This is a genomic window from Gemmatimonadaceae bacterium (assembly GCA_030647905.1).
GTDB lineage: Bacteria > Gemmatimonadota > Gemmatimonadetes > Gemmatimonadales > Gemmatimonadaceae > UBA4720.
Map to the genome: position 1 here is coordinate 56,564 of JAUSJA010000037.1, position 57,671 is coordinate 114,234.

The 57,671-nt window shown below is 63.5% G+C and carries 60 protein-coding genes and 1 tRNA gene (2 of these 61 running past the window's edge); 35 read left to right on the forward strand and 26 right to left on the reverse strand.

Annotated elements, in window-relative coordinates; genetic code table 11:
• The 35 genes from Q7S20_14210 to dapF all read left to right on the forward strand — a co-directional run.
• On the forward strand, positions 1-1,015 hold the 3' portion of the coding sequence (locus Q7S20_14210; GenBank protein ID MDO8502984.1) for an NADH-quinone oxidoreductase subunit M. The gene continues 590 nt to the left of window position 1, outside the view; the window shows 1,015 of its 1,605 coding nt (coding positions 591-1,605); its start codon lies beyond the left edge, outside the window; the stop codon is at positions 1,013-1,015.
• Positions 1,012-2,541 (forward strand): NADH-quinone oxidoreductase subunit N, encoded by a 1,530-nt coding sequence (locus Q7S20_14215; protein ID MDO8502985.1) that lies wholly within the window; start codon positions 1,012-1,014, stop codon positions 2,539-2,541. The genes Q7S20_14210 and Q7S20_14215 overlap by 4 nt, the downstream gene beginning before the upstream one ends.
• Before the next feature lie 4 nt (positions 2,542-2,545).
• The gene (locus Q7S20_14220) at positions 2,546-3,910 is read left to right on the forward strand and encodes a phosphomannomutase/phosphoglucomutase (GenBank protein ID MDO8502986.1); all 1,365 of its coding nucleotides are present in this window, start codon (positions 2,546-2,548) and stop codon (positions 3,908-3,910) included.
• 1 nt (position 3,911) lies between these two features.
• Positions 3,912-5,648 carry a UPF0182 family protein gene (locus Q7S20_14225; protein ID MDO8502987.1) on the forward strand — a complete coding sequence of 579 codons (1,737 nt, stop codon included), beginning with the start codon at positions 3,912-3,914 and terminating at the stop codon, positions 5,646-5,648.
• A gap of 58 nt (positions 5,649-5,706) precedes the next feature.
• Complete coding sequence (locus Q7S20_14230) at positions 5,707-6,654, forward strand: carbamate kinase (protein ID MDO8502988.1); 948 nt, start codon at positions 5,707-5,709, stop codon at positions 6,652-6,654.
• A gap of 57 nt (positions 6,655-6,711) precedes the next feature.
• Entirely contained in the window at positions 6,712-7,854 is a 1,143-nt protein-coding gene (sucC, locus tag Q7S20_14235) for an ADP-forming succinate--CoA ligase subunit beta (protein MDO8502989.1), read from the forward strand.
• A complete protein-coding gene (sucD, locus tag Q7S20_14240; GenBank protein MDO8502990.1) occupies positions 7,851-8,717 on the forward strand; it encodes a succinate--CoA ligase subunit alpha in 867 nt (288 codons plus the stop codon). Before sucC ends, sucD begins: the two co-directional genes overlap by 4 nt.
• Positions 8,718-8,740: 23 nt before the next feature.
• Entirely contained in the window at positions 8,741-9,169 is a 429-nt protein-coding gene (gene ndk, locus Q7S20_14245) for a nucleoside-diphosphate kinase (GenBank protein MDO8502991.1), read from the forward strand.
• A gap of 184 nt (positions 9,170-9,353) precedes the next feature.
• Positions 9,354-9,866 (forward strand): DUF177 domain-containing protein, encoded by a 513-nt coding sequence (locus Q7S20_14250; GenBank protein ID MDO8502992.1) that lies wholly within the window; start codon positions 9,354-9,356, stop codon positions 9,864-9,866.
• Between the two features lie 21 nt (positions 9,867-9,887).
• A complete protein-coding gene (rpmF, locus tag Q7S20_14255) occupies positions 9,888-10,070 on the forward strand; it encodes a 50S ribosomal protein L32 (GenBank protein MDO8502993.1) in 183 nt (60 codons plus the stop codon).
• A 2-nt stretch (positions 10,071-10,072) separates the two neighbouring features.
• The gene (gene plsX / locus Q7S20_14260; protein MDO8502994.1) at positions 10,073-11,113 is read left to right on the forward strand and encodes a phosphate acyltransferase PlsX; all 1,041 of its coding nucleotides are present in this window, start codon (positions 10,073-10,075) and stop codon (positions 11,111-11,113) included.
• A complete protein-coding gene (locus Q7S20_14265) occupies positions 11,110-12,099 on the forward strand; it encodes a beta-ketoacyl-ACP synthase III (GenBank protein ID MDO8502995.1) in 990 nt (329 codons plus the stop codon). The genes plsX and Q7S20_14265 overlap by 4 nt, the downstream gene beginning before the upstream one ends.
• 12 nt (positions 12,100-12,111) lie before the next feature.
• Positions 12,112-13,044 (forward strand): ACP S-malonyltransferase, encoded by a 933-nt coding sequence (gene fabD, locus Q7S20_14270; GenBank protein MDO8502996.1) that lies wholly within the window; start codon positions 12,112-12,114, stop codon positions 13,042-13,044.
• Entirely contained in the window at positions 13,041-13,778 is a 738-nt protein-coding gene (gene fabG, locus Q7S20_14275) for a 3-oxoacyl-[acyl-carrier-protein] reductase (protein MDO8502997.1), read from the forward strand. The genes fabD and fabG overlap by 4 nt, the downstream gene beginning before the upstream one ends.
• Positions 13,779-13,867: 89 nt before the next feature.
• Positions 13,868-14,107 (forward strand): acyl carrier protein, encoded by a 240-nt coding sequence (locus Q7S20_14280; protein MDO8502998.1) that lies wholly within the window; start codon positions 13,868-13,870, stop codon positions 14,105-14,107.
• Entirely contained in the window at positions 14,107-15,351 is a 1,245-nt protein-coding gene (gene fabF / locus Q7S20_14285) for a beta-ketoacyl-ACP synthase II (protein MDO8502999.1), read from the forward strand. The genes Q7S20_14280 and fabF overlap by 1 nt, the downstream gene beginning before the upstream one ends.
• 52 nt (positions 15,352-15,403) lie before the next feature.
• The gene (gene ispF, locus Q7S20_14290) at positions 15,404-15,898 is read left to right on the forward strand and encodes a 2-C-methyl-D-erythritol 2,4-cyclodiphosphate synthase (protein MDO8503000.1); all 495 of its coding nucleotides are present in this window, start codon (positions 15,404-15,406) and stop codon (positions 15,896-15,898) included.
• Positions 15,895-16,509 (forward strand): DedA family protein, encoded by a 615-nt coding sequence (locus Q7S20_14295; protein ID MDO8503001.1) that lies wholly within the window; start codon positions 15,895-15,897, stop codon positions 16,507-16,509. The genes ispF and Q7S20_14295 overlap by 4 nt, the downstream gene beginning before the upstream one ends.
• A 4-nt stretch (positions 16,510-16,513) precedes the next feature.
• Entirely contained in the window at positions 16,514-17,434 is a 921-nt protein-coding gene (gene xerD / locus Q7S20_14300; protein ID MDO8503002.1) for a site-specific tyrosine recombinase XerD, read from the forward strand.
• Complete coding sequence (locus tag Q7S20_14305; GenBank protein ID MDO8503003.1) at positions 17,431-18,006, forward strand: aminodeoxychorismate/anthranilate synthase component II; 576 nt, start codon at positions 17,431-17,433, stop codon at positions 18,004-18,006. Before xerD ends, Q7S20_14305 begins: the two co-directional genes overlap by 4 nt.
• Positions 18,003-19,214 carry a hypothetical protein gene (locus Q7S20_14310; protein MDO8503004.1) on the forward strand — a complete coding sequence of 404 codons (1,212 nt, stop codon included), beginning with the start codon at positions 18,003-18,005 and terminating at the stop codon, positions 19,212-19,214. Before Q7S20_14305 ends, Q7S20_14310 begins: the two co-directional genes overlap by 4 nt.
• 96 nt (positions 19,215-19,310) lie before the next feature.
• A complete protein-coding gene (kdsB, locus tag Q7S20_14315; protein MDO8503005.1) occupies positions 19,311-20,069 on the forward strand; it encodes a 3-deoxy-manno-octulosonate cytidylyltransferase in 759 nt (252 codons plus the stop codon).
• Between the two features lie 3 nt (positions 20,070-20,072).
• Complete coding sequence (locus Q7S20_14320) at positions 20,073-21,737, forward strand: CTP synthase (protein ID MDO8503006.1); 1,665 nt, start codon at positions 20,073-20,075, stop codon at positions 21,735-21,737.
• Positions 21,737-22,552: a 3-deoxy-8-phosphooctulonate synthase gene (gene kdsA / locus Q7S20_14325; GenBank protein ID MDO8503007.1), complete on the forward strand. Its 816-nt coding sequence runs from the start codon at positions 21,737-21,739 to the stop codon at positions 22,550-22,552. The genes Q7S20_14320 and kdsA overlap by 1 nt, the downstream gene beginning before the upstream one ends.
• Positions 22,549-23,517: a KpsF/GutQ family sugar-phosphate isomerase gene (locus Q7S20_14330; protein ID MDO8503008.1), complete on the forward strand. Its 969-nt coding sequence runs from the start codon at positions 22,549-22,551 to the stop codon at positions 23,515-23,517. Before kdsA ends, Q7S20_14330 begins: the two co-directional genes overlap by 4 nt.
• A complete protein-coding gene (lptC, locus tag Q7S20_14335; GenBank protein MDO8503009.1) occupies positions 23,514-24,077 on the forward strand; it encodes an LPS export ABC transporter periplasmic protein LptC in 564 nt (187 codons plus the stop codon). The genes Q7S20_14330 and lptC (Q7S20_14335) overlap by 4 nt, the downstream gene beginning before the upstream one ends.
• The gene (gene lptC / locus Q7S20_14340; GenBank protein MDO8503010.1) at positions 24,074-25,510 is read left to right on the forward strand and encodes an LPS export ABC transporter periplasmic protein LptC; all 1,437 of its coding nucleotides are present in this window, start codon (positions 24,074-24,076) and stop codon (positions 25,508-25,510) included. Before lptC (Q7S20_14335) ends, lptC (Q7S20_14340) begins: the two co-directional genes overlap by 4 nt.
• Positions 25,511-25,920: 410 nt before the next feature.
• Positions 25,921-26,727, forward strand: a complete 807-nt coding sequence (gene lptB / locus Q7S20_14345) for an LPS export ABC transporter ATP-binding protein (protein MDO8503011.1) — start codon at positions 25,921-25,923, stop codon at positions 26,725-26,727.
• Between the two features lie 8 nt (positions 26,728-26,735).
• On the forward strand, positions 26,736-28,190 hold the full coding sequence (gene rpoN / locus Q7S20_14350) for an RNA polymerase factor sigma-54 (GenBank protein ID MDO8503012.1): 1,455 nt from the start codon (positions 26,736-26,738) through the stop codon (positions 28,188-28,190).
• Positions 28,187-29,212: a glycosyltransferase family 2 protein gene (locus Q7S20_14355; protein ID MDO8503013.1), complete on the forward strand. Its 1,026-nt coding sequence runs from the start codon at positions 28,187-28,189 to the stop codon at positions 29,210-29,212. The genes rpoN and Q7S20_14355 overlap by 4 nt, the downstream gene beginning before the upstream one ends.
• Positions 29,213-29,216: 4 nt before the next feature.
• Positions 29,217-30,383 (forward strand): glycosyltransferase, encoded by a 1,167-nt coding sequence (locus tag Q7S20_14360; GenBank protein MDO8503014.1) that lies wholly within the window; start codon positions 29,217-29,219, stop codon positions 30,381-30,383.
• A complete protein-coding gene (locus tag Q7S20_14365; protein ID MDO8503015.1) occupies positions 30,364-31,290 on the forward strand; it encodes a lysylphosphatidylglycerol synthase domain-containing protein in 927 nt (308 codons plus the stop codon). The genes Q7S20_14360 and Q7S20_14365 overlap by 20 nt, the downstream gene beginning before the upstream one ends.
• A gap of 8 nt (positions 31,291-31,298) precedes the next feature.
• Positions 31,299-33,788 carry a YfhO family protein gene (locus Q7S20_14370; protein MDO8503016.1) on the forward strand — a complete coding sequence of 830 codons (2,490 nt, stop codon included), beginning with the start codon at positions 31,299-31,301 and terminating at the stop codon, positions 33,786-33,788.
• Positions 33,781-34,503 (forward strand): polyprenol monophosphomannose synthase, encoded by a 723-nt coding sequence (locus Q7S20_14375; protein MDO8503017.1) that lies wholly within the window; start codon positions 33,781-33,783, stop codon positions 34,501-34,503. The genes Q7S20_14370 and Q7S20_14375 overlap by 8 nt, the downstream gene beginning before the upstream one ends.
• The gene (dapF, locus tag Q7S20_14380; GenBank protein MDO8503018.1) at positions 34,503-35,342 is read left to right on the forward strand and encodes a diaminopimelate epimerase; all 840 of its coding nucleotides are present in this window, start codon (positions 34,503-34,505) and stop codon (positions 35,340-35,342) included. Before Q7S20_14375 ends, dapF begins: the two co-directional genes overlap by 1 nt.
• Positions 35,343-35,698: 356 nt before the next feature.
• On the opposite strand, the gene Q7S20_14385 is transcribed toward dapF, so the two are convergent.
• From Q7S20_14385 to fabZ, 26 genes are all read right to left on the reverse strand, one after another.
• Positions 35,699-36,313 carry a tetratricopeptide repeat protein gene (locus tag Q7S20_14385; protein MDO8503019.1) on the reverse strand — a complete coding sequence of 205 codons (615 nt, stop codon included), beginning with the start codon at positions 36,311-36,313 and terminating at the stop codon, positions 35,699-35,701.
• A gap of 67 nt (positions 36,314-36,380) precedes the next feature.
• Positions 36,381-36,454: transfer RNA gene (locus Q7S20_14390), tRNA-Arg, on the reverse strand.
• 23 nt (positions 36,455-36,477) lie between these two features.
• Complete coding sequence (locus tag Q7S20_14395) at positions 36,478-36,639, reverse strand: hypothetical protein (protein ID MDO8503020.1); 162 nt, start codon at positions 36,637-36,639, stop codon at positions 36,478-36,480.
• Between the two features lie 159 nt (positions 36,640-36,798).
• Complete coding sequence (locus Q7S20_14400) at positions 36,799-37,797, reverse strand: DUF362 domain-containing protein (GenBank protein MDO8503021.1); 999 nt, start codon at positions 37,795-37,797, stop codon at positions 36,799-36,801.
• A gap of 110 nt (positions 37,798-37,907) precedes the next feature.
• Complete coding sequence (locus Q7S20_14405; protein MDO8503022.1) at positions 37,908-38,180, reverse strand: acylphosphatase; 273 nt, start codon at positions 38,178-38,180, stop codon at positions 37,908-37,910.
• A 5-nt stretch (positions 38,181-38,185) separates the two neighbouring features.
• Complete coding sequence (locus Q7S20_14410; GenBank protein ID MDO8503023.1) at positions 38,186-38,527, reverse strand: hypothetical protein; 342 nt, start codon at positions 38,525-38,527, stop codon at positions 38,186-38,188.
• Positions 38,528-38,532: 5 nt separating this feature from the next.
• Positions 38,533-39,195 carry a protein-L-isoaspartate(D-aspartate) O-methyltransferase gene (locus tag Q7S20_14415; GenBank protein MDO8503024.1) on the reverse strand — a complete coding sequence of 221 codons (663 nt, stop codon included), beginning with the start codon at positions 39,193-39,195 and terminating at the stop codon, positions 38,533-38,535.
• A complete protein-coding gene (surE, locus tag Q7S20_14420) occupies positions 39,177-39,938 on the reverse strand; it encodes a 5'/3'-nucleotidase SurE (protein MDO8503025.1) in 762 nt (253 codons plus the stop codon). Before surE ends, Q7S20_14415 begins: the two co-directional genes overlap by 19 nt.
• Positions 39,938-40,654, reverse strand: coding sequence for a glycosyltransferase family 2 protein (locus Q7S20_14425; protein ID MDO8503026.1), 717 nt, complete (start codon positions 40,652-40,654; stop codon positions 39,938-39,940). Before Q7S20_14425 ends, surE begins: the two co-directional genes overlap by 1 nt.
• Positions 40,651-41,013 carry a MerR family transcriptional regulator gene (locus Q7S20_14430; protein MDO8503027.1) on the reverse strand — a complete coding sequence of 121 codons (363 nt, stop codon included), beginning with the start codon at positions 41,011-41,013 and terminating at the stop codon, positions 40,651-40,653. Before Q7S20_14430 ends, Q7S20_14425 begins: the two co-directional genes overlap by 4 nt.
• Positions 41,013-42,008 carry an NAD(P)H-dependent glycerol-3-phosphate dehydrogenase gene (locus Q7S20_14435; GenBank protein ID MDO8503028.1) on the reverse strand — a complete coding sequence of 332 codons (996 nt, stop codon included), beginning with the start codon at positions 42,006-42,008 and terminating at the stop codon, positions 41,013-41,015. The genes Q7S20_14430 and Q7S20_14435 overlap by 1 nt, the downstream gene beginning before the upstream one ends.
• Complete coding sequence (plsY, locus tag Q7S20_14440; protein MDO8503029.1) at positions 42,005-42,628, reverse strand: glycerol-3-phosphate 1-O-acyltransferase PlsY; 624 nt, start codon at positions 42,626-42,628, stop codon at positions 42,005-42,007. Before plsY ends, Q7S20_14435 begins: the two co-directional genes overlap by 4 nt.
• A complete protein-coding gene (gene der, locus Q7S20_14445; GenBank protein MDO8503030.1) occupies positions 42,629-43,936 on the reverse strand; it encodes a ribosome biogenesis GTPase Der in 1,308 nt (435 codons plus the stop codon).
• Positions 43,933-45,219, reverse strand: a complete 1,287-nt coding sequence (locus Q7S20_14450; GenBank protein MDO8503031.1) for a DUF512 domain-containing protein — start codon at positions 45,217-45,219, stop codon at positions 43,933-43,935. The genes der and Q7S20_14450 overlap by 4 nt, the downstream gene beginning before the upstream one ends.
• A 58-nt stretch (positions 45,220-45,277) precedes the next feature.
• Positions 45,278-47,101, reverse strand: a complete 1,824-nt coding sequence (uvrC, locus tag Q7S20_14455) for an excinuclease ABC subunit UvrC (protein ID MDO8503032.1) — start codon at positions 47,099-47,101, stop codon at positions 45,278-45,280.
• Positions 47,102-47,258: 157 nt separating this feature from the next.
• On the reverse strand, positions 47,259-48,836 hold the full coding sequence (gene murJ, locus Q7S20_14460) for a murein biosynthesis integral membrane protein MurJ (protein MDO8503033.1): 1,578 nt from the start codon (positions 48,834-48,836) through the stop codon (positions 47,259-47,261).
• Positions 48,833-50,365, reverse strand: a complete 1,533-nt coding sequence (gene bshC, locus Q7S20_14465; GenBank protein MDO8503034.1) for a bacillithiol biosynthesis cysteine-adding enzyme BshC — start codon at positions 50,363-50,365, stop codon at positions 48,833-48,835. The genes murJ and bshC overlap by 4 nt, the downstream gene beginning before the upstream one ends.
• The gene (locus Q7S20_14470; protein ID MDO8503035.1) at positions 50,362-51,084 is read right to left on the reverse strand and encodes a class I SAM-dependent methyltransferase; all 723 of its coding nucleotides are present in this window, start codon (positions 51,082-51,084) and stop codon (positions 50,362-50,364) included. Before Q7S20_14470 ends, bshC begins: the two co-directional genes overlap by 4 nt.
• On the reverse strand, positions 51,081-51,542 hold the full coding sequence (locus tag Q7S20_14475; GenBank protein MDO8503036.1) for a 23S rRNA (pseudouridine(1915)-N(3))-methyltransferase RlmH: 462 nt from the start codon (positions 51,540-51,542) through the stop codon (positions 51,081-51,083). The genes Q7S20_14470 and Q7S20_14475 overlap by 4 nt, the downstream gene beginning before the upstream one ends.
• Positions 51,542-52,849, reverse strand: coding sequence for a Glu/Leu/Phe/Val dehydrogenase (locus Q7S20_14480; protein ID MDO8503037.1), 1,308 nt, complete (start codon positions 52,847-52,849; stop codon positions 51,542-51,544). Before Q7S20_14480 ends, Q7S20_14475 begins: the two co-directional genes overlap by 1 nt.
• Positions 52,850-52,890: 41 nt before the next feature.
• On the reverse strand, positions 52,891-53,916 hold the full coding sequence (gene lpxK / locus Q7S20_14485) for a tetraacyldisaccharide 4'-kinase (GenBank protein MDO8503038.1): 1,026 nt from the start codon (positions 53,914-53,916) through the stop codon (positions 52,891-52,893).
• Complete coding sequence (locus Q7S20_14490) at positions 53,907-54,563, reverse strand: lysophospholipid acyltransferase family protein (protein ID MDO8503039.1); 657 nt, start codon at positions 54,561-54,563, stop codon at positions 53,907-53,909. The genes lpxK and Q7S20_14490 overlap by 10 nt, the downstream gene beginning before the upstream one ends.
• Positions 54,560-55,669: a lipid-A-disaccharide synthase gene (lpxB, locus tag Q7S20_14495; protein MDO8503040.1), complete on the reverse strand. Its 1,110-nt coding sequence runs from the start codon at positions 55,667-55,669 to the stop codon at positions 54,560-54,562. The genes Q7S20_14490 and lpxB overlap by 4 nt, the downstream gene beginning before the upstream one ends.
• Complete coding sequence (locus tag Q7S20_14500; protein ID MDO8503041.1) at positions 55,662-56,639, reverse strand: Gfo/Idh/MocA family oxidoreductase; 978 nt, start codon at positions 56,637-56,639, stop codon at positions 55,662-55,664. The genes lpxB and Q7S20_14500 overlap by 8 nt, the downstream gene beginning before the upstream one ends.
• 23 nt (positions 56,640-56,662) lie before the next feature.
• Positions 56,663-57,442, reverse strand: coding sequence for an acyl-ACP--UDP-N-acetylglucosamine O-acyltransferase (gene lpxA, locus Q7S20_14505; protein MDO8503042.1), 780 nt, complete (start codon positions 57,440-57,442; stop codon positions 56,663-56,665).
• A protein-coding gene (fabZ, locus tag Q7S20_14510; GenBank protein MDO8503043.1) for a 3-hydroxyacyl-ACP dehydratase FabZ crosses the window boundary here: on the reverse strand, positions 57,439-57,671 show its 3' portion. 205 nt of this gene lie beyond the right edge of the window; only the last 233 of its 438 coding nucleotides appear in the window; its start codon lies beyond the right edge, outside the window; it ends in the stop codon at positions 57,439-57,441. Before fabZ ends, lpxA begins: the two co-directional genes overlap by 4 nt.

Here is a 57,671-nt window from a genome sequence, read left to right on the forward strand (position 1 = left end):
CGCGATCCTGTACCTCGGCGTTCACGCCGGCGCGGGCGGCACGCCGAATTTCAGCTACGACAACCTGCTGGCGAATCCGTCCCTGGCGCCGAAGGCGGCGCTGTGGCTGTTCGGTGCGTTCTTCGCGGCGTTTGCCGTGAAGGTGCCGATGTTCCCGTTCCACACGTGGCTGCCTGATGCGCACGTCGAGGCGCCGACTGCCGGCTCGGTGATCCTTGCCGCCATCATGCTCAAGATGGGCACGTTCGGCTTCCTGCGATTCGCTCTGCCGCTTTTCCCGGGTGCAGCGATGAACCCGACAGTTCGCACGGTCATCGTCACGCTGGCCGTCATCGGGATCATCTACGGGGCGCTGGTGGCGATGGTGCAGCCGGACTTCAAGAAGCTCGTGGCGTATTCGTCGGTCAGCCATCTCGGCTTCGTGATGCTTGGAATCTTCGCGCTCACGCTGCAGAGCGTACAGGGCGCGCTGATGATCATGATCAATCACGGCATCTCGACCGGCGCCTTGTTCCTTCTCATCGGCATGATCTACGAGAGGAAGCATTCGCGCCAGATCGATTCGTACGGAGGCATCGCCCGGGTTGTGCCGATATTCGCCGCACTTCTGACGCTCGTTTCGCTCAGCAGCATCGGGCTGCCGGGAACCAACGGATTCGTCGGGGAGTTCCTGGTGCTGGTCGGGTCTTTCAAGCCGTATCCGGTGTTCACGACCGTTGCGACTACCGGCGTGATCTTCGCCGCCTGTTACCTGCTGTGGGCGATCCAGCGAATCCTGTTCAACCCGCTCGACAAGAAGGAGAACGAGAACATCCCGGATCTCAACTGGCGCGAGATCTCCCTGATGGTGCCGCTCGTCGTGGTCATAATCTGGCTTGGCGTGTATCCGGCGCCGGTGCTGCGGCGGATGGAGACCGCGGCCCAGTCGTTCGTCACGCACGTGGAGCAGGGCGCACGCGCGGCCCGGCAGGCAGGCGCGCCGGTCGTCGCGGAATCCGAAGGAGCCCGCCGATGAGCTTCGATCTTTCGATTCCCGGCCAGCTGATGACGGCCTTCGCGCCCGACATCCTGCTCATGGGAGGCGCGATGGTCCTGCTGCTCTGGGCGGCATGGAAGCCGGAGAGCGATGCGCTTCAGCGGAACATCGGCGTCGCCAGCATCGTTCTTTGCGTGACGGTAATGGTGGCGATCGGCTACTACATGGCGCGCGCCGACACGACGATGCCCGGCATCATCGCGGTGGACAATTTTCGCTGGACCGCGGACATCATCTTCCTGCTTGCGACAATCGGCACGATCGCCCTCTCGATGGATTACAACGCGAGGGAAGGGATGAAGGCGGCGGAATCGCACGTGCTTCTCCTGTTCGCGACGTCAGGCATGATGACGCTGGCGGCGGCGCGCGATCTCATGATCGTATTCCTCGGCATCGAGATCATGTCCATCGCGGTATACGTGCTGGCGGGTCTCAACCGTCGCAGTGAAAAGTCGGCCGAAGGAGCGATCAAGTACTTCCTCCTCGGCGCGTTCTCCACCGGATTCCTGCTGTATGGAATCGCGCTGGTGTACGGCGCTACCGGGACAACCAACCTCACGCTGATCGGCGAGCGGGCGATGCAGGTGGGACTGAGCTCCAACGTGATGCTCGTCGTGGGGATCGCGCTGCTGCTCGTCGGCTTTGGCTTCAAGGTCGCGCTGGCGCCGTTCCACATGTGGGCGCCCGACGTGTATGAGGGAGCGCCGACGCCGATCACGGCGTACATGGCGGCGGCGGTAAAGGCTGCGGCGTTCGTCGGTTTCCTGCGAGTCTGGCTGGAGGCGTTTCCCGGCGTGGCGTCGAGCTGGCACGGGCCCGTCTGGTGGCTCGCCGTGGCCACGATGGCGGGCGGCAATCTCATCGCGCTCGCTCAGAAGAACATCAAGCGCATGCTGGCGTACTCCAGCATCGCGCACGCCGGCTACATCCTTGTCGCGGTCGCCAGCGCGACTACCGCCGCTACCGGGGCATTCATGTTCTATCTCCTGGCATACACACTGGCGACGTTCGGTGCCTTCGGCGTGATCGTCGCACTGGAGAGGACGGGTGGTACGCGGCTCAACATCGAAGATTACGCGGGCCTGTGGAGGGTGCGTCCATGGCTTGCGACGGCGATGGCCATCTTCATGCTCGCGCTGCTGGGCTTCCCGATCTTCGGCGGCGTCGGATTCTTCGCCAAGTACTGGATCATCCAGTCGGCGCTCCAGGCACCGGTACCGCAGACCAGGCTCGCCGTCATTCTCGTTCTCACGAGCGTCGTCTCGGCCGGCTACTATCTCAATGTGGTGATGGTAATGTTCATGCGGCCACGGGCCGACGACGCAGCCACCGTCGCGCCTGTTTCCGGATGGACCCGATCGGTAATCGCGATAGCCGCGATTCTGATCCTCGTTCTGGGAGTTCTCCCGAACCCCGTCGCGCGGTGGACACAGAGCAGCCGAATCGTCCCGCCAGTTGCCGCCGCGACGCCGCCCGGAGTGGTGCCAGCTTCGGTCGCGAGGTAGCCGGTTGCTGTCCAGGAACATATTTCGAGAGTACGACATCCGTGGCGTGACGGGAGTGGACCTCACGCCGGACGTGGCGCGGGTGGTGGCGCGAGCATACGCCGCGTTTCTCGCCGGGTACGGAATCACGGGGGAGATTGCAGTCGGCCGCGACAACAGGCCGAGCGGAAACGATCTTCACGCCGAGCTCGTCGCCGGACTTCTCGAGAGCGGTCTCGACGTCGTGGACATCGGAATTGTCCCGACACCGCTGGCATACTGGGCGCAGCACAACCTGAACGTCGCCGGCGGAATTCAGATTACCGGCTCGCACAACCCGCCCCAGTTCAACGGCTTCAAGCTTGGCCTCGGCAGGAACTCGGTCTACGGCGACGACATCCAGAAGATCTACGAGATCGCTGCCGGCGGGAAGTTTCCCTCGGGAAAGGGAGCGCTTCGCAGCGAAGAGATCGTGGATCGCTACGTGGAAGACGTGGGAAGCCGAATCGGAACGATCGCGCGGCCCATCAACTGCGTCGCTGACTGCGGAAACGGCGTTGGCGCCATCGTCGCCGGCAAGCTCTTCGATCGTATCGGAGTGCCGGCGCGCATCCTGTTCGGCGACAGCGATGGGACCTTCCCCAACCACCATCCCGATCCTACGGTCCCGAAGAATCTCGAAGACCTGATCGCGGCGGTGAAGGAAGGGAAGTCGGAGCTCGGCATCGCGTTCGATGGCGACGCCGACCGCATTGGAGTCGTGGACGAGGACGGCACGATCATCTGGGGCGATCAGCTTCTGATCATCTATGCCCGCGACGTTCTCTCGCGCACGGGGAAGGGCCAGTCCATAATCTTCGACGTGAAATGTTCGCAGGCTCTCCCTGAGGAAGTGGAGAAGGCGGGGGGCAAGCCCGTGATGTGGAAGACGGGGCACTCGCTGATCGAGGAGAAGATGCATGAGACCAATGCACCGATCGCGGGCGAGATGTCGGGTCACATGTTCTTCGCCGAAGGGTGGTACGGGTTCGACGACGCGTTGTACGGTGCGGCACGACTTCTTCGAATCGTGGCCGACACAGGAAAGAGCGTCCGCGAGATGATGGCCGACGTTCCAAGGTTCGTTTCCACTCCCGAGATCAGGGTGGACTGCGCCGACGACGCGAAGTTCGGCATCGTGGATGCGGCAAGAGCACATTTCGCCGCGGCGCACAACGTGATAGACGTTGACGGAGTACGGGTATTGTACGGCGACGGATGGGGACTCATCAGGGCATCCAACACGCAGCCGGTTCTCGTCATGCGCTTCGAGGCCCGCACGCAGGAGCATCTGGACTCCATCCGCTCGGAGATGGAAGGCTGGCTGCGCCAGCAGGGCGTCGCGGTCTGACATGACCACACGGCGGCGGCTCGCCTCAGGGTTCGTCGCTGCCGCGGCCGTTCTTCTCTTCGGGCGCGTTTCCGCGCTGCTGTATGCCGATCACGCGTGGTACGATGCGCTCGGAGCTGTGGCTTTGTGGCGCGAGCGCATCGGCGACATCGTCACCATCCAGCTGTGCTTCGCGGTCTTTGCGGGCCTCTTCGCGTTGCTCAATCTATCCGCCATCCGCCGCAGTATCGTCTCACTGGCTTTCCCACGGCGACTGGGCAATGTCGAATTCGGCGAAGCCGTGCCGAGGAAGATCCTGGATCGCGCGGCGTTCGTGCTCGCTGCTGGCGTGGCTGCCCTGATGTCCCTCGCTGTGCCTTCGTGGGACAAGCTTGCGCTCGTCCGGGCGGGCGTCCGCTTCGGAGAGACCGATCCGTTCTTTCAGATGGACATCGGGTTCTACACCGCCTGGCTGCCGCTCGAGAGCGCGGCATACGTGTGGTGCCTCGCGCTGCTGATACTCGTGTCGGTGATAGTGACCGGTCTGTACGCTCTCACTCCAAGTCTTCGGTGGCATCGCGGCGCTTTCCAGGTATCTGTGCGCGTGCGGCGTCACCTGTCGGTTCTCGCCAGCCTGTTCCTGCTCATGATGGCGTGGAGCTACCGGCTCGACGGATACGAGCTCCTGATAAAGGGAAGCGGACCCGACGGGATGTTCTCCTATGTGGATCATCAGTGGCTGATTCCCGCCTATCTCTCGCTATCGGTCGGAACTGTGGCGGCGGGAGCGCTCGTGATCGTGAGCGGATGGACCGGACAGCTTCGCGCGGGATTCTTCACCATCAGCGCAGTGCTGATATTCTCGGTGGCGCTGGATCTCATTCTTCCGTCCGTGGTCCGGCGATTCGCCGGCACCACCGCCATCGCCGCCAGGGAACGTCCGTACGTCGCCACACGCGCCGCTTTCACCGCGCGGGCGTATGGTCTGCCGAGAAATGCTCCGCAACCGCCCCCGCATGAAGTCACGCGATTCGCTGCGTTCGCTGACTCCGCGCGCATCGCGAAGGTCATGTCGTCGGCGAAGGACAGCGCGCTCGTCTACCCAGGAGCAGTGGGAGCGGCTCTCGTGCTGCACGGCCGGCAAGTCGCCGCACCGCTGCTCGGAACCGGACTCCGCCGGCTTGCGCTGGCGTGGTCCGAGCAGCGACTCGACCTCGCGTGGAGCACGTTGCCCGAGAATGCCCGCCTCGCGCGCAATCGAGACGTGCGACGTCGTGTGCGGTCACTGATGCCTGTATTCACTCAGGGAAGCGGTGTCGTTCCAGGCTATATCGGGGACACTCTCGTCTGGATCGCCGAGCTGTACTCGGCGTCCGCGAGCTACCCCTTGAGCCGCCATTACCCGCTCGCCGGCGAGGAGCGGTCCTACTTCAGGCACAGCGGTACAGCTCTCGTCAACTCGGCGACGGGCCGCGTCACGGTCGTCCCGTCGAGCTCGCCGGATCCGACAGCCGTCGCCTGGCGGGCGCGTTTCCCCGCCAACATACGTCCGGGCGGGCCGGATCTGCTCGATGAGCTGACGTCGGGGCCACGACAGACAGAGTCCGCATCACCGGGGTCGGCGAGCCCGGCGAGCGACGCCGCATTCCGCACCGAGGTGCGCCGTCTCTTTGCCCGGATGCGCTCGGCACTTTCGGCGGGAGACCTCATGGCATTCGCCGCGGCATACGACTCGCTCGGCATCATTGTCGGACGATGACATCGGACGATGACAGCGGAAGATGGTTACGATTGGCGGTATTCCCCGGTAATCCGTTATGAACCTGAATTCAAGAACCGCCGTCGTTGCGCTCGGCGGCAATGCCCTCTCTCCACCTGGCGAGCGATCCACGATAGCCGACCAGTTCCGGCATACGCGTGAAAGTCTCGGACCGATAGTGGATCTCGCGGTCGAAGGCTGGAACCTGTGCATCGTACACGGGAACGGTCCGCAGGTGGGCGACGAGCTGGTGCGGAGCGAAGTGGCGCGCTCGGAGGTTGCTCCGCTGCCGCTCGGCGTCCTCGTCGCCAGCACCGCCGGGTGGATCGGGTACATGATCCAGCAGTCGGTCGAGAACGCGCTGCGTCTCGCCGGCAATCCGCGCCTCGTGACCACAGTCATCACCCAGGTCGAAGTGGATCCGGCCGATCCCGCTCTTTCAGAACCGACGAAGTTCATCGGGCACGCCATTCCCGAGGCGAGAGCAGACGCGCTTCGGTCAGAAGGGCATGCGGTGAAGCGGGATCCCCGCGGGCATCAGAGACGCGTTGTCGGAAGTCCGGCGCCGATCGCGATCCACGAGATCCACGTGATACGCCAGCTCGTTCGCGAGGGCATCGTGGTCGTCGCATGCGGAGGCGGCGGCATTCCGGTCTACGCCGACGCGCGTCTCGGCCTCGAGGGGGTGGATGCCGTAGTGGACAAGGATTCCGCCGCGGCCGTACTCGCAGCCGATCTGGGTGCGGAGCTGTTTCTGATTCTGACCGACGTGAACGCGGTGTACGCCGATTGGGGTCGCGATTCGCAAAGGGCCCTCACCAGTCTCTCGGCTGCCGAGGCCGAGAGACTCGACGCGGCTGGCGCCTTTGGCGAGGGCAGCATGGCCCCCAAGGTACGCGCCGCGGTGGAGTATGTGCGCCGCACCGGCGGACGCGCCGTAATTACGGAGTTGAGCCGCGGTCTGGACGCCGTACACGGACGCGCGGGGACTACCATAGCCCGTTAATTTCCATCTTCAATAACAGAACCCACCAGCCGCGGTGATCCGCGGAGCGGAGAAAGTTTGAACATCCACGAATACCAGGCGAAGGAAATCTTTCGGGATGCCGGCATTCCCATCCCGCCTGGCGAAGTCGCGACGACCGCGGCCGAAGCCGAGGCAATCGCCCGCAAGTTTGGCGGTACCGTAGTCGTTAAGGCCCAGGTGCATGCGGGCGGACGAGGCAAGGCCGGCGGAGTGAAGCTGGCCAGGTCACCCGAGGAGGCACGAGAGGTCGCCGAGAAGATCCTGAAGCTGACGATCAAGGATCTTCCCGTCGAGAAGGTGCTCGTCACTCCCGCGGCAGACATCGAGTCGGAGGCGTACGTCGGCATCATCGTGGACCGCGCGTCGAAGCGGGCAGTGTTCATGGTGAGCCGGGCGGGCGGAATTGACATCGAGGAAGTCGCGGCGAAGACCCCGGAAAAGATCATGCGTCGTCCGGTGGACGCGCGGTACGGCCTGCAGCCCTATGAGGCGATGCAGATGGGCTTCTTCCTGTACGACGATGTGAAGCAGGCCCGCGCGGCGGCGAAGATCATGCAGCAGCTCTACACGGCGTTCGTGAAGAGCGGCGGTTCGCTGGCGGAGATCAATCCGCTCGTCACGACCCCAGCCGGCGACATCGTCGCACTCGACGCCAAGATGGTGATTGACGACAACGAGCTCGATCGTCTTCCAGCCATCGCCGCACTTCGCGACGAGTCTGCCGAAGCGCCGAGCGAGGTCGAGGCGCGCAGGGCGAATCTCACGTTCATCAAGCTCGATGGAAACGTGGGATGCGTAGTGAACGGCGCCGGCCTCGCCATGGCCACGATGGATCTTGTGAAATACTACGGCGGAGAGCCGGCGAACTTCCTCGACATCGGCGGATCGTCGAACCCGGAGAAGGTCGTCAGCGCGCTTCGCATCATCACGGCTGACCCAAGCGTGAAGGCCATCCTGTTCAACATCTTCGGCGGCATCACGCGTACCGATGACGTCGCCAACGGCATCGTCACCGCGACAAAGCAGAATCCGCTGAAGGTGCCGATCGTGATCCGCCTCACAGGCACGAACGAGGACATCGCCCTCAGGATTCTCCAGGAAAACGGATTCTCGGCCATGACGGACATGGACGAGGCGGTAAAGAAGGCGGTTTCACTGGCGACGGGGAAGGCAGCGTGAGCATTTTCATCGACAACGGCACGCGGCTGCTCGTTCAGGGAATCACCGGGCGCGACGGATCGTTCCACACGCGCCAGATGATCGAGTACGGGACACAGGTCGTCGGCGGCGTGACGCCGGGCAAGGGCGGGCAGAAGTTCGACGGCGCGGTGCCAATCTTCAACACCGTCGCCGACGCAGTGAACGAGACGGGCGCGAACGCGACCGTTATCTACGTTCCGCCGATGTTCGCGGCCGACGCGATCATGGAGGCCGCTGACGCCGGCGTTTCGTTCATCGTCTGCATCACCGAAGGCGTGCCCGTTCTCGACATGACGCGGGTCTATCCGTTCGTTAAGGAGAAGGCGGCCCGCCTCCTCGGCCCCAACTGTCCGGGGTTGATTTCTCCGGGCAAGTCAAAGGTCGGAATCATTCCGGGGAATATCTGCACGCCGGGTCCCATCGGGCTCGTGAGCAGGTCGGGAACGCTCACCTACGAGGTCGTCTTCCAGATGACCCGCGCGAGCATGGGGCAGACGACGTGTGTCGGAATCGGCGGCGATCCGATCAACGGAACGAACTTCATTGATTGCCTTGCGGCGTTCGAAGCCGACCCGGATACGGAAGCCGTCGTGATGATTGGCGAAATCGGCGGCACCGAGGAGCAGGAAGCGGCGGAGTTCGTGAAGGAGAAGATGACGAAGCGCGTGGTCGGCTTCATCGCGGGACAGACCGCTCCGCCAGGGCGTCGCATGGGTCACGCGGGTGCGATCATCTCCGGATCGGCCGGTACCGCCGCGGAGAAAATGCAGGCCTTCGAGGAGAACGGCGTTGGCGTCGCGAAGCGTCCGATCGATATCGTGCAACTTCTCAGCAGTGTATAACTAAATACTTACAGGACATAGACATGGCTGGAAGCAAGACACTCACGATCGTGAAGCCGGACGCGTTCGGGGCGGGCAAGGCCGGGAAGATCATCGCGCACCTCGAGGCGGGCGGATTCAAGATCGTCACCGCCCGCGTGCTTCACATGAACGAGGCGCAGGCCGAGGCTTTCTACGAGGTCCACAAGGAGCGGCCGTTCTACGGCTCGCTGGTCCGTTTCATGACCTCGGGACCATGCATGCCGATGGTGCTCGAGAAGTCCGATGCGGTCCTCGGGCTGAGGGAAGCGATCGGCGCGACCGACCCGGCAGAGGCCGCCGAGGGCACGGTGCGGAAGCTGTTTGCGGAGTCGAAGGAGCGGAACGCGATCCACGCGTCCGATTCGGACGAGAACGCAGAGCGCGAAGCGAGGTTCTTCTTCTCCGACGCCGAGATGATCCAGGCGCGATGATGCTTCGGCGGCCCCTCACGAGAAAGCGCTAACACAGATGGCACAGATGGGGCACAGATGGGGCACAGATGAGCCCAGATGTGCCCATCTGCGCCATCTGTGGTTAACCGCACTTGCGAAGCCGGCACCGGGACGAAGGACGCCACTTTTCGGACGCCCATAAGGTCGCTAGCTTTAAAAACTTATGCTGTCGTTTGACATCCGTTCACTGGAGTCGCAGGCGGCGCATGTCGATGGGCAGCTCGCACCGGACGATCCGGTCTGGGAAGCCGGTGACGTGCGTCCCTCGAAACCGATCCGATTGGAGGGCCGCCTGTCGGCGGCCGGTCCGTCGCGGTTCTATTTCAGTGGTCGGTTCAGCGGGGAGACAGGGGTGCCATGCCGGCGGTGCCTCACCGATGTGCCCGTTCCAGTCAGCGAGGAGGCGCATTTCATCTTCTCGTCAGAGGGTGAGGACAGTGCGGATGACCCTGACGTCTATCCGTTCGATCCGAACGGCCGTGACCTCGATCTGCGGCCGGCGCTGCGCGAAGTGTGGCTCCTCATGGTGCCGGGTTTCGTGCTCTGCCGCGAGGACTGCAAGGGATTCTGCCCAATCTGCGGGACCGATCTGAACACCGGCACATGCGATTGTGCGCCGGCAACGACTGAAAGCCGTTGGGACACGTTGCGGTCAATCCGCGATCAGCTGCCCTGAAACTCAACTTGGAAAACAACAATGGCCGTACCAAAGCGCCGCACCTCAAAGAGAAAGAAGCGCGCTCGCAACACGCACAAGACCGCACCAGCCATCGCGATCCAGAAATGCCCGCGTTGCCAGAGCATGCGGCGTCCGCATCACGTCTGTGAAGAGTGCGGATACTACGACGGTGAACAGCGAGTAGCCGCCAGGGAAGCGTAGACTTGGCGCGGATCGCGTTGGACGCCATGGGGGGCGATTTCGCACCCCGGGCAACTATCGCAGGAGCGCTTCAGGCACTCGATGAGCGGCAGGACGGTCAGACTGTGCAGCTCGTGGGGCAGACGACAGTCATCGAAAAGCAGCTCGCCGAGCTTCTCAGCGGCGAGCTTGCGCATTGTGCGCATGTCCGCGGCCACATCGAGATCGTCGAAGCTCCCGACAACATCGAGATGGCGGAGAAACCGACCGCCGCTCTGCGCAGGAAACCGAACAATCCGATGGCGGTCGGCATCAAGCTCCAGGTTGACGGCCGGTCCGACGCGTTCGTTTCCGCCGGCAACACGGGCGCACAGATGGCGGTCTCCGCCGTGCTGCTCGGCCTCCACCCGGGGCTCAAGCGGCCGCCGGTCTCGACCATCCTGCCGACGTCGCGTGAGCCGATCGTATTTCTCGATTCCGGCGCCAACGTGGATTGCTCTGCCGCCGAACTGGTGCAGTTCGCGTGGCTTGGTGCGATCTACGCTGAATGCGCATTCGGCCGCCCGAATCCGGCCGTTGGCCTTCTCAGCATCGGTGAGGAGGAGTCGAAGGGCAACGCCGTATCCAAGGACGCATACCCACTCTTCCGCGATGCCGGCTTCAATTTCCAGGGAAACATCGAGGGACGAGACCTTCCCGCTGGGGCGAGCCACCGCGGACCGCTCGACGTCGTCGTCTGTGACGGATTCACCGGCAACATCGTGCTCAAGTTCTACGAAGGCGTAATTCCAATGATCCTCGAGATAATGGAGCGCGATGCGGAGATCGACATGCCGCGCGTAAGAAAGTCCCTCGGCGCGCTCGATTCGTCGTTATACGGCGGAGCTCCTCTGCTCGGCGTGCGCGGAGTGAGCATGATCTGTCACGGAAACTCGACGCCGCGCGCCATCAAGAACGCAATCGGCGCGGCGGTGCGGGCGGTGGAGACGAGAATGAACGAGCGCATCGGCGAGAAACTGGCCGCGGTCGAGTCAATGGCGGGCGAGACGAGGACGGCATCATGAAGAGACCAATCGCTGCGGTGATGGCGACAGGCCGCGGGATTCCCGGGCACGTGATGACGAATTATGACTTCGCGGCCATCGGGATCGAGACGTCGCACGAGTGGATCGTCGAGCGCTCGGGGATCGTCGAGCGCCATATCGCGAAGGAAGGTGATACTACCTGCTCCATGGCGGCGACGGCCGCCCGGAAGGCGATGGAGCGGGCGGGCGTTCATCCGGGTCAGCTCGACGCCATCGTGCTCAGCACGGCTACTCCCGACCGGTTGCTGCCGGCGACGGCGGTGGACCTGCAGGCGGCGCTCGGCGCATCGCGCGCGGCGGCATTCGACATCGGTGCTGCGTGCTCGGGATGGCTGTACGGCATGACGGTGGCGGAAGGGTTGATCGCCTCGGGCGTCGCCGAGACGATTCTCGTCGTCGCGTCGGAGAAGATGAGCTCGATCGTGGACTGGAAGGACCGCGCAACGTGTGTTCTGTTCGGCGACGGAGCGGGCGCCGTGATTCTTCAGCGCTCGCGCACCGGCAGAGGAATTCTTTCCGCGTTCCTGCGGAGCGACGGGAAGCTGGCGGACCTGCTCTATCGTCCGAGCGGCGGCGCGACGATCCCGATGAGCCCGGAGGTTCTCGCCGAGCGCAGCTACCTCGTGCGAATGGCCGGCCGCGAAGTGTTCAAGCATGCGGTGCGGTCCATGTCGGAAGCCGCCGATCGCGCGCTCGACGCGGCGCGCCTGACCAGTGCGGACATAGATCTGTTGATACCGCACCAGGCCAACGTCAGGATAATCGAGGCCACGGCCAAGCATTCCAATATTCCGATGGACAAGGTCTACGTGAACGTTGACCGCTACGGGAACACGTCTTCCGCCTCGATTCCCATCGCCATTGATGAGGCCGTCGAAAAGGGAATAATCAATGAAGGCTCGACGGTTCTGCTCGTCGCGTTTGGCGCCGGTTTCACCTGGGCGTCCATGATCATCCGCTTCTAGCACGTGGACGTCGTGCTGCTGTTCCCCGGCCAGGGCTCGCAGAAGCCGGGGATGGGGAAGGATCTCGCCGATGCATTTCCCGGGGCGCGCCGCGTTTTCGAGGAAGTGGACGAGGCGATCGGCATGTCGCTGAGCACGTTGTGCTTCGAAGGACCGGCCGACGACCTGACCGCGACGCTCAACGCGCAGCCCGCGCTGCTCGCGCACGGAGCAGCGGTGTGGTCCATCGTGAAAGCGAGACTTGGCGCTTCCGTCCGTGCGGCCGCCGGCCACTCTCTCGGGGAGCATACTGCATATCACGCCGCAGGCTCGACAACGCTCGCCGATGCTGCGCGGCTGGTGAGACGCCGCGGGCAGTTGATGTACGAGACCGGAGTGACGCGTCCGGGCGCAATGGCCGCCGTTCTCGGCAAGCTCGACGACTCGATCGAATCGCTCTGCGAGCTCGCCACGCGGAGCGCCGGCCTCGTCGTGCCGGCAAATTACAACACCGCGGAGCAGATCGTGGTGTCGGGCGAGGTCGCCGGAGTAGAGAAGCTGATGGGGCTGGCAATGCTGAACGGAGCCAGGCGAGCAGTGCGGCTGCCGGTGAGCGGGGCATTCCATTCGCCGCTCATGGAGCCGGCGGTTGCCGGATTCAGCGAAGCCGTCGCGGCTACCGAGTTCGGCGAGCCGGCATTTCCGGTCTATTCGAACGTTACCGAGGAGCCTTCGTCATCGGCGGCCGACGCGCGCGACCTACTGGTACGCCAGCTCACGTCGCCAGTTCGCTGGACCGGTGAGATCACGCGCATGGCGGCATTGTATCCCGATGCGCTGTACGTTGAGATGGGGCCTGGCAACGTTCTCACCGGCCTCCTGACTCGCATCGTGCCGTCAGCGAGGGGCCTGGCTTGCGGGACGACCGCCGAAATCGAGAAACTCTTCAACCAGCTGGCGGCATGAACATAGACCTGACAGGAAAGACGGCCGTAGTCACCGGGAGCACGCGTGGAATCGGGCGTGCGGTTGCCACTGCGTTGGCGGCGAGCGGAGCGCGCGTCGCCGTAGTGGGACGCGATCGTGAAAAAGCCGCCGTCGTTGCCGCGGAGATTGGGAAAGGCGCCGCGGCGTTCGCGTGCGACGTCAGCGACACTGCATCCGTCGCCACGCTGATCTCGGACGTGGAGAAGGAATTCGGCGGCATTGACATCCTCGTCAACAACGCCGGTCTCACACGCGACAATCTGGTCATGCGGCTCAAGGACGAAGACTGGGACGTTGTCCTCAACACTAATCTTCGCGGCGCCTTCGCCGCTATTCGCGCCGTGTCGCGCGGCATGATGAAGAAGCGCTCAGGACGCATCATCAACATGGCGAGCGTTGTCGGGCTCAACGGCAACAAGGGGCAGGCAAACTACGCGGCGAGCAAGGCCGGTCTCATCGCGCTCACCAAGTCGGTCGCGAAGGAGCTCGGATCGCGGAACATCCTCGTCAACGCGATCGCTCCCGGGTTCATCGAGACCGAGATGACGGCGGCGATGACTCCCGAGGCGCGCAGCGCGCTCAACGGGCTGATTCCGCTCGAGCGCCTCGGCCGCCCGGAGGACGTTGCTGCGGCAGTAGTGTTCCTGGCTTCGGATCACGCGTCCTACATCACCGGCCAGGTGATCGTCGTGGACGGCGGCATGGTGATGTAAACCCGGCCGCAACAGAGGGCACGTAACTTTCTGGCATCACATCGGTTAACTATATTTCCCCAACTCACCACAGACACGAGGACAACATCATGGCCGATAACTCGGAGAAGGTTAAGGACATCATCGAGAAAGAGCTCGGAGTAGAGCGCGAGAAGCTCACCAACGAGGCGAGCTTCATCGAGGACCTGGGCGCCGACAGCCTTGATATCGTCGAGCTGGTCATGGAGTTCGAGAAGGAGTTCAACATCGACATCCCGGACGAGGACGCGGAAAAGCTCCGCACTGTCGGTGACGCTCTCGGCTATCTCAACAGCAAGATTCCCGCGTAATGAAGCGAAGGGTCGTCGTCACGGGGATGGGAGCCGTGACGCCTGTCGGCAACGACGTGGCGACGATGTGGCGCTCTCTCATCGAGGGGCGCTCGGGTGCCGCACCGATCACGCATTTCGACGCAAGCACCTTCGACGTCCGCTTTGCCTGCGAGGTGAAGGGATTCGATGCCCTTCAGTATATGGACAAGAAGGAAGCGAAGCGAGCCGATCAGTTCTCTCAGTACGCTGTCGCCGCCTCGAAGCAGGCGATGGACGATGCTGGATTCGGCGACGGGACCGGATACGACCCCTTCAACACCGGTGTCATCATCGGCAGCGGCATCGGCGGCCTCAAGATCTTCGAGGAGCAGCACGACGTCTACCGTCAGCGCGGCCCGAGCAAGATCTCTCCCTTCTTCATCCCGATGTTCATCTCCGACATTGCCGCCGGAATCGTGTCCATGCAATGGGGCGCGAAGGGTCCCAACTACGCGACGGTATCCGCGTGCGCAACGAGCGCTCACGCGATCGGTGATGCATACCGGACGATCCAGTACGGCGACGCCGACGTGATGATCACGGGCGGAGCGGAAGCGACAGTGACGCCGATGGCCGTGGGTGGATTCTCCAACATGAAGGCGCTATCCGAGCGGAACGATTCGCCGGAGACTGCGTCGCGGCCGTTCGATGCGACCCGCGATGGCTTCGTGATGGGTGAAGGCGGCGCTGTTCTGATCCTCGAGGAACTGGAGCACGCGCGGAAGCGCGGCGCGAACATCTACTCCGAGATCGTCGGGTATGGCGCGACCGGAGACGCGTATCACCTGACGGCTCCCGCGCCGCAGGGAGAAGGCGCTCAGCGGGCCATGAAGCGCGCGCTAAAGGATGCCTGCCTTACACCGGCCGACGTGCAGTACATCAACGCGCACGGCACGTCCACGCCAGCCAACGATCTCAACGAATCGCTCGCCATTAAGGCGGTGTTCGGCGAGCATGCGGCGGGCGTGAGCGTCAGCTCGACAAAATCGGCGACCGGACACATGCTCGGCGCGGCGGGAGCAGTCGAGCTGGTCATCAGTACGCTCGCGATCAAACACGGCCTCATCCCGCCGACGATCAACTATCAGACGCCGGACCCAGAGTGTGACCTCGACTACACGCCGAACAAGGCGGTAGGGAGGGACATCACGGCCGTGCTGAGCAACAGCTTCGGCTTCGGCGGCCACAACACGACGCTCGCGGTCCAGCGGTACACGGACTGACGCGATGCGCGCTCCAGGCGGACCGCCTGATCGCACAACCTCGCGACACCCGATGATTCGCACTGGCATCGGCTACGACTCTCACCGCTTCGCCGCGGGTGGTCGAATGCTGCTCGGCGGAGTCGAGGTCGCGAGCGATATGCACCTCGCCGCGCATTCCGACGGCGATGCCGTCGCGCACGCGGTCACCGACGCGATACTGGGCGCTGCCGCGGTCGGAGACATCGGAAGCATGTTCCCCGACACCGATTCCGCGAACAAGGGCCGCGATTCGATGGAGATGCTCGCGGCTGCGGTCGGCCGCCTTCGCGCAATCGGGTTCGCGGTATCCAATGTGGATGTCACGGTCGTCACCGAGAAGCCAAAGATCGCGCAGTACCGGGAGCGCATGCGGGAATCGCTCGCCACGACGCTTGGCGTTGACGCGGCCGCCGTGGGACTCAAGGGCAAGACGAATGAAGGGATGGGGTGGATCGGACGCGGCGAGGGCCTCGCTTGCATGGCGGTTGCAACGATCGTCTCGATTGACGACGCGGGTGCGGATTGAACGTAGAAGCGGTCATCAACTGGCTGAGCGGGCTCCCGATCGCGGCGCTCTACCTGGCCATCGGCGTGATCTCCGCCGTCGAGAACATCTTTCCGCCGTTTCCCGCGGACGCTGTCGTCGCATTCGGCAGCTTTCTCGCCGCGCGGGGCAAGGCGTCCCCGTACACGACGTTTCTCGTATCGTGGATCGGAAACCTCGCCGGAGCCTCGCTGATGTATTATGTCGGCCGCCGCTATGGGTCGAGCGCATTCATGTCGCGGCTGGAGCGGTGGGCAGGGAAGGGTGCGGAACAGAGACTCATGGCACTCTACGGAAGGTTCGGGCTTCCCGCGCTGTTCATCAGCAGATTTCTGCCGGCAGTGCGCGCGGTGGTGCCTCCCTTCGCCGGAGCGATGAGGCTGCCGGCGCTACCGGTCGCCCTCGCTGTCGCCACGGCATCAGGGATCTGGTTCGCGTTCATCACTTTCATCGCATTCCGGGCCGGATCCAACTGGGACGCGCTGCATGCGACGATCGTTCGCTCGGGCAAGATCATCGGACTCTCTGCCGTGGCGCTCGTGCTGATCGTCGCGGCGATCGTCTACATGCGACGAAACAGGACCCGGACATGAAGCCGTGCGCGCACTGAGTGTCCCGGACGAGATATCGCGGCCTTTCCAGCTTGAGAGGTTCCAGGACTATCTGTCGGTGGAAAAAGGCGCGTCTCCCCGGACGAACGAAGCGTACCTGAGAGATGTCGCGCGCTTCGCGACGTTCTGCGTCGTCAAGGGCGCTCCGTCGCCCGCCGCCGCGAGCGCAAAGATTCTCAGGGAGTACGTCTATCAGCTCAAGGATCTCGGGCTCTCGCCGTCGTCCATCCGGCGAAATGTTTCCGCGGTGCGCAGCTATTTCCGGTTCATGGTCGCCGAAGGCGAACTCGTCCGCGATCCCAGCGAGAGGCTAGAAGCGCCGAAGCGCTGGAGAACACTTCCCGAAGTGCTGACGGTGGACGAGGCGACGAAGCTTCTTGCCGCTCCATCGCTCGACGAGCCACTCGTGTTCCGCGACCGCGCGATGCTGGAGCTCGCGTACGGAGCGGGCCTGCGCGTCTCGGAATGGATCTCGCTCTCCATAAAGGACGTTCTCATGGACGAGCACCTGCTGCGCGTCTTCGGCAAGGGATCGAAGGAGCGTCTGGTTCCGATTGGCAGAGGAGCGATAGGTGCCGTCGCGATCTATCTGCGCGAGCTCAGGCCCAGACTCGAGCGTGGACAGGGGAAGGGAATCCTCTTCCTCAACGCCCGCGGAGAGCCATTGTCGCGCATGGGGGCGTGGAAGATCCTCCGCAAGTATGTGCAGATGGCGGGAATCACCAAGCCGGTCTCTCCGCACACGCTCCGCCATACGTTCGCCACGCATCTGCTCGAGGGCGGCGCGGACCTGAGAGCCGTGCAGGAGATGCTCGGCCATTCAGACATCTCGACGACGCAGATCTACACGCACGTTGACCGGGAGTACCTTCGGTCGGTCCACCGCCAGTTCCACCCACGGGCATGATACTCGTTATCGACAACTACGACTCGTTCACGTACAATCTCGTCCAGTATCTGGGCGAGCTCGGGGCTGACCCGGCAGTACGGAGGAACGACGAGATCACACCCGATGAAATCGAGCGGCTCGGGCCGGCGGCGATCGTGATCTCGCCCGGCCCGGGCACGCCCGCCGAGGCCGGTGTGAGCATCGAAGCGATCCGCCAATGCGGATCGAGCATTCCGGTGCTCGGCGTCTGTCTCGGTCACCAGGCGATCGCCGAGGCGTACGGCGGACGAGTGGTGCGCGCGCCGCGACTGATGCACGGGAAAACGTCGCGCATAACGCACAACGGGAGCGGGTTGTTCGAGGGAATCGATTCGCCGCTCGAGGTGATGCGATATCATTCGCTGACCGTCGAGGCAGAGTCGCTTCCGCCGGACCTCGAGGCGTTGGCGTGGGAGGTGGATGATCCCGCGGGCATTCAGGCGATGAAGCATCGGGAGCACCCGGTGTGGGGAGTTCAATTTCACCCGGAGTCGGTGATGACGCAGAGCGGGAAGAAGCTTCTCTACAATTTTCTCCGACTCACACGATGACGGCGCGGCGATTCCGCTCGTCGGCGACGGTCGTATTCTTCGCCATGGCGTCAGTTGGCGCTTCGCAGAGCATATCCGCCCAGGACACGGCGTCTGTGACTCAACCGGTCGACACGTCATACGTTATCTACGACGAGGGCCCCATCTCGCTTCCCCTCGGTGTCGGCTTGCGTGCTCCGTCATACAACCGGATAGACGGACTGGCGCTCCCGTGGGGACCCTACGTCTCGCTCGCCTCGGGCCGTCTCTCGCTCGATCCGACGGTCACATACAGGTCGAACCTCGGAAATGTGGACCCCCGACTCGGGGTCACCATCCGGTTCGGGCAGCACGACGCTTTCGATATCACGGGCGGCCGTGAAACATTCACCAACGACTCGTGGATCCGCTCTGACTTTCTCAACAGCCTTGCCACGATAGGAGTGGGAAGCGACTCGCGCAACTACTTTCGCGCCGATCGTGTTACGGGCACGCTCTCGCATTCCATGCCCAACGGCGCATGGACGGTGACGCCCTCGGTTGGCGTTCTGCACGAGAACGCGTGGTCCACTGGCATCCACGTCCCGCATTCGTCCGCACCATGGAGCTTCCTTGGACGCAGCGACTCGCTCAAGATGCGACGCATCAATCCCGCGATAGCCCGCGGTCACATGACCTCGGGACTCGGAGCAATCGCCGCGTCGTACGAGCACCCGGAGCTGACCGGCTCAGTAGAGGTGCGGGTCGAGCGCGCATTCGACGCGCCCGAATACGCCGATCCGGATGTCGCGACATTCACGCAGATCACGATCGGATCCAAGGTGAGCTTTCCAACATTCGGTACGCAAACCTTCAGCTTCCGCGGCCACGCCCTGATCACACCGGGAACGGGGGCTCCTCCTCAACGTTTCGCCTGGCTTGGTGGCGCGGGCACGCTGGCGACGGTGGACCTGCTGGCGCTCGGCGGTGACCGCCTGCTCTATGTGGAGGGAGAATATTACCTGCCGCTCAGCGCTCCTGTCCTGCCGTTCGTCGGCCCACCCGTCGTCAGCGCCCGATATGCCGCGGGCTCGGCGGGAATTGGAGAGCTTCCCGATCTCATCCAGAACATCGGCGTCAGCCTGGGCGTCAAGCTGGTGAAGGCGCAGTACCACATCGATCCGAACTACCGGAAGACACCTTACTCCCGGCGGAACGCGTTTTCTCTCGGCTTCTCTCTCTCGCTGTAGCGATGCGGTGAGCGCGAAATCCTCGCGCTGAGTCATGCGCCAACGTATATTTGATGGCGTGACTCTTGCATCCAGCCGCGCGAAATCAGGTGGTGGATGAGGACGCTGGTGGTTATTCCGGCGCGCCTCGCGGCGGTTCGACTCCCCCACAAGCCGCTGCGTTTGCTCGGCGGCATCCCACTCATAGTCCGCGTCTGGCAACGCGTCTCCGAAATGAAAGTTGCCGACGCATGTGTCGTCGCCACGGATGACGAGTCGGTCGCGGCGATTGTCCGCGAGGCAGGCGCCGAGTGCGTCATGACCGGCGGCCACCATACCACCGGCACCGAGCGGGTAGCCGAGGTGGCGGAGATGCCGCGGTTCGCCGACTTCACGACCATTGTGAATGTCCAGGGTGATGAGCCCTTCATCGGCCGGCAAGCCGTGCAGGGAGCCGCCGAGATGGTCTCCTCAGGACGATTCCCGCTCGGCACGGCCGCTTCTCCCGCTCCCTGGGATATCGCGGGTGATCCGAACGTGGTGAAGGTCGTGCTGGGCAATGATGGCCGCGCTCTCTATTTCTCGAGAGCCGGGATTCCATTCGTAAGAGATCCTGACGCCATCGGTTCGGCCGAAATCAGGATGCTGCAGCACATTGGAGTCTACGCATATTCGAGGGAGGCGATCCGGCGTTGGGTGGCCCTTCCTCAGCACCCGCTCGAGAACACCGAGCGTCTCGAGCAGCTGCGACCGCTGGCGGCGGGCATCCCGATCGGCGTCGCCATCGCCGACGAGCCGCTGGCGAGCGGAATAGATACGGAAGACGACCTGAGCCGCGTGAACGCGCGGTGGCAGGAATTCATCGCCGGACGGTAATCAATGCAGCCTCAGTCGAATCAGCAAACACGCTACATCTTCGTCACCGGCGGAGTGGTTTCCTCCCTCGGGAAGGGAATCGCCGCCGCATCCATCGGGCGGCTCCTCGTCGAGCGCGGCATGCGCGTGACGATCATGAAGTTCGATCCCTACCTCAATGTTGATCCGGGCACCATGTCGCCCTTCCAGCATGGAGAGGTGTTCGTCACGGACGACGGAGCGGAGACCGACCTCGACCTCGGCCACTATGAGCGGTTCATTGACCGCTCGCTCGCCCAGGCGAACAACGTGACGACCGGCCGCATCTACCTGAACGTCATCACCAAGGAGCGGAGAGGGGAATACCTCGGCTCCACGGTGCAGGTGATTCCCCACGTCACCGATGAGATCAAGGCGGCAATGAAACGCCTCGCGCCGGAGAGCGACGTCGTGATAGTCGAGATCGGGGGTACGGTCGGCGACATCGAGTCGCTTCCGTTCCTCGAGGCCATCCGCCAGTTCAGGCACGAGATCGGACGCGAGAACGCCATCTTCATCCACCTCACGCTGGTTCCGTTCATCGCGGCCGCGGGCGAAGTGAAAACCAAGCCCACACAGCATTCAGTGCGCGAGCTGATGGAAATCGGAATTCAGCCAGACATCCTGATCTGTCGCAGCGAGCGCGCGCTCTCCGAAGACGTGAAGCGAAAGATCGCGCTCTTCTGCAACGTCGAGTTCGGCGCGGTCGTGGAAAGCCGCGACGTGCCGACGATCTACCAGATCCCGCTGACGTTCCACGAGCAGGGGCTCGACGAGCGCGTGATGCACCGGCTTGGATTGCTCGGCCGGCGGTCGCCCGATCTGAGCGCGTGGCGCGCGATGGTCCACCGAATCGTCGCGCCAAAGGACCGCGTGCGGGTGGCAGTGATCGGCAAGTACACCGAGCTCATTGATTCTTACAAGAGCGTGCAGGAAGCGCTGATTCACGGCGGCATCGGCAACGACGTCGGCGTGGATATCTCCTGGCTCGCCAGCGACATGTTCACCGGACGCGATAGGACCCGCGAGCTGCTGGCTGACTTTCACGCCATTCTCGTTCCCGGCGGCTTCGGGGTGCGAGGCGTCGAGGGAATGCTCGAAGCGATCCGCTATGCGCGCGAATCCGGGCTTCCGTTCTTCGGCATCTGCCTCGGCATGCAGAGCGCGATCATCGAGTTCGCGCGCAATGTGATCGGCCTCGACGACAGCCACTCGAGCGAATTCGCCCCTGAATGCGGCAACCCCGTCATCTCCCTCATGGAATCCCAGCAGCATCTGACGGACATGGGCGGAACGATGCGCCTCGGGGCGTACCCCTGCCGCCTTGGCCCCGGAACGCGTGCGGCCGAGATCTACGGAGTGTCGCAGGTCAGCGAGCGCCACCGCCATCGATACGAAGTGTCGAACGCATACCGTGATGCATTCGTCGAGCATGGGCTGACGCTGAGCGGCCTGTCTCCCGATGGCTCGCTGGTCGAGATCGTCGAGCTGCAGACGCATCCGTGGTTCATCGGATGCCAGTTCCATCCCGAGCTTCAGTCACGCCCCACCCGCCCGCACCCGTTATTCGCAAGCTTCATCGGCGCTGCTGTCGAGGCGAAAAAAATGCGGGCGGAGCGGAAACGCGCCGTATTGGAGCCGGCGGAGTAGTGACCCCACTCTTCCCCCGCGACCGCCTTTTCGTGATCGCGGGCCCGTGCGTGGTCGAGAGCGACGAGCTCAACCTCTCGATCGCCAGAGAGCTGCAGCGGCTGAGCCCGCGCGTTCCCGGAGGCATCGTCTTCAAGGCGAGCTTCGACAAAGCAAATCGGTCGAATAGGGGCTCGGCTCGCGGCCCCGGCCCGGGAGCCGGTATCGAGGCGCTCCGCAGGGTGAAGCAAGCCACCGGGATGCCAGTGATCACCGACGTGCATCTTCCCGAACAGTGCGCGGAGGCAGCGGACGTCGCCGACGCGCTCCAGATCCCGGCATTCCTGTGCCGACAGACCGATCTGCTCGAGGCCGCCGGCGCGACGGGCCGCGCGGTCAACGTCAAGAAGGGGCAATGGCTGCATCCTGAAGGAATGCGCGGCGCCGTGGACAAGGTGCGCGGAGCTCAGGGCACGGGCGCTTCAGCCGAAGTGGCGGTTACCGAGCGGGGCACGTTCTTCGGGTACGGTGATCTCGTCGTGGACATGCGTGCCTTCGCGCGCATGGGCTCAGCCACCGGTTGCCCGGTGATTTTCGACGCGACACACAGCGTGCAGCGCCCAGGCCTCGGCGAAGGCGGCGCGAGCGGCGGGACGCGCGCATTCATTCCGATCCTTGCTCTCGCCGCTGTCGCGGCGGGCGCGCATGGAGTGTTTCTCGAGACACACCCGGATCCCGACAATGCACCGAGCGATGGGCCGAACATGCTTCCGCTGGACCAGCTCGAGGGACTCCTCGACAGAATCGTGTCCGTCTGGGAGGCGGTTCGGCGATGAAGTCAGCCGAGATCGTCGAGCGGGGACGTCGAGTGATCCGCATGGAGCGGGAAGCGCTGCAGGAAAGCGAGAAGCGCATTGACGAGTCCTTCGCACGCGCGGTGGAGCTTCTCGCGCGCTCTACCGGGCGCGCGATCATCTCAGGCGTCGGCAAGTCGGGGCTGATCGGACGCAAGATCGCGGCGACGCTCACTTCGACCGGAACTCCCGCGACGTTCCTGCATCCGTCGGAAAGCCTGCACGGAGATCTTGGAATCGTCGGAGCTGCCGACGTCGCGGTCCTCATCTCCAAGAGCGGTGAATCCAACGAGCTGGTGGCGCTTCTGGAGCACCTCAAGCGTCTGGGTGTATGCACCATCGCGATCGTCGGCGATCGCAACTCCACACTCGGGCGCCATACCGACGTGGCACTCGACGCATGGGTAAGCGAAGAAGCATGCGTGCTCGACCTGGCGCCGACGACGAGCACGACTGTCGCTCTCGCCATCGGCGATGCGCTGGCGGTCGCGCTGCTCGAAGAAAAGGGATTCAAGGCCGACGACTTCGCCAGGATTCACCCGGCGGGAGCGCTCGGCAGAAAGCTCCTGACGCAGGTGCGGGACGTGATGGTGAGCGGCGATCTGCTTCCGGTTCTGTCGCGCGACGCGACGATGCGTGAAGCGGTGGTGCAGCTCGCGGAACGCCGCGGGATCGCCGTCATCCGTGGCGACGACGGCCGCGTAGCCGGTGTCATCACGTCCGGAGACCTGACGCGCCTCATGGAGCACAAAGACAATGTCATGCCGATTCCCGTCAGCAGCGTGATGACGGTCAATCCGAGAATTGCCCACGAGGATGAGCTTGGGAGCGCGGTGGTATATCGCATGGAGCAGCACGGAATCATCTCGATGCCGGTCGTTGATGGCGACGAACGGCTCGTAGGGGTAATACACCTGCACGACCTGATGCGGGCGGGCGTCGTATGACCGCATCCCGTTCGGCTCTGGCTGCGTTTGGCACTCTCCTGTGCGTCGCTCTGGCCGCGGGTTGCGACGCCAGGACATCGCCGCCCGTCGTGGCGCGATCAGCGCTCGCAGATTCCGCCGATCAGGTGATGTTCGGTGCGCGGTTCCACCTCACGGACAAGGGCCTGGCTCGTGCCGAGCTGCTGTCCGATACGGCATACTTCTTCGACGACAATACGCGGGTCGAGCTGCGCAAGGTGGACATGACGTTCTACACCATGAGCGGCGCGAGGGACGCATATCTCACTTCGAAGCGGGGCACCTATGGCAGCCGCCTCGGAATGATGATCGCGCGCCAGGATGTCGTGGTCATCACCGAGGAAGGCAGGCGCCTGACGACGCCCGAGCTCAAGTACGATCAGTCGAGCAACGAAATCTCGAGCGATAGCTCTTTTGTCCTGACCGAGCCCGGTCGCAGGCTGGAAGGCATCGGGTTCAGGTCCGACCCAAACATGCAGAGCGTTCAGATCCTCAAGACGAAAAGCGGCACGACCGGCGCCGTGACACTGCCAGGGCAATGACGACGACAGTCGGCGGCAGACTTTCCGGTGCATGGCGGTCCACCGCCGTGGCCGCGACGGCTGCGTTCCTGGTGCTGGCGGCACTCCCGCACGCGACTTCCGCGCAGGTTGCCGGCCGCGAGTGCGTCCTTCAGTACGAGACTACATCGGGGAACACGCGCACGAACGCACAGAAAACCGCAGGCGGTCAGTACAACTTCTTCCAGGGCGGAGGAGTCACCTACCACTGTGAGGGACAGAACAACACTCTCATTGCCGACAGTGCCGAATACTATGGCGACCGGAAAGTCCTGTACCTCATCGGCGACGTCCACTACACGGAGCCCCGCGCGAAAGTGGATTCGGACCGCATGACATACTTCCAGCTCGAGGATCGCATCCGCGCCGAAGGCAGTGTGAACGTGCGGACGCAGACGGGCACGACGATCCGCGGGCCGGTAATAGACTACTACCGGGTCACGCCGGTGCGTCCCCTGGCGCGCACAGTCGCTACCGGCAGGCCGCACATGTCCATCGTGCAGCGCAGCAACTCGGCAGAGCCCGCCGAGCCGGTAAACGTGGTAGCCAATTCTCTTGTTGCCGAAGGCGACAACATCGTCTATGCGTCGGGCAATGTCGAGGTGACGCGGCCCGACCTCATCGCGAAGAGCGACTCGGCATTTCTTGATGGCCAGCGCGAGTTCGCGCGGCTCATGAAGACGCCGTCCGTCGAAAGCCGTAAGGGACAACCCTTTACGCTGACGGGGGGTGTCATCGACCTGTTCTCGCGGAACAAGCTGCTGGAGCGGGTCGTCTCGACACCGACCGGCCACGTTCTGAGCCACGATCTCGAGCTTCTCGCCGACTCCGTGGATCTGAGGATGAGCGACAATCAGCTTCAGCGCGTCATGGCGTGGGGCAGGAAATCGAGGGCGCAGGCGATTTCACCCGACCGGCAGGTGATCGCCGATTCGATAGACGCGCAGATGCCGCGCCAGCGATTACGCGAAGTGAGGGCCATCGGCAACGCCTACGCAAACAGCACGCCCGACACCAGCCGGATAATCTCGACGGAGCGAGACTGGATGCGCGGTGATCAAGTGATCGCCGAGTTTGACAGCGTCGCCGCCGGCGATACGACGACGCGACCGCAGGCCAGGCGCATCGTCGCAACAGGCGACGCAAGCTCGTTCCATCAGCTCGCCGGAAGCACTCCAGGGCGCGGACTGCCGAATCTCAATTACGTGCGTGGCCGCATCATCACCGTCGCTTTCGCGGACAGGGCGGTCAGCACCGTGAACGTGACCGATCAGGCGTCCGGCGTGTATCTCGAGCCGTCCACGACCGCCGGTACACAGGTGGCTCCCGGATCGCGGCAATCCACACCGACGCCGAATCGGGTGACCCCTCCATCACCACCGGCCGCGGCCGCACCGAAAAGGCGCTCTCCTTGAGCTTCGACGAATTCCCGCCACGCGTTCGCGAGATCATACGCCACCTCTCGGGTGACGAGCGCTCCATGTCGATCGCGCTCGGCGCGATCATGCACGAGGCCGACCAGAGCGGATCGGCTCCATTCCACAACGTCGTCATCAGGTATCGCGACGAGTTCCTCCGCGCACTGCGCGTGGAAGGGAAGGATGCGGAGCGGGAGGCGGGGCGCCTCGGGCTCGACGAGGTCGAGTCATACCTCAAGGCATCGATCCTTCCGCGGCTGGCAGGCGACGGCGCTATCCGGAGGTTCGACCCCGAAACCGATTCGACGGATCTCCATATCCAGCTGTCCCAGCCACTATGGAGTGACGTGGCTCCCAACAAGGGAGAGATCGCCGAGATTTTCCGCCATACAGGCGAGTATTCGACGATCGAGACGCCGCCAAGCTCACATCGACTTGTCGGCGGGAGCGTCCTCGAGGCGAAGGGGCTGGTCAAGAAATACAGGCGGCGAGCGGTCGTAAACGATGTCGGCGTCCGCCTGCAGCAGGGCGAGATCGTCGGCCTGCTTGGCCCGAACGGAGCCGGCAAGACGACTACCTTCTACATGATCGTCGGACTCATCGAGCCGGAGGAAGGAACGATCCTCATTGACGGGAAGGATATCTCGAACATGCCGATGTACCAGCGGGCGCGACTGGGGATTGGCTATCTGTCTCAGGAGCCCTCAATCTTCAGAAAGCTCTCGGTCGAGGACAACATCATGGCGATCCTCGAGACACTCCCGATTTCGGGAGCCGAGCGGCACCGTCGGCTGGAGAAGCTGCTGGACGAGCTCAGCATAAAGCGTTTGCGGAAGAACAAGGCCTATTCGCTCTCCGGCGGAGAGCGTCGTCGGCTGGAGATCACCAGGGCGCTGGTGACGGACCCCAAGTTCATGATGCTGGACGAGCCCTTCGCCGGCGTGGACCCTATCGCCGTGCACGATATCCAGACAATCGTGGCCGGACTGCGGCATCGGGGCATCGGAGTGCTCATAAGCGACCACAATGTGGAGCAGACCCTCGACATCGTGGATCGCGCCTACATAATGTTCGATGGACAGGTGAAGGTTTCCGGCACTGTTCGTGACCTGGTCTTTGACGACACGGTGGCCGACATATACCTCGGCCCCACACTTACAGCGCGATTACGCCAGAGATTCTCACACGAGCAACCAGCGGGAGCGGCGTCGTGAAGCCAGGAATGAGCCAGTCAACGCAGCTTCGGCAGGAGCTGAAGATCAATCCCCGTCTTTATCAGGCGATGGATCTTCTCTACATGCCGTTGCTCGATCTGCAGCAGCACCTCAAGCAGGAGTTGCTCAATAATCCCTTCCTCGACCTGGTGGACGTCGAGGAGGAAGACGAAGATGAGCAGACGGAGCCGGAAGCAGTCGCCGAGACGCCCGAGGAGAAGGAGCGCGGCGAGGAGATAGACTGGGAGGAGATTCTCCTCGACGGGTTCGACACGGCGGGCGGGCGGCGCGAGGAGCACGAAGAGCGCGAGTACTACGAGCCGGTGACTGTCGCCACGCGAGACCTGAGCGATCACCTGCGTGACCAGGTCAGCCTCCTCGAGCTGAGTCCCCGCGAGATGCTTCTGGCCGACGAGTTTCTCGGCAACATCAACGATGACGGCTACCTCGCTACACCCGTCGAGCAGGTGATCGACTCGGTGAACGAGATGATCGTGCAGGCGGCGGAGACGGAAGACCGCGATCTCGGCGAGCTTCCGCTGTACACCGTGGAAGAAGGCGAAGCGATGCTCCGCACGGTCCATGAGCTGGACCCGCCGGGCGTCGGCGCGCGCGATCTTCGCGAGTGCCTGATGCTTCAGCTGAACGACGCAGGACTCACCCAGTCCGTTCCTTACAGGCTGGTACACGACTGCTTCGAGGAGCTCATCGCGCACCGGTGGAGCGAGATCTCCAAGCGATTCGGCATCAGCGCGAGCGACGTCCAGAATGCTGCCGACGAGATTGCGAAGCTCGATCCGAAGCCCGGCCTGAGGTTCCGCTCAGGCAACGAGAACTACATTATCCCCGACCTGATCGTGGACAAGATTGACGGCGAGTATCGCATCTTTCTCAATGACGCGAACCTCCCGCGACTTCGGCTCAGCAAGGTATACCAGGAGATCGCCCGCGACAAGAAAAAGTTCGAAGGCGAGAACAAGGAGTTCATCTCCAGCAAGCTCAACTCGGCAAACTGGATGATCCAGGCGATAGAGCAGCGACGCCAGACGATGCTAAAGGTGATGAACTACATCGTTGACAGGCAGCGCGAGTTTTTCGAAAAGGGCGTGCAGTTCCTGAAGCCGCTGACGCTCCGCGAGGTCGCGGAAGTCATCAACATGCACGAGTCTACCGTGAGCCGCGTGACAAACGAAAAGTTCGTGCAGACTCCGCGCGGCGTGCTTCCTCTCAAGTTTTTCTTCTCGTCCGGGCTCGCTACGTCCGATGGTGACGACGTCTCCGCGCGGGGCATCAAGGACCAGCTCGAGAAGCTGGTGCAGGAAGAGGATCCAAAGCATCCGCTCACGGACCAGGCGATCGTGAACATCCTGCGAGAAAGCGGCGTCCAGATCGCGAGACGCACCGTCGCCAAGTACCGCGACCAGCTTGGCGTCCTTTCCGCGAGGATGCGGAAGCGGATATGACCGCTGCCCGGGTTCAAGCGACCGTAGCCGCGAGCAGCGTCCCGCTCGCTTCGCCGTCCGGCGTGTCCGACGTCCAGCGCCCGCTGGTGAGCGTGCTCGTCCCCGCCAAGGACGAGGCAGAGAATCTTCCGTTGTTCATGGAACAGGCCGCGGCGGCGTTCGCGGCGGCGCCGGGCCGCTATGAAGTGATCGTGATTGACGACGGATCGGTGGACGACAGCTGGCAGGTTCTGGAGTCGCTCGCCGCGCGGTATCCGTTCCTGCGTGCCGTGCGCCACCGCGCGAGACGCGGCATCGCGGAGTCGCTTCGCACGGGGTATCTCGCGTCGCGAGGATCGGTGCTCGTGTTCTATCCTGCCGATCTGCAGTACAAGCCGGAGGACATTCCCCGACTCGTGGCGCCGATACTCGCCGGCGAGACCGACATGGTGACGGGGTACAAGCAGGGGGAGTACAGGAAGGCGTTCGTATCAGGCATCTACAACCACCTCAGCAGGTCGCTCTTCAGGGTCCCTGTTCGCGATCTCAACTCGGTGAAGGCGTACCGGCGAGAGGTGATGGAGTCGCTGCCGGCGCGCCCCGATTGGCACCGCTACATGATCGTCATGGCGGTCGCCCAGGGGTTCACCGTCTCGGAGATTCCTGTTCCTCTTTATCCCCGCTACGCCGGCCACTCGAAATTCGGAATTGGCCGGATTCCTGTCGGTGTGATAGACATGCTCGCCGTCTGGTTCGAGCTCCGCTTCGCGAAGAAGCCGTTGCTGCTGTTTGGAATGCTCGGCGCCGCATTGTTTCTGTTGGGTGTCGTGGCGGGCGTGACAGCGCTGGCGTGGCTGGCGGCAACCGGAGAAGGGCTGCGTGCGGTATGGACGGTGATCCAGAGCTGCCTGATTCTCGGCAGCGTCTTCTTCTCGACCGGATTCATCGGTGAACTCGTCGCCGCACAGCGAGCCGAGACGCGCGAATTGAGGGCTCGCATAGAGGAGCTCGCGCAGGGACGGGACACGCTGCTCGATCGCTGAGCTGGTGAAAGTCCTTTTTCTCACGCACTCGTTCCCGAGATTTCGCGGGGACGCTCCCGGATCCTTTTTGCTGCGGCTCGCGGTCGCGCTTCGTGACGAGGGCGTGCGCGTGCACGTCGTCGCTCCGGCGGCGGAAGGAGTTCCTGACGCCGAGGAATTCGACGGAGTCACAGTCGAGCGTTTCCGCTATGCCCCTCGCCGATACGAAACGCTGGCGTATACGGGCAGCATGGCGCAGGACGTCGCGACTTCCTGGAGCGCGAGACTCGCTCTCCTGGGATTCTTCGGCGCTGACTTCGTACGCTCCGTCAATGCGCGGCGAAGCTTCGAACCCGACGTGATCCACGCGCATTGGTGGTTTCCTAACGGCGTCGTGGGGATGTGGCTATCGAGTCTCTCGCACAAGCCGCTCGTGACGACGATGCATGGAACCGACGTCCGCATGGTCAGCAAGATCGGAGTGAGTCGGCCGATTTTCAGAAGCGTGATGAAGCATTCATCGCGGGTGACCACGGTTTCGAGCTGGCTTGCCTCCGAAGTCGGAAGGCTCGCGCCCGGAACGCGCCCCGACGTCGCGCCGATGCCCGTCGCGACGGAGCGGTTCTCGCCAGGAGGCAGGCGCGAAGGGCAGCGGTTTCTTTTTGCCGGACGCGTCAACAGGCAGAAGGGGCTGGATCATCTTCTTCGCGCGTTCGCCTCGATGAAGCATCCGGCCATGCTCGATATCGTCGGAGAGGGGAATCAATCGGACGAGTTCCGGCTTCTCGCTTCACAGCTCGGCGTGAGCGATCGCGTCGTGTGGCACGGTCAGCTCAATCAGCAGGACCTGAGTCATTTTTACCAGTCGGCGACGGCGCTCGTCGTGCCCTCTATGGAAGAAGGGCTCGGGCTGGTTGCCGCGGAGGCGCTGCTGTGCGAGACGCCGGTCATCGCATTCAAATCGGGCGGATTGACGGACGTGATCCAGCACGAGCGAACGGGCCTGCTCGTCACTCCAGGCGACGCCGCGGAGCTTGCCGCCGCTCTGGACGAGGTCCTCGCGGCGCCGGAGCGCGCCACGGATCTGGGGAAAGCGGGCCGCATCTTCGCTCTGGCGGCGTTCTCGCCGGAGTCCGCCGCGCGGCGCTACACAGACATCTATCGCCAGGTCGTTGCTGAACGCACGGCGTAGCGCATTCGTCGCGGCGCAGTGGATTCTCGCTGCGGCCACTGTCTGGTACGCCGTCAAGGCGCTGCGCGGGCAATGGGCCGGCGCCGGGGCGCGACTTGGTGCGCTGCGGCCGGAGTGGGGATGGATCGCGCTGGCCACGGTCATCGTAGTCGCGACGTACGTCCTGCTCATCGAAACGTGGCGGCGCATTCTGATTGCGTCGGGTGAGACACTTCCGTTCGGTCAGGCCGCGCGCATCTGGTTCGTTTCGAATCTGGGCAAGTACGTGCCCGGGAAGGTGTGGTCCATCGCCGCGATGACAATGATGGCACGCGACAGCAAGGTCTCGGGGGTCGCCGCGGCGGGCTCGTCGGTGCTGATCCAGCTCGTGACGGTCGCCGCCGGCATCGGCGTGGTGCTGGTGACAGGCGCTCAGGCGGTCGATCATCCCGGAATCGCCGTTGCTGCCGCGGGAGGTATACTGGCCGTGCTCGCGGCGACTCCGGCTCTGCTCCCGCATGCCGGACGACTGGTGAGCTCGCTCACGGGACGATCAATCGCTCTTCCGCGAACGCCTGCATCGGTGGTCTGGCTTACGACAGCGAGCTCGATCGTCTCGTGGATCATGTACGGCGTCGCGTTCCAGTTCTTCGTGAGGGGAATACTCGGAAGTGCTGCTGGCGCAACATCTTCGTACATCGCAGTTTATGCGGCGTCCTACATCATCGGATTTCTTGCACTCTTCGCGCCCGGCGGAGCCGTCGTTCGCGAAAGCGCCATGGTCACCGGCATGCTTCGGCTCGGCCTGACCGGCCAGGCCGACGCGCTGGCGGTGGCGATCGCCTCGCGGCTGTGGCTGACGGTGACCGAGCTGCTGCCCGGATTCGCATACATGGCGGCAAAAAAGCGCGCATCCCGCACTGACTGACCAACGGAATGGAAGAAGACAGAAAGAAGGAAAACGATGACGAGTCGTCGGTCGCCGTAGCCGAGCGGCCTCCGACCTCCACGTCGGGGGAGCCGGCGCCTCCGCCGTTCCCGCCGATCACGCGCGAGATGGTGGCCGACAGCGGGCCCAGCCGGCCCGGTCTCTGGGCCGCTGTGCTGTACGCGCTCTGCACGCTCGCACTTGGCTATCCCGCAATCGCCGGAAAATTTCTGGCCGGCCCGAACAGCGATCAGTTCGTCGCCGGCTATGCCTTCCGCGAATACGGTGCGAGCATTCTCAAGGCGACCGGTGGATTCGCGCAGTGGAATCCGTATCTGTTCGGCGGCATGCCGTACATCGCCGCGATGCACGGCGACATCTTCTATCCAACGTTTCTGCTCCGGATGGTGATGCCGACCGATGCGGCGATGACGTGGTCGTTCATCATGCATCTCTTTCTCGCGGGCTGGTTCACCTACTACTTTCTGCGCGCCAGCGGCTTCGGATTCTATTCCGCGCTCTTTGGCGGTGTCGCGTACATGATGAGCGGGCAGCTCGCCTCGCTCGTGTCACCGGGGCACGACGGCAAGCTGTCTGTCAGCGCGCTCTTTCCGCTCACGCTCTGGATGCTGACGCTCGGCATGCACCGGGGCAGGAGGTGGAGCTGGGGAGTGCTGGCGCTTGCTGTAGGCCTTGCCGTCCTGAGCCCGCATCCGCAGCTCCTGCAGTATCTGCTTCTGGCCAGTGGCGCGTTCACGCTGCATCTATCCGTCTCGCTGCTCAGAAGTCGCGACATTCCCGCGCGTACCGTGGCCGCGCGCATGGGGCTCGCTCTCCTCGCTGTCGCGATCGGCCTCGCTATCGGCGCGATACAGTATCTCCCTGTGCGCGAGTACGTGGCCTGGTCACCGCGGGCGGGCGGGCTCGCCGACTACGCGGTCGCGACGTCGTACGCCTGGCCGCTCAGGGAGCTCTTCGACGCGTACCTGCCGCAGTTCACCGGAATGATCGAGGCATACTGGGGCGAGAACGCGATTCACCTGCACACCGACTACATCGGAGCGGTTGTCCTGGTTCTCGCTGGAGCGGCGTTCACGCGGCTTCGCAGGGATCCCCGCCGGGGCTTCGTGATGTTCTGGTCGGTGACGTTCGTCATCGCGCTCCTCTGGGCTCTCGGCGGACACACTCCGTTCTATCGAATACCATACGCGATCATTCCGGGCACGAAGTACTTCCGGGCGCCGGCGACCGTGTTCTTCGTCGGGACGATGGCGCTGTCCGTACTGTCCGCGACAGGTGTAGAGCGGGTGCTGACGCGCGCGATCAGTCTGAAGTATGCGTTCGGCTGGCTCGCGTTCGCGGGGATCGTTGTGGCGCTTGGATCGACCGGCGTTCTCACGGACTTCGCGCAGGCGCTGGCACCGGACGAGATGGTTGATAGTGTAATCGCCAATTCGCTCGAAGTGATTCTTGGGGCATGGCGCTCGTTCGCGTTCGTTCTGCTTCCAGTGGGAGTCATTCTTCTGCACAGGCGCGGGCGTCTCACGCTCGGCGCGGTGGGGTGGTCGCTGGCCATTCTTGCCGCGGCAGACTCGTGGACCATCATGCGCCATTACTGGGTCTTCTCACCGCCGGCATCCATCACATATCGGGCTGACGCGGCGATCGAGCGCGTCAAGCGAGACCCGCAGCCAGCCCGCGTTCTGGCGATCGAGCTCGAGCCCAACGGACGCAGAGACACGAATCTCCAGGGCGATGGCCTGATGATCCACCGGGTCCGCACGGTGCTTGGATATCATGGAAATCAACTGGGCCGATACAACGAGCTGCTCGACAAGCAGCGGGGCTTCATTCAGATCTTCAACCCACGGATCTGGCAGCTTCTCAACATGCGGTATCTCCTCACCAACACCGCCGACGTCGGGAGATTCTTTCCAGGAGCGGAATGGATCATCGGTCCGGTGAAGGACGCGGCCGGTACGAACGTGTATCTCTACCGTTTGCCGGGAGAGAACCCGTACGCGTGGGTCGCACCGGTGATCGTGAAGGCAGATGATCCGTCTGTCAGCGCGACGCTGTTGAACCAGGCGTTCGACCTGCGCACGGCGGCGCTTTTCGCCCCCGATGCGAATGTGCGGGGTGTCGAGCATCTGGGCGCATTGCCGCCAGCATCTGCAGTGTCGGCGTCGGTCACACGCTACGCGCCCGGGCGCGTATCACTCGAGCTGAATGCGCCGGCGCCGCGAGGATCCGCGTTGATGGTCTCGGAGAATTACTTTCCGGGCTGGACAGCCACCGTCGATGGAAAGCCCGCAACCGTGGGAAGAGCCGATTATACCATTACCGGTGTCGAGCTGCCCGAGGGTGGACGGAAGATAGAGCTGAGTTTCAGCGACGTGGCGTATGAGCAGGGCAAGCTGATAACCATCCTCGCGCTGCTCGCCGCCGCGGGCCTGATCGCCGGGGGAATTCTACGGGAGCGCGAAGCGATTGACTGATCGGACACTTGTCATCATACCGACGTACGACGAGAAGGATAACATCGAGCGGATGATCGCCGCCGTGCTCGCGCAGGATCCGTCGATCGACATGCTGGTCGTGGACGATGGGTCGCCTGACGGGACCGGCGATATCGTGGACGCGATTGCGGTGGAGAACCCGCGCGTCCACGCAATTCATCGCGCGGCGAAGCTTGGACTCGGCACGGCCTACGTGGCCGGGTTCCGTTGGGCGCTGGAGCGCGACTATCAGTTCATATTCGAGATGGATGCTGATTTCTCTCATTCGCCCGATGCAATCCCGCTTTTCCTGAGCGCCATCCAGAACGCCGATCTGGTGATCGGCTCACGGTACCTGGATGGCCAGGTCAACGTCGTCAACTGGCCGATGAGCCGTCTCTTCCTGAGCTATTCCGCGAACATCTATGCGCGTCGTGTCACGGGACTCCCGGTATTCGATGCGACCGGCGGCTTCAAGTGCTTCCGTCGCCGCGTGCTCGAGGCGATAGACCTGGGCGACATCCGCTCCAACGGTTACGCCTTCCAGATCGAGATGACGTTCCGCGCGTGGAAGAAGGGATTCCGCATCGTCGAGATCCCGATTGTGTTCGTGGACCGGTCCCACGGCGCCAGCAAGATGTCCAAGCGCATCGTACGCGAGGCCGTCTGGATGGTCTGGCGGCTGCGGTGGTGGGGGATCCGGGGGCGAGTCTGATGGAATCCAATCGATCTTTTTACAAGATGAGCGGGTCGGGCAACGACTTTGTCTTCTTCGACCTGAGCGAGGGGCCCGTCGGCCAGCTCGAGTCGGCATCGGCGATCCGGGCCTTGAGCGCGCGCGGAACGGGCGTAGGAGCGGACGGAGTGGTGTTCCTCAAGCCGGGCGCCGATGATTCATTCACGATGCGCTACTACAACAGTGATGGCTCGCTCGGGGAGCTTTGCGGCAATGCGACTCTCTGTGCCGTGCGTCTGGCCCATGAGGTCGGCATCGTGCGGGCGGACGAGATATCCATTCAAACCGATGCCGGGATAGTCAGGGGCCGGATGGTGGACGGCCTCCCGGAAATCGACCTGGCGCCGGTCAGCGAGGTCCGGACCGAGGTTCCAGAGATCGATCGCCTGGCGCGGGAGAGTCTGCTCGGCTTCGCCAGGGTGGGTGTTCCGCACATCGTCATTGTGGACGAGGATGCCGAAACGGCGGATATCCTCGGTAGAGGTTCGCGGATCCGGCGCGATCGCTCGCTGAGCGACGGCGCCAACGTGAACTTCCTCACCCCCAAGCGGGACTGGTGGACGATCCGGACTTACGAGCGGGGTGTCGAGGGCGAGACGCTCGCCTGCGGCACTGGCGCGGTAGCGAGCGCCATCCTGCTGACCGAGTGGGGCAGGGCGACTTCTCCAGTGCGCCTGCGGACACGATCCGGGCGCGATCTGGGAGTCCGGGTTCGCCGCGAGGGAGCGCAGTGGTATCCATCGCTGCGCGGGGGTGCCGACATCGTTTTTTCGGGTCAGATCCGGGATTTGGATCTGACCGTTACCCAGGACCCGTGACCCGCGACCCGCGACCCGTTACTTGTGACCCGTTGCCTGTGACCCGTTACCTGTGACCCGTTACCTGTGACCCGTTGGCGGGCAGCGGGTAACGGGTAACGGGAATGGCGACAGTTGATCATCCGGGCGCTGGCGAAATCAACGCAGTCGGACCGGAAATCGCGAGGAAGTGACGCGCTTTCTAGCTTGGCAGCCTCAAAACCTTCTCATTACAGCACTTAGCGACATCCTAACCGGGAAGGACATCCTGTTCTCCACATTTCTCCACCACCAGTAGTTTACATAACATATATTATACGTTGTTGTAAACTGGGCGCGGATAAGGGCGACGGCACAATGCCGTCGCCTTCCTGTCGTCAGGACTTGGGCTCTACAGCAGCGGTTAGTTCGCCGAGGCGTACACGCGCCTCGCCCGCCACAGTACCCTTCGAGTCGGCGCCCAATACGGTCCAGATCTCCTTCGCCTTCGCCTTGTTACCGCCCGTCAGATACGCCCGCGCAGCCAGGCTCTCGTACCGCTGGCGGTCGGAATCGAACCGCGCGACCTTGGCTGCCTTCTCATATTGTTCGCCCGCTTCGCCGTATTTGTTGAGCTGCTCGAGCCCGCCCGCAAGGACGATATGTACTGATGATCCAAGCTCCTTCGAGCCCCCGATCTGATCCTCTGCTTTCCGGAGCTCGGCCACGCCTTGCTCAAATTTGCCCTGGTCGTACATGATCTGAGCGAGAACCAGCCGGCCCTCCATCGCCGCCGTCGTGCCATCGTACCGGCTCACCATCTTCCTCAGATCGGACTCCGCCAGCGGCAGATTCCCGACGACTACCGACCGCTGGGCGGCGAAATATGCCTTTTCGGCACGTTCGGATTTCAACTCCTGCGACCTGTTGTAGAACCATCCGCCGGCGGCGAGGGCAACGACCGCCAAGCCGCCCCAGGCCACCTGCCTGCTGTGAAGCTGGAACCAGTCCATAAAGGATTCGGAACGCTCTGAGGTCGAGAAAGACGATGTCATGTCGTGGATGAGGTGAAGGTTGTGATGCCCCCGGGGTGACTCGAACACCCGGCCAACGGTTTAGGAAACCGCTGCTCTATCCACCTGAGCTACGGGGGCAACGTTGATTTATAACGACTTAGCTAACTCACCTGCTCTGCTTCTACCTCTTTCTTTGCCGTTACTTTGCCGTTGAAGCGTCGAGCGACGGCGCGTGAGAGGTCGCTTGAGTCGATGATATTGTATCTGTCGAACATATCGCGGGTCTTCCAGCCGCACAACTTAATGATCTCCCCTTCGCTCACGCCCAACTCGCGGATGAACCGGCGCGACACAATCGAGCGTGCAAGGCCAAAGGCTTGGTGCGGAGCCGGACAGCTGCAAGGAGCGACTCGATGATGTTGATCGTTCGTAAGTGCTTCCAGTGCTCTTTCGGAAAGCCGAAGCTGCGACCGACGGGTGACTTACCCCTGCGCAAGGATCGCTGTCAACGCGTCGGCGACAGCCTTGCTCTCTGCATCACCGGTAACGATGTCAATCGCGTCGGCGCTGAGGACGCCGAGCTTGAGGTCCACCGCGCGGGCGATCTGTTCCTGCGCGAAGATCTTGCGGCTCATGATGGCCTGATTCGCACCAAGCGACTTGAGCATCGCGAGCCCGACGGCGTCGACCGCGACGCGATCGTCGCCTGCGATCATCACGTTGCCCGCCTTCAGTTCACCGCGCGAAGGTCCGCCGTCGGTGAACGCCGCTACGCCATCGAGCACGATGAGATCTGGTTTGTAGCCAGTGTTGAGCTCCGCGATCATCCGGCGCATGTCGGGCGAGGCGTGCATGACCCTTCGAATCGACTTTGGCGTCAGTCCCACCGAGAGCTTGAGCGACATGGTGAACACGCCGCCGAATCCGTGCGTCTTCAGGCAGCACGTCGACACATTGTACTCGGCGTCCACCACCAGGCGGGGCAGCGTAAACCCCTTGGGCCAGTGCGTGCCGGCAGCCGGGAACGTCACCCAGTCCTTCTCGGTGATCTGTTCGAAGTCCACCACGTCGAAACGGAAGTCCCTGGCCAGGTCGAACGTTCCCTTCTTTTCCATCACGCTGCGGGTCTGCGGCGGCCCGCTCGACTCGCCCAACGTGACGCGGCGCGCATTCAACCCATGCAACTCAGTGACGAGCTGAGAGAGTGTATCGTTGTGGGTCGACCCCGGCGCATCGTCCGCCGAGTTGAAGTTCGGCTTGATGACGACCTGTTTGCCCTTGACGGCGGTGAGATCCAGCAGCTTGAGCGCAGCGGCGACGCCGCGCTTTCGATCACCGGTCCTGACCAAGGCGACCCGGGTCCGGCGTGGCCCCACCACTTGCGCCAGCCCCGACATGCCAAGTGCCGGCATCAGTGCCATGCCTGCAGTCACCACGCGGATGAAGTCGCGACGATCGAGGTCACGAGCGGGCCGAACCATGTGTCCTCCCAGGTGAAGGCAGCAGGCCTGCCGCATGACAGGAACCGCTCGACGATCTCGGGGGCGTAGGGCTATCAAGCCAATTTAACAGAGCGCCACAACTTCCACTACTACTTACGCATGGCGAACGGAAACTCGAGCACTTCCCCAACCAGATCGAGGTCGGTCACTTCCGTCACAACCGCGCCGTCCGGCCCCTTCCGCAGGACCCGCCGAAGCTCGTCAAGTTTCTCTTCGCTCCCCGAGGCGGCTATCTCGACAGTGCCGTCGCTCATGTTCCTGACCCAGCCCGCAAGCTGCAGCCGGCGGCCGGCCATACGGACGAACCACCTGAACCCAACCCCCTGAACTTTCCCGGACACCTGCAAATGCACGTCGGCCATGCGGGTCAGCGGCGCATTCTCAGCAGCGTCGCCAAGCCCTGCCAGTCGTACGACTGCCACTCCGATACCGCCCAGCCCTCGGCGTCTTCCTCGGGATGCTCTGACCCGTATTCCGGCTCATTGACGACCCGATAGTCCGGCTCCGCCTCGCGAACCACGGAGTTCGCGATGGCGCCGGTGTCCAGTCCGAAGTCGTCAATTGATGGCAGCTCGTCGAGGAACTGCTCGATCGGCGGAAGATCATCGTCAGCCAGGGCGGCGCCGTACTCGCGCGACGCAGTCCCCAGCCCGGAAAATGGCGGGAACCGCGGGACTGTCGGCGGACTGTGAATTCCCGCTTCGCTCACTTGCCTCAGGCCTCCCAGCTATGCTTGCCCAGAAGCGGCACAAATCGTACTGGCGCAATATCCTGCCGCTCCAGCTCACCATCTCTCCGGGTGAAGAGATGCAGAATCTGCTCGTCCCTGTCGCCGAGTGGAATCAGCAGCCGCCCGTTCTCCGCCAGCTGTTCGATGTACGCGGCCGGCACGTCAGGTGCCGCCGCCCCAACGAGAATCGCGTCGAACGGCGCGAACTGGCGCCATCCGAGCGTCCCATCACCCAGCATGAAGGAAATGTTGTTCGCTCCCATCTGCTTTAGGACTTCCCTGGCCTTCTCGAGCAACGGCGCGATCCGCTCGATGCTGAACACCTGGGAGGCAAGCCTCGACAGGAGGGCAGTCTGGTAGCCCGATCCGGTTCCGATCTCGAGGACTTTCTCGTTTCCCGTCAGCTTGAGGAGCTCGAGGTAGCGGGCGTGGATGGACGGCTGGGAGATTGTCTGCTGGTTGCCGATCGGCAGCGCGGAATCCTCGTAGGCACGGTGCCTTACGCCAGTCGGAACGAAAAGGTGGCGAGGCGTCGCATCGATCGCGTGAAGGACGCAGAGATCGCGGATCCCCTGCTCCTGCAGCGTCTCGACCAGGCGCCTGCGCGCGCCCCGGTACTCCTGCGGATCTACTGGTCCCGCCACCATTTCTCCGGCGCATCGAGAATCGCGTGATGAGTCACGTCGAGTTGGAGCGGCGTCACCGAGATGAAGCCTTCGTCTACTGCACGGAAGTCCGAATTCGTCGGGCCTGACCACGCGATGGAGCCACCGCCGATCCAGTAGATCGGCCGCCCCCACGGGTCCTGCATGCGCTTGATCGAGTCGGAATACACGCGCTTTCCGAGCCGCGTCAGCCGCACGCCTCGAATCTCCGGACCGCGGATCGGCGGAAGGTTCACGTTGAGCAGCGTGTTCGGTGGAAATGCCGGCAGCGAAGTGAGATGGCGGAGCAGCGCGGTCAACGACTCGATCTGATCGTCGAGCATTGATTCATCGGCTCTCAGATCGCCGCCGGCGAATGAAACCGCTATCGAAGGTATGCCGATCGAGATTCCTTCCATGGCTGCGGCGACGGTTCCCGAATACAGTACGTCGTCGCCCATGTTCTGACCATGATTGATCCCGCTCAGCACGAAGTCCGGACGTTCGGGCATCAGCGCTTCGACGGCGAGCATCACGCAATCGGTCGGCGTGCCGTCCACCTGCCATCGGCGCTCACCGCGTTGTATCGGGCGAACGGGATGGTGAAGTGTGAGCGAGTGGCTGGTCGCGCTCTGCTCGCGGTCTGGCGCCACCACAGTCACTTCGCCGAGCGGCTCGGCCGCCGCAATCATGCACTGGAGGCCGTGCGCGAGGATGCCGTCGTCATTGGTGCAAAGCAGCCGCATCAGTTTTCTCCGGAGTCGCACGATGTTGGCCGGGGAACGTGCTTGTGAAAAATTCCCGACCGATGACCCCACAGCACGCCGATCACTCGCATCGTGTCCGCGATTGCCTTGAAATAGCTCTGCGGACCGTAGATCGTGGATATGGGCACGTTGCTGATGGAGAAGCTGGCGCGCGCGGTCCGGATGATGAAATCTGTCTCGAACTCGTAGCGGTCGCCGCGCGCATGAATCTCTTCGAGCACTTCGCGTCGAATCGCGCGGAATCCGGACTGGCTGTCTTTCACCGCGCCGCCCGAGACGAGCCGCGTCGCTGCGCTCGACAGAAAGTTGGCGAAACGGCGATGCCTGGGCATCTGCTCTCCCGTCAGGTCGCGCGTGCCGATTGCGACGTGACAGTGGTCGAGAGCGGCAATCAGCGACGGCGCGAAGGCCGGATCGTGCTGGCCGTCGGAGTCTATCGTGAGGACAGCATCACACCCGCGCTCCAGCGCGGCGGCGAAACCGGCCTGAAGCGCGGCACCCTTGCCGCGGTTTTCGGCGAAGTCTATGGCGCTGTCACAGACGGATCTCAGGAGCGAGCCAGTCCCGTCGGAAGATCCGTCATTCACTCCGATGATGAATGCCTCAGGAAGCGAGGTGCGCAGCCCGCGGACAACGGGACTGAGCGTCTTGCCGGCGTTGTAGGCCGCCATGACCACCACGACCGATCGACTCATTCGGGCGGCTCATCTCCTTTCAGGATCGCGGCAATCGCGCGGAGATCGGATTCCAGCGATTCCACAGTCTGCATATCGAGCGCCGCGCGGGCAACGCTGCGGATCTCTCCGTTCTTCTTGTACTCGTCGATCTTCTGACGCGCGCCGTCAATCGTGTACTTCTCCGTGTACAGAAGTTGACGCACGAGCATGATAAGCTCGATCTCGCGCCGCTGGTATACGCGATTCCCGGACCGATTCTTGGCCGGATGGAGAAAGCGGAACTGGCTCTCCCAGTACCTCAGCACATGGGGCTTCAGATCCGTCAGGTTGCAGACGTCGCCCATGGAGAAGAACTCCCTTACTGGCTCGGCGGCCATCACTCGGTCTCCGATCTCAGCTCGCGCGCCATCAGCGCGCTGATGGCATCGCGCGCCGGCTGTCTTTCGAACAACACCCGGTGAACAGCATCAACGATTGGCATCTCCACTCCCTCCCGCGCCGCCAGCGCATGAGCACTCCGTGTGGTCACTACTCCCTCGGCCACCGTCTCCTTCCCCGCCAGCACTTCGTCAAGCGATACTCCGCGCCCGATTTCGACGCCCAGGCTTCTGTTTCGGCTCAACGATCCGGTGCACGTGAGTACCAGGTCGCCGAGGCCAGCGAGACCGGCGAGCGTTGCCGGCTCCGCTCCCAGGCGCACACCCAGTCGCGTCATTTCCGCGAGCCCGCGAGTGATCAGCGCGGCGCGCGCATTGAAACCGAGCCCAAGACCTTCCGCAATTCCAGTCGCGACAGCCATTACGTTCTTCAGCGATCCGCCAATCTCCACGCCGGTGACGTCGGAATGGCTGTACACGCGGAAGTGGATCGAGCTGAACGCCTGCTGCGCAAACAGCGCCGCTTCCGCGCTTCGTGACGCGACGACGACAGCGGTCGGTTGCTGTGCCACTACTTCGGCGGCGAAGCTTGGCCCGGACAACGCGACGACCGTTGATTGCGGCAGCTCCTCGGCCGCGATGTCCGTCATCAAAGCGAGCGTATCGCGCTCGATTCCCTTCGATGCGACGACGATCGGAGTGTCAGACGGCACATGCGGTCGCGCCGAACGGGCGATCGAACGAAGCACATGTGAAGGCGTCACCAGCGTGACGAGCTCCGCGCCTTCGAGCGTCTCGTCGAGCTCGTTGTACGCTGTCAGCGTCTCGGCCAGCTGATTTCCGGGGAGGAATCTGCGGTTCTGGTGCGTTCGGTTGATCGTTTCTACCACGTCCCACTCGTAGGCCCAGATACGAACGTCATGGCCGTTCCGGGCGAGGAGGTCGGCGAGCGCCGTCCCCCACGCTCCCGCGCCGATGACAGCGCACCGGGTCATGCCGCCTCCGCCTCCGCCTTGTTGTGCGAGCCGATCTTCGGCTCGGTCCCCTGGCGCAGACGGGAGATGTTGGTCCGGTGCATCCAGATCACAAAGAGGCCGATGACGCAGCTGATCAGGAAATACGGATCGGTCGCGCCCCTCAAGAAAAGCATCGCCAGCGGAAGCGTGACGGCCGCGACCAGGGAGCCAACGCTCGCGTAGCGCGTAATCGCCACAGCCGTCACAAAGCAGACGAAAGCGATGAGCGTCGGAAGCCACGCCAGTCCGAAGAACACCCCTCCGGCGGTCGCGACTCCCTTTCCCCCTCCCTGCCCCAGCAGAAAAATCGGCTTCACGTGTCCGACGATGGCGGCGACCCCGAACGCGATCGCCCACAGCTCTGGATGCGGGCTGTCAATGCGCGGGGGAAGGAGGAGAGCGGGAAGCATTCCCTTCAGGGTGTCACACAGGTAGACGAGCCCACCAATCCTCGGGCCCAGGACGCGCATCGCGTTCGTCGCTCCGAGGTTTCCCGAGCCGTGTTGGCGGAGATCGATCCCTTTCGCTTTTCCAGCCAGATACGCGAACGGAATCGACCCGGCCAGATACGCGATCACCAGCCCCACCAGTGGATGCACCTAGGCCGACTTCCGCCGCATCACGACGCGCAGCGGACTTCCGGTGAATCCCCACGCTGCGCGGAACCCGTTGTGGAGATACCTGATGTAATGCTCCTGCACGAGATCGGGATTGTTTCCGAATACGGCGATCATCGGCGGCGTAGTCTCCACCTGTGTCGCGTAGTTCAGCTTCACCTCGCGCCCGGCTGCCTGAGGCGGCTGGCGTCGCGCGATGAGCTCTTCGAGAGTGTTGTTGACCTGGGAGGTCGAGATGCGCTTGCTGCGCTCCGCCTCGACCTGGAGAATCGTATCGAGAATGCGCGTCACGCGCTGACCGGTGAGCGCCGACGTGAAGATGAACGGCACGAAGCGGAAGAACGGAGCCTTCTCGGCCGCCTCCTTCTCGAACTTGTACGCGGAGTTCGTCTCCTTCTCGGCGAGGTCCCACTTGTTGACGACGACAATCAATCCGCGCCCGGCTTCCCACGCCAGAGCGGCGATCTTCAGATCCTGATTGTGGAGCCCTTCGACCGCGTCTATCACGAGAATGCAAATGTCGGCGCGATCGATGGCGCGCCGGGACCGCAGCGACGAGTAGAACTCGATCCCATCGTCCACGCGCGACTGGCGTCTGAGGCCGGCAGTGTCCACGAACACTATCTCCCGCTCGTGATACATCATCGGCGTATCAATGGCGTCGCGGGTCGTGCCCGCGATATCGTCGACGACCAGCCGCTCCTCGCCGAGAAGGCGGTTGACGAGCGATGACTTGCCGACATTCGGCCGACCGATCACCGCAACGCGCAGCGCATCACCCGGCTCTTCTGTCGACTCAGGGATCCGCTCGACTATCGTGTCGAGGAGATCGCCTGAATTCTTTCCATTCTGCGCCGAGACCGGGACCGGATCGCCGGCGCCGAGCGAATAGAACTCGAAGTATTCCGTGGATGCCGGGTCGTCCACCTTGTTGGCGACAAGAACCCACGGCTTGCGCGACTCGCGAAGGAGATCCACGACGCGGGAATCGCTTGGATGCAGACCGACCTGTGCGTCCACCACGAGAAGGAGCAGGTCCGCTTCGCCGATCGCCTCCATGACCTGGCGCCGAATCTCGCGATCCATCGGCATGTGCGGATCGTCGGCGAGCCCGCCGGTGTCCACCAGCCAGAACTGCCGCCCGTTCCAGTCGGCGCGCGCGAAGTGGCGATCTCTCGTGGTACCCGGTTCGTCGCTGACGATTGCGCTCTGGTCGCCGACGATGCGGTTGAAGAGCGCCGACTTCCCTACGTTTGGCCGCCCGACGATTGCGATGACGGGAATATTCATGCTGCGATCGCCAGCTGCTCGCTCGCGAGAACGTCTACGAAGTCGTATGACGGATGCACTGGCATGGGCAGCTCGGCGCGAAGTTCGTCGAAGATCACGTCGTCGAGGAAAATGCGGTCTTCATTTATCGTTTCAGCGGGAATGAGCGCGATGTCCAGCTCGTCGCGCGACTGAAGCGCACGGCGGATGTCGGCGCCGACCAGCAGGCCGGCGGTGGTTATCGTCGGACCGAAGAGTGAATTCTCGGTGGGGATCAACGTGAATCGGGCGCCTGTCGCGAGTGTCAGTTTGCCGAGCAACTCGGGCATGAGATCCACCATCGCCTTGCCGGTGACCACGCCAATGTGCAGTCCGTCCAGCCGTGGCAGGTCTTCGAGTCCCTCGGCGACGCGCATACGGAGCGATGTGATGGCACCGATGCCGTTCTCGATCTGAGCGAAGTCACCGTAATGATCCGGCCCGGGCAGCTCCACGCCAGCGAGCAGATACAGCTCGTCCGATCCGTACACCCACCTCTGCCCTCTCTCGCGAAGGGCGCGCTTGCTCCAGCGGTTCACCTGCGCAATGAGCTCGCGGGCTTTCTCCGCGTCCATCGATGCGCCGCTGTAGAGATGCGAGAACTGCGTGAGGCCGACGGGAACGACAGCGGCCGAAATGACTGCGTCGCCGAGATTCCAGAGATCGGACAACGATTCCTCGAGCACGGCGCCGTCGTTGAGGCCGGGGACGATCACCATCTGCGAATGGAACTGGATACCGCCTTCTGCGAGCCGCGTCAGCTGCTCGACGATGTTCGGCACGCGCGAATTGTTAAGGAGAATCTTTCGTGCTTCCCAGTTGGTCGCATGCACCGATACGTAGAGGGGTGACAGGCGAAACTCGAGGATGCGGGCGATGTCACGCTCCTTCACGTTGGAGAGGGTCGCGAAGTTGCCGTACGCGAACGAGAGGCGATAATCGTCGTCGCGAATGTAGAGGTTCTTTCGCAGGCCCTGCGGCAATCCCTCGATGAAGCAGAATTCGCAGCGATTGGCACAGCGCCGGACGTTGGGCGGCTCGAGCGCGATGCCGAGGGATTCGCCCTCGGGGCGCGCTATCTCGTAGACAATCCCCTCGCCATCGGGCTGGCGCGTCTCGACTACGAGGTCGTCTTCGGCGGTGAGAAACTCCCAGTCGAGGAAGTCCTGGACGTTACGACCGTTGACTGAGATCAGCTCGGTGCCGACGACTATTCCGATTTCTTCGGCGATGCTTCCATCGGCCACTCGAGCGACTCTTACCATAGCTAAAGTAATTTAGAGCTATAGGCGCGGAAATCAAGTAATTGCTGATGTTTACGTGCTATACCGGAGCATTGGCTGCGAGTGATTCCAGCAGCTTTCGCGCCTGCTCCGCGTTGAAGCCCGTGACTTTAGCGATGGCCTCTTCTCCGGCGTCGCGTACGCCTTGTACGCTTCCGAACTCCTGGATGAGACGGCGCCGCTTGACGGGGCCGATTCCGGGGACCTTCAGCAGCTCCGAAGTGACCGTACGCATCGTGCGGCGCTTACGGTTGTAGGAGATCGCGAAGCGATGGGCTTCGTCGCGGATCTGCTGAAGCAGCCGGAGGGCCGGCGAGCGGCGCGACATTCTGATCGGCTCCCCCCTGCCCCACACGAACACCTCTTCCTCGCGCTTGGCCAGGCTGATGAGGGGGCGGTCACCAAGCCCCAGCGCCTCGAGTGCTTCGTGCGCTGCCGAGAGCTGCCCTTTCCCGCCGTCTATCACGATGAGATCAGGGAGAGGTTTCTCGTCGGCGAGCCGCCGTTGGAAGTACCTCGTGACGACCTCCCGCATGGAGGCGAAGTCGTCGGTCCCCTCCACGGTCTTTACGCGGAATTTGCGATACTCTGCGCGCCGCGCCCGCCCATGCTCGAACCATACGCAGGACCCCACCGTGTCCGTGCCCTGTGCGGTGGAGATGTCGAAGCACGCCATCGTGCGCGGCAGTTTCTGCAGGCCGAGCGCGCGCCCCAGATCGTACACGGGATCGCTGGCGCGGGTGCCGCCTTCGAGCGACGCAAGGCGAAGCTCTTCCAGGAGGTGTCGGGCATTCTGCTCCGCCAGCTCGACGAGCTCGCGCCGGGAGCCGCGCTGCGGGACGCGGACCCGTGTTCCACCCAGCGATTCCTCGAGGAGCTCCCTGTCCTCGAAATCGAACGGGACGAGCAGATCGCGCGCTCTTTCGCGCATGGGCACGTAGTTACCGGCGAGAAAGATGGATAGAACGGACGGGTCTTCCTCTCCCTCGATATTCTCGATGAAGCGATGCTCGCGGGCCAGGAGCTTGCCGCCGCGAACGCGCAGCAGGGTGACGCACGCGTCGTCCCCGTCGCGGGCGTAACCGATCACGTCGCGATCGCCTCCCTCGACCTCCAGCACGACGGTCGGCTCCTCCATTCGCTCGACATGCTGCAATGCGTCGCGGAGCTCCGCCGCCCGCTCGAAGTCCAGCGACTCCGCGGCGAGAGCCATGCGATCCCTGATGCGCCTGAGAACCTCGTCCGGCTTGCCGTCGAGAAACAGCAATACCTCGTCTATCATCGCGCGGTAGTCCTGCTGGCTCTGCGCCAGGATGCAGGGCGCCTTGCAGCGCTTGATGGCATAGTCGAGGCACGGCCGCTCAGGCATCTCGCGCGGCATGTCGTAGTTGCACGACCGCACCGTGAAGATGCGCTTTACGACGTTGAGCGCCCGGCGCATCGCGCCGACATCGGTGTACGGCCCGAAGTAGCGCGCGCCGTCATTCTGGAGCTGCCGCGTCACGTACACCCGCGGGAAGGCCTCCTGCACCGTAACCTTGATATAGGGGTATGACTTGTCGTCGCGCAACGCGATGTTGAATCGCGGCCGGTGCTCCTTGATGAGATTCGCCTCGAGAATCAGCGCGTGCGCCTCGGAAGGGACGACGATTGTCTCGAGATCGGTGATCTGATTGACGAGGTACCGGGTCTTGGGGCTTTCGCAGTGATCCTGGCCGAAGTAGCTCCGCACCCTGGAGCGGAGGCTTTTCGCCTTTCCGACGTACAGGATCTTCCCGTCACCCGCTTTCCAGAGATACACCCCTGGGCCGTCGGGCAGGTGAGGAAGCTTGGCGGCAACCGCGTCGGGAATCGTGCGCATCATCTAATAATACCCGGGCGCGCCAGCCAGCTGCTCTACGTGGCAGCGGGCAATGCTGGCGAGACCTGTGAGACCGGTGAGAATGCAACTGCTTTGGGTTCTGCTTGACACGTTCGAATCAGCCTGATCCCTTGCGAGCCTCACCGGCCAGTTCGACCCATTACGAATTCAACCGGCGACCGAGGAGGCGACCGGTCATCGCGACGGCTTCGCGGACGCCGAGCAGAGTCGCGATGACGAGATACGCGGCGCCGTAGGCGGCGAGAATCGCGATCGCGATCCATACCGTGTGCACCCCGCTCATCCCCAACTTGATTCCCCACGCGATCCCGGCGGCGGCGGCCGCAGCGATCCAGAGCTTCACCGTATGTGCCGGGGACAGCGTTGTGGGACCGATTCTGCGGGTCATCGCGCGTCTCAGAAGGAAGAACTCGACCCATCCGGCGATTCCCGCCGTCGCCGTGAGACCCGCCACGCCCAGCTTCGCGTCGAGTCCGAGCGCCGCGGGGAGGTAAAGCGCAGCGAGGTAGCCGAGCACGCTCGTCAGCGCCACGCGGATCACCGCGAAATACAACGGAGTCTTGGTGTCGCGGAGAGCGTAGAACGTGGACGAATACAGCCGGCCCCATGTGGACGCGAGCAAGCCGACAGTGGATCCGGCCAGCACTTGCCACACCCAGACGCTGTCGCTGCGGGTGAAGCGCCCCGACTCGAACAGCACTGCGGATAGGACATCGCCAAGAGCGAGGAAGGCCACCGCCGACGGGATGATGAAGAATGCGATTCGCTCCAGCCCGCCGTCGAGACGGCCGCGAAGATAGCTCGCCACCTCTTCCGGCGTCCCCACGGCGCTCGACATGACCGGAAGCTCCGACGCAGAAATAGCCATGCCGAAAAGACTTACAGGCAGCGTGTAAAGTACCTGCGCATACGCGAGAGTGGCGACCGACCCGGTGGGAAGCCAGCTCGCGATGAACGCATCCACGAATGCGCTGATCTGCACGACGCCGCGGCCGACGAACGCCGGCCCGAAGTTGCGGAACACATTCCGTGAGCTCTCGGCGCGCCAGTCGAAACCGATTCGCAGTCCCTTTGCCAGGCGCAGGACGAGTGGAAGCTGCACGCCGAACTGCAGCGCGCTTCCGACGACCGATGCCCATGCCAGTATCTCGGCCAGGCGGGGCTGCGGGGATCCGGCGCCGAAGCCGAGGAGCGCCGCGATCATCGCGACGTTCCACACGACTGGCGCGGTGTAGCTCACGAAGAAGCGACGATGGCTGTTGAGAATCCCCAGGCACCACGCTGAAAACACCAGCAGGCCGGCACCGGGAAAGAGAACCTGGGTGAGGCGGACGGTCAGATCGCGTTTTTCTCCCGTGAATCCCGGCGCTATCAGGCCGACGAGCAGCGGCGATAGAAGTACTCCAGCCAGAACGAGAATAGCGGCGACGAGAGCGAGTGCGCTCAGAACAGCGCCGGCAAGACGATTCGCGTCTTCGTCCCGCTTTCGCGCGATCAGACCTACGTATTCGGGGATGAAGGAAGCCGACAACACGCCTTCCCCGAATAGATTCTGCAGCAGATTCGGGATCCTGAAGGCCACGTTGAATGCGTCGGCGGCCAGCGAAGTGCTGAAGTAGTGAGCGAAGATTTTCTGTCGAACGAGTCCCGCGACGCGACTGAGGAGAATTCCAGCGCCGACGAAGAACGCCGCGCCGCGCGACCGATCGGAGCTCACGCGAGTCTGGCGGCGTGCGCCCGTGCTTCGCGCATCACCGACGCGAAGAGCTCGTCGCCGTGTCTCGCCAGCAGCGGTACGATATTGAGCGCGCGCTCCTGCGGCGTTCCGAGAGGAAACAGTGCACCACGGGCAATCGCGGCGTCGCGCAGGGCTTCGTTCCCTTTTCGCTTCACGCTCGCAGCAAACCGGCGCTCGAGTCTCTCGATTCTGTGCAGTACCCCGCGGCGCAGCCCTTCCAGCACACTCGGCGCGACGAGGTCCGCGCCCTCCGCACGAGTCAGCTCCTCGACCGATTGATCCACTGACTGCTCGAGCTGCCGAATGCGCGCAACGAGACCGGGAGGCAGCGACTCTTTCGCGATCCGGGATTCGACGGCGTGAGGATCGCGGAAGTCATCCACAGCCAGCGAATATCGCTCGAGTATCCTTTCGATTCGCGGCTCGACAACGAGTCCGGACCACCTCGGCAGGACGAGCGGAGGAGGAACTTCCAATGCCCTGGCGACGGCAGTCACCTGAGCGAAATACGCGATCTCGGCCGGCCCGCCGATATACCCGACCGTTGGAAGAATCGATCGCTCGACGATCGGCCGGAGCAGAACGTTCGGACCGAATGTGCCCGGCTTGCCGTGCTCGAGCGCACTCTCTATCTCACGCATCCTGATCCTGTCGCGCTTTCCGGACACGCCGGCGAATACGAGAGTGCGTCCCTTCACCAGCTTGACCTGAGCCGAATGCCCTGCCGCCTTGAGAGCACGCGCGCGCTCGGTAAGCGCGCCCTCGATTTGCTCGGCGCTCGATACGGCGCGCCGGAGCAGCGGAAACGCCGCCTCGCGCACCGCCGGATGTGAGGCGTCGAGAACCGCCACTCCGAGCGGCTCCAGAACCGCGCGCAGCAGCTCGACGTACGCGCTGCCGATCGTATGCTCCGGTGTGTATGCGCGCCGCACCACCTCCAGGATTCCCGGGTTCGGCGCCGAGCCTGCCGCTGCGGCAAGTCGCGCAAGCTCGCGACTGACGTCGCCGAGTGGCATATCCGACAGCGCTGCGCCGACCGGACCGTGCGCGCTCATCTCGATGCGCTCGGCTCCTTCGGCGCCGGTCACGACTGTGGACGCCGATTCGGCAAAATCCGAGTCGTCGGTAGCGGCCCAGAAAATGGGAACCGCCGGTAGGCCGGTCTGCTCCTCCAGGCGATCCGCAAGCGCGACGGCGCTCAGCGCTTTCCACCATGTGTAGAGCGGTCCTCCAAACAGTCCCGGTTGCTGGCCCGCCGTCACGGCGATGCCGGACCGGGCCGCGCTCTGGAGTCGCTCCGCCGCCTTGCCTGTCGCACCAAATGCGGGGCCCAGGGCGGACAGCCAGTCCGGCATGATCAGCGACTGCCGGACGAGGTCAGCACGCTCCTTCCATTCCGCGGGAGAAGCCGGGCGCTTCACGAACCAATCCGGGTCGGCGGTGCCGTCTATCGCCATGCGAGCCAGCGGCGATCCGACGATCGGCGTGCTGATGATGCGAGTACTCAACGCAGTGTCCCGAACAGAATCACTCGTGGCGATTCCGGTGTCAGCGGGCTGGCGTCGTAGTTTCCATAGGCGGTCGTGACGTCGAATCCGGCCGAATCGAGAAGCCGCCGCAGATCGTCGGGACCGAGCAGGCGAACGCGCTCCGTGAATATCTTGTCACTCCCTCGGATAGAGATGCGTTTCACGACGAACCTGCCATCATCCGAGATCTCGCGGCGCTGTTCGACAACACGCCCGCCGATTTCCCGCTCATCGTACGGCACCAGCGACTGGCGAATCCGGGTAGCATTGAGAAAGTCAATCACGAAGGTACCGCCGTGTGAAGTGACGCGCGCAACCTCCCGTACCACGCGGAGATGACTCTCGTCGTCCTGAAAGTACCCGAAGCTGGTGAAGAGATTCACCACCAGACCAAACGCCGCATTCCGGAATGGAAGCACGCGCATGTCGCCGCGTACAAGCGCGGTGGTAGCGCTCTCCCGGCGGGCAAGGCGGAGAAGAACTTCCGACAGATCCAGACCAGTGGTCCACCAGCGCTTCGCGAGAACGCGCGAATGGCGACCAGCGCCGCATGCGAGATCGAGCACGCGGGAAACCGTCACATTCCCGACCGTCCGCTCGACAAGGTCCACGGCACGCTCGGCCTCGGTTTCGTTGCGGTGCGGGTACAGCGCAACGTACTCCTCGCCGAACCAGGATTCGAACCATTCCCGCGTCACTTGTGGTACGGCTCACCGCGCACGATCGAGCCGGCCCGGTACAGCTGCTCCGCGAGGACGAGCCTTGCCAGATCATGCGACAGCGTCCACGGAGCGAGCGAGAGCTTCATCGAGGAGCGACGAAGGATTTCACCTGAAAGCCCATGGGCGCCGCCAATGACGAAAGCAGTGTCCCGGTCGCTTTCGCGCTCGCGCTGAAGCCACGCAGCGAACTCCTCCGACGTGAAGGACTTTCCGCCCGGATGACAAGCGACGATACGTGCCGCGCCAACTTTCGCGGCGAGCCGGTCCCCTTCCCGGTCGCGGACGATTTGCGGAGCGAGACTCGACGCCCGCTCTTCACGCACCTCATGAACGTCGAGCGGCCAGTACCGCGCCGCCCGAGTCTCGTAGTCATTGATCGCCGCCGCAAGCGCCGCATTCCGCGGTTTGCCGACGGCGGCGACGACAACGCGCATCAGGCGTAGATGCCACGGAGCCGGTGAACGGCGGCGACACGGCTGATCGCGAGCATGTATGCCGCTGTCCGCATGTTCACCTTGTGCTGCTTGGCCAGCGTGAGCACGTCCTGGAAGCTATTGACCATGATGTCACGCAGCCGGTCGTTCACGAGCTGCTCCGTCCAGAAATATCCGCCGCGATCCTGGACCCATTCGAAATAGGAGACAGTGACGCCGCCCGCATTCGCGAGGATGTCGGGGATGACGAACACCCCGTTCTCCTCGAGGATCGAGTCGGCGGCGGCCGTCGTGGGACCGTTGGCTCCCTCGCAGATGATTCGGGCGCGGATCTGGCCCGCGTTCTTGGTCGTAATGACGTTTTCCAGAGCTGCCGGCACGAGCACATCCACGTCGAGCGTCAGTAGATCGGCGCCGCTGATCACTTCGCCCTTCGGGTAGCCGTCGAGTGAGCGATGCTTCTCCGCGTACGCCACCGCATCGTCCACATCGATCCCGTTGCGGTCATATATGGCGACTGAGCGATCGCCGATCGCGACGACCTTGCATCCCTCGCGGTGCAGGAGCTGTGCGGTAATGGATCCGACGTTGCCAAAGCCCTGCACGGCGACCGTGGTGCCGGCGACAGGCATGCCGAGGTGCGCGAGCGCCTCCTTCGTCACGATCATGCAGCCGCGTCCGGTCGCCTCCCGCCTTCCCAGTGATCCGCCCATTTCGACTGGCTTTCCAGTCACGACGGCCGTCGTCGTGTGTCCGACGTGCATCGAGTACGTGTCCATGATCCACGCCATCACACGCTCGTTCGTGTTCACGTCAGGAGCCGGGACATCGGAATCGGGGCCGAGAGTCTGGATGATCCCCGCGGTGTACCGCCTGGTGAGACGCTCGAGCTCTGTCGCGCTCATCGAGTGCGGATCGCAGACGACGCCCCCCTTCGATCCGCCGAACGGGATGTTGACGACGGCGCACTTCCACGTCATCCACGCGGCGAGGGCCTTCACCTCTTCGAGCGTGACCTGCATGTCGAATCGGATGCCGCCCTTCGCGGGGCCCCGCGACGTGTTGTAGAGCACCCTGTAGCCCGTGTACACCTCCACCTCACCGTTGTCCTTCATCACCGGTATGGAGATGATGATCTGCTTTTCGGGGTGCCTGAGAACCTTGTACAATCCTGGCTCGAGATCGAGGAGCTCGGCGGCCCTGTCGAAGCGAAGCATCATCGCCTCGAATGGATTCTCCTCGTTGAGAAACGTGTCCTTGTCCGGTTTTACAATCGAGTTCGTCGAGAGTCGAAGATCAGTGGCCATTTGGATGTATGTCGGGCGCGCAAACGCGCCGGAAAATCGCTTCAGTTGACGTCGATGCGCCCTCGCAGGCGCATCAGCAGCCGGTCGATAGCGGACCCCCCGCTCTCGATCCCGACTGCCAGGGAAACATACCATAAAGCCGTGTTCCCGGCAGGCCACAACGGCCCCAGTTTGACGGCGTCCTTGAGAGTGCAAATGACGTAATCGCAGGTCGCGGCTGTCTCGAGAATTGTGGCGACGTCGTCACGCGTGAACGCGTGGTGATCAGGAAAAGATCGGCCGTCCACGCGGGCCCCGAGCGACTCGAGCTGGACGAAGAATGCCGCCGGATTTCCGACCGCCGCCACGGCAAGAACGCGCTTCCCCGCGAGTGTTTCGGCGGCCTTGCTGGCACCGGCGGGCGATTCACGCACGATCTGCCCGAGAGTCAGCTTTGCGACCGCGACCGTTGCACCGCCCGCAACATCGCGCACGGCCCGCTCCACCTGAGCGACGCGCGCCTCCGACGCCGCCTTGTGCGTGATCACAACAATGGAAGCCCGCGAAAGACCTGAGAGCGGCTCGCGATACGGCCCCGCCGGCAGAAGGTGATGCCGCCCATTCCAGTCGTCGGCGCTGACCAGCACGATGTCGAGGTCGCGTGCAGTGCGACGATGTTGAAACGCATCGTCGAGAATGGCGACATTGGCACCGCGCGCAGCGGCTTGGGTGATTCCAGCGCTTCTGTCGGCGCCGACGACAACCGGAATACCCGGGTTCAACCGGGCGTGCACGAGCGGCTCGTCGTCGCCATAACCCCTGAGCACGATGGCCGGTGCAAATCCCATCGCTGCCAGGCGTGCGGCAAGCCATGCGCTCACCGGCGTCTTCCCCGTCCCGCCGACCGTGAGGTTGCCAACACTCACCACGGCGATGTCCGACGTACGCGCGGGAAGAAGGCCGCGATCGTAAAGCTCGCCGCGCAAAGCGACTGCTCCGCGGTACACGCCTTCCAAAGGCAGCAGTGCTGCGCGGGCAAGCCGGCCGGCAATCGTATCGCCGTGCCACACCCGCTCGATCAGGCGCACGCCTGCCGTCCGGCGTCGTCCATCAGCTTTTCGAGCCGCGGCGCCTCCGCTGCAGCTTCGCGGGGAGTCGCTGCTTCCACGCGAGTGGGCGGCCCATACGCAACGGTAATCCGCGCGAACGGCTTTGGTACGATGAAGCCGTCCCAGGTTGACAATCTCCAGAAGCGATTCACGTGAGCCACGATCGGCAGAATCGGAGCTCCGGCGCGGTTCGCGGCGACGGCTGCGCCCGGAGCGAATTTATGGCGTGGACCGCGGGGGCCGTCGGGAGTGATCGCGGCGTCGTTGCCTCCGCGGAGCGTGCGCACGAGGCCGATGAGTGCCCGCCCTGCTCCGCGGGATGTCGAGCCGCGAATCAGCGCGTATCCCATCCACCCTAGTATGCGCGCGATAATCTCGCCATCCTTGTGCTCGCTCACAAGCACCGCCACCCCTTGATCGCGGTGATGCCAGAGCAGCGGCAACATCTCGCCGTGCCAGAGGGTGAACAGCACCGGCGTTTTCTCGGCCCGGAGTTTCAGCAGCGCATCTTCGCCGACAGTTCGGTACCGCCACGTGGAAGCCAGTGCGCGAATCACGGTCCCGCCGGCAAACAGCGAAATGCGCGTGCCCAACGGAAGCTCCGCCGTCCCGCGTGAATCCTTCATCGGGCGAGATCGCTCGCCATCGTCGCGACCCGCTTCGCCGCTCCTGGCTTGCCGAGCTTCGCGCGAACTTCGGCCAGCCCGTCGAGAACACGTGTGCGCTCGGGATCCGACGGATCCATCAGACGCTGCAGCTCGACCGAAACCGTCCGCGGAACGATCGCGTCCTGTACGAACTCACGGGCGACTTCGCGTCCGGCGACGACGTTTACGAGACCGATGTGCAGAATCGTCACCATCATTCGCGCGATGAAATACGAGATCGGGCTGGTGCGGTATGCGACGACGAGCGGGCAGTCTGCGATCGCCGCCTCGAGAGTCGTCGTTCCACTCTTGCACAGCGCGGCATCAGCTGCACGCAACACCGTGAATGACGCAGAGTGAACGAGGCGGAAGGGACATCGCGCCGGATCGAGAGAGATCGCCGGCGCGACGCTGACGACCACCTGGAGGCCGGGAACGTGCCGCTCTGTTTCTCGCGCCGTCTCAACAAAATCGTCTATGTGGCGGTCGATCTCCTGCTGCCGGCTGCCGGGAAAAAGCGCGAGCACAGGGGCGGAGTCGGGCAGGCCGAGGGTTGCGCGGGCAGTGCGCTTGTCGGGCAGATCGCCGGCGCGGTCGAGCAGCGGATGGCCGACGAAGGTTGCATCGATGCCGTGCCCGCGCAGAAGGTTTTCCTCGAACGGAAGTATCACCGCCGCCTTCGTGACGATGCGCGCGAGCTTCGGAATGCGCCCTTCGCCCCACGCCCATACCTGCGGTGTCACGTAGTACAGGACCGGCACCCCTGCTTCGGCTGCGGCCGCCGCAGCCTTCATGTTGAATCCCGGGTAGTCTATCACGACGAGCAGCTTGACATTGCCAGACGCGATCCGCTTCCGGATCCGCTGCAGCAGCTCCCAGTGCCGGGGAACGTGCCTGATGATTTCGATGAAACCCATCACGCCGGTATCGTAGCGCTCGAAGAGCGCGACGCCGGCACGCTCCATGAGAGGTCCGCCAAAGCCGGTCAGCTCGAGGTCGGGACGAAGACGCCTGAGCTCCTCCGCTACTCCCGCAGCGTGGAGATCGCCGGATGCTTCTCCGGCGATGAATACAACCTCAGGCACGACTGGTGGCCGCTACTCCGGTGAGAGCGGGGCGCGTGCGCTCAATCTCGGCGACTATGCGGAGTGCCACCGCAAGCGCGCGCCTGCCGTCCTCCCCCGTCACCACGACGGGGGCTTCGCCACGGAGAGCGGCGACGAAGCTGTCGAACTCGAGCCGCAGCGGCTCGCCTTCGGGCGCGGTCAGCGAGATACGGTCCACGAAGTCAGTGATGCTGACCGGCCCTGCGGGAGGGCGCGTGGGATCCATCTTCTCCTTCAGCCGGAAGAAGTCACCAGTGCCCGATCCAAGGTCGAGGGAGAGGTATCCGCTCTCCTGGAAGATCCGGATCTTCCGCACCCTGTCACGCGAGATACGGCTCGACGTGATGTTCGCGACCGCGCCGGACGAGAACGTCACGCGCGCATTGGCGATGTCGAGCATGGGCGTGAGAACCGGAACACCCACGGCGGAAATCTCCTCGGCGGTGTCCCCGACGAGTGTCAGCACGAGATCTATGTCGTGAATCATCAGGTCGAGCACGACGGCGACGTCGGAACCGCGAAGGCTGAACAGCGCGAGGCGCTCGCTTTCGATGAATCGCGGACGGGACACGTACGGCAGCGCGGCGCGCACCGCCTGGTTAAACCGCTCCACGTGGCCGATCTGGACGATGCAGCCATTTCGATGAGCGATCTCGAGCAGCTCGTCAGCCTGTTCCAGCGTCGCGGTTATCGGCTTTTCGATGAAGACGTGCTTTCCGGCTTCGAGCGCGGCTCGCGCAACTGTGTAGTGTGCGGGAGTCGGAACGACAATCGTCACCGCGTCCACGTCAGCGAGAAGGCTCGCCTCGTCCGTATACCGGCGCACACCGAGCTGGGTGGCAACCTCGCTCGCCCGCTCATCCCGTGCCTCCACGAAGCCGGCCAATGCCACCGACTCCATGTCGCGGAGAATGCGAACGTGATGAAAGCCGAGGCTGCCGGCGCCGATGACGCCAATCCGCGCGGGAGCCGTCAGATGACTACGCCCCGCTCGCTCTCCTCGACGAATCGCATCAGCTCCTCGACCTCCGGGAATCTCTCGAGATCCGACTCGGCACGCTGCATTGCCTGCGTGAGATTGAGGTCGGACCGGAAGAAGAGACGGTACGCGCGCTTCAGCTCGAGCACGACTTCCTCGGAGAATCCGTTGCGCTGCAGACCCACGCTGTTGAGGCCATACAGTTTCACCGGATTCCCCACCGCCTTGAGGAACGGTGGAATGTCCTTCGACACGCGCGAGCAGCCTCCGATGAAGCTGTGGCGGCCGATGCGCACGAACTGGTGGACGGCGGACAATCCCGATATCGCCGCCTTGTCTTCGACGATCACATGACCGGCGAGCTGCACGCCGTTGGCGATGACCACGCCGTTACCGATGTGGCAGTCGTGCGCAAGATGCACGTATGACATCAGCAGGCAATTGCTTCCCACGGTAGTCTTGAACGACTGCGACGTGCCGCGATTGATCGTCGAATACTCGCGGATCACCGTGTGGTCGCCGACTTCGACCGTCGTCTCCTCGCCGGCGTATTTGAGATCCTGCGGCGGACCGCCGAGGATGCTCCCGATGCCGACCTTGACGCCGGTACCCAGCTTCACGTCGCGCTCGAGTGTCGCGCGCGGATGGATCTGACAGTCGTCCCCTACCTCGCAGCCGTCGCCGATGATCGCGAATGGACCCACCTCGACGCGCTCGCCGAGCTTCGCTCGCGACGATATGATCGCGGTGGGATGTACACCGCTGCACTTCACTTGTCGCGAACCATCGCCGCCATGTCCGCTTCGGCCACCACTTCGCCGTCCACCTTCGCCACGCCGCGCATCTTGCAGACCTTGCCGCGGATCTGCACGACGACGAGCTCGAAGAGGAGCTGGTCTCCCGGCCTCACGGGCTTCCGGAACTTGACGTTGTCGAGCGACATGAAGTAGGCGACTTTCGAATCCGATTGATTCTCGCCCAAGCCCATGAGGAGAACGCCTC

Excerpts from the sequence above, each read along its gene's own strand:
- Q7S20_14435 (MDO8503028.1), bottom strand. The coding sequence starts at position 42,008 with ATGACCCGGTGCGCTGTCATCGGCGCGGGAGCGTGGGGGACGGCGCTC.
- Q7S20_14490 (MDO8503039.1), bottom strand. The coding sequence starts at position 54,563 with ATGAAGGATTCACGCGGGACGGCGGAGCTTCCGTTGGGCACGCGCATT.
- lptC (MDO8503010.1), top strand. The coding sequence starts at position 24,074 with ATGACGACGACAGTCGGCGGCAGACTTTCCGGTGCATGGCGGTCCACC.
- Q7S20_14405 (MDO8503022.1), bottom strand. The coding sequence starts at position 38,180 with ATGGCCGACGTGCATTTGCAGGTGTCCGGGAAAGTTCAGGGGGTTGGG.
- der (MDO8503030.1), bottom strand. The coding sequence starts at position 43,936 with ATGAATATTCCCGTCATCGCAATCGTCGGGCGGCCAAACGTAGGGAAG.
- Q7S20_14415 (MDO8503024.1), bottom strand. The coding sequence starts at position 39,195 with ATGGTGGCGGGACCAGTAGATCCGCAGGAGTACCGGGGCGCGCGCAGG.
- Q7S20_14400 (MDO8503021.1), bottom strand. The coding sequence starts at position 37,797 with ATGGTTCGGCCCGCTCGTGACCTCGATCGTCGCGACTTCATCCGCGTG.
- Q7S20_14480 (MDO8503037.1), bottom strand. The coding sequence starts at position 52,849 with ATGGCCACTGATCTTCGACTCTCGACGAACTCGATTGTAAAACCGGAC.
- Q7S20_14475 (MDO8503036.1), bottom strand. The coding sequence starts at position 51,542 with ATGCGCGTTGTCGTCGCCGCCGTCGGCAAACCGCGGAATGCGGCGCTT.
- rpoN (MDO8503012.1), top strand. The coding sequence starts at position 26,736 with ATGAGCCAGTCAACGCAGCTTCGGCAGGAGCTGAAGATCAATCCCCGT.
- Q7S20_14320 (MDO8503006.1), top strand. The coding sequence starts at position 20,073 with ATGCAGCCTCAGTCGAATCAGCAAACACGCTACATCTTCGTCACCGGC.
- Q7S20_14330 (MDO8503008.1), top strand. The coding sequence starts at position 22,549 with ATGAAGTCAGCCGAGATCGTCGAGCGGGGACGTCGAGTGATCCGCATG.
- Q7S20_14385 (MDO8503019.1), bottom strand. The coding sequence starts at position 36,313 with ATGGACTGGTTCCAGCTTCACAGCAGGCAGGTGGCCTGGGGCGGCTTG.
- uvrC (MDO8503032.1), bottom strand. The coding sequence starts at position 47,101 with ATGATGCGCACGATTCCCGACGCGGTTGCCGCCAAGCTTCCTCACCTG.
- Q7S20_14250 (MDO8502992.1), top strand. The coding sequence starts at position 9,354 with ATGCTGTCGTTTGACATCCGTTCACTGGAGTCGCAGGCGGCGCATGTC.
- Q7S20_14355 (MDO8503013.1), top strand. The coding sequence starts at position 28,187 with ATGACCGCTGCCCGGGTTCAAGCGACCGTAGCCGCGAGCAGCGTCCCG.
- Q7S20_14225 (MDO8502987.1), top strand. The coding sequence starts at position 3,912 with ATGACCACACGGCGGCGGCTCGCCTCAGGGTTCGTCGCTGCCGCGGCC.
- Q7S20_14280 (MDO8502998.1), top strand. The coding sequence starts at position 13,868 with ATGGCCGATAACTCGGAGAAGGTTAAGGACATCATCGAGAAAGAGCTC.
- ndk (MDO8502991.1), top strand. The coding sequence starts at position 8,741 with ATGGCTGGAAGCAAGACACTCACGATCGTGAAGCCGGACGCGTTCGGG.
- ispF (MDO8503000.1), top strand. The coding sequence starts at position 15,404 with ATGATTCGCACTGGCATCGGCTACGACTCTCACCGCTTCGCCGCGGGT.
- kdsB (MDO8503005.1), top strand. The coding sequence starts at position 19,311 with ATGAGGACGCTGGTGGTTATTCCGGCGCGCCTCGCGGCGGTTCGACTC.
- dapF (MDO8503018.1), top strand. The coding sequence starts at position 34,503 with ATGGAATCCAATCGATCTTTTTACAAGATGAGCGGGTCGGGCAACGAC.
- Q7S20_14230 (MDO8502988.1), top strand. The coding sequence starts at position 5,707 with ATGAACCTGAATTCAAGAACCGCCGTCGTTGCGCTCGGCGGCAATGCC.
- surE (MDO8503025.1), bottom strand. The coding sequence starts at position 39,938 with ATGCGGCTGCTTTGCACCAATGACGACGGCATCCTCGCGCACGGCCTC.
- Q7S20_14265 (MDO8502995.1), top strand. The coding sequence starts at position 11,110 with ATGAAGAGACCAATCGCTGCGGTGATGGCGACAGGCCGCGGGATTCCC.
- Q7S20_14430 (MDO8503027.1), bottom strand. The coding sequence starts at position 41,013 with ATGGCCGCCGAGCCAGTAAGGGAGTTCTTCTCCATGGGCGACGTCTGC.
- rpmF (MDO8502993.1), top strand. The coding sequence starts at position 9,888 with ATGGCCGTACCAAAGCGCCGCACCTCAAAGAGAAAGAAGCGCGCTCGC.
- Q7S20_14370 (MDO8503016.1), top strand. The coding sequence starts at position 31,299 with ATGGAAGAAGACAGAAAGAAGGAAAACGATGACGAGTCGTCGGTCGCC.
- lptC (MDO8503009.1), top strand. The coding sequence starts at position 23,514 with ATGACCGCATCCCGTTCGGCTCTGGCTGCGTTTGGCACTCTCCTGTGC.
- Q7S20_14305 (MDO8503003.1), top strand. The coding sequence starts at position 17,431 with ATGATACTCGTTATCGACAACTACGACTCGTTCACGTACAATCTCGTC.
- Q7S20_14215 (MDO8502985.1), top strand. The coding sequence starts at position 1,012 with ATGAGCTTCGATCTTTCGATTCCCGGCCAGCTGATGACGGCCTTCGCG.
- fabG (MDO8502997.1), top strand. The coding sequence starts at position 13,041 with ATGAACATAGACCTGACAGGAAAGACGGCCGTAGTCACCGGGAGCACG.
- Q7S20_14310 (MDO8503004.1), top strand. The coding sequence starts at position 18,003 with ATGACGGCGCGGCGATTCCGCTCGTCGGCGACGGTCGTATTCTTCGCC.
- Q7S20_14450 (MDO8503031.1), bottom strand. The coding sequence starts at position 45,219 with ATGGTAAGAGTCGCTCGAGTGGCCGATGGAAGCATCGCCGAAGAAATC.
- fabF (MDO8502999.1), top strand. The coding sequence starts at position 14,107 with ATGAAGCGAAGGGTCGTCGTCACGGGGATGGGAGCCGTGACGCCTGTC.
- Q7S20_14425 (MDO8503026.1), bottom strand. The coding sequence starts at position 40,654 with ATGAGTCGATCGGTCGTGGTGGTCATGGCGGCCTACAACGCCGGCAAG.